Raw genomic sequence first — 57,012 nt, forward strand, 5'->3', positions numbered from 1 at the left:
CCTTTGAAGATCCTCAGCCTCTCGTAAATCGTAATTCGTAAATCGTACTTTTGTTTATAAAATTTCCAAACCCTATGAATTTCCCCATCGCTGATCTTCACTGCGACCTGCTTTCCTTTTTGGCGGCGGTTCCCCGTGCAGATGCATTTTCCAAAGACCAAATTGCTTGTGCTTTTCCATGGCTGCAAGAAGGCGGGGTCAAAATGCAGGTGATGGCGATCTACACCAATGTGGATGCATCCAGCATGAAAATGGCAGGAAAGCAAGCCAAGATTTTCTATGATTTGCTACGCAAAGAAGAAAAAACGGTCAGGAAATTTGATGCTGAATTTCTGAAAAGTGAAACTTCTGATGAGCGAATCGGCATCATTGCCTCGGTTGAAAATGCGGCTGGTCTCGGCACCGAAAAAGCCACTTGGCCGGAAATCTACAAGCAGTTTGACAGCATGCTCACGACAGTCGGTCAACTCGCCTACATCAGTTTGACTCACCATACCGAAAACCGCTTTGGTGGAGGGAATTACGTCGAGGGAGTTGGGCTGAAGGAGGATGGAAAGCGACTGCTCGACTACATGGCAGGGAAGAAGATTCCTATTGACCTTTCGCATACTTCCGATTTGTTGGCAGAAGGAATTCTGAACCACATTGACCGACACAATCTGCCAATTCCGGTAATCGCCAGCCACTCCAATTTTCGGGTACTTTGGAATCACAAACGAAACCTGACGGATGAATTTGCAAAGGAAATCATCAATCGGGGCGGGATCATTGGAGTGAATTTCTTGCGTGCTTTTCTGGATCCAGAAGTTCCTGAGCGTCTTTTTGAACATATTCTCCATGGAAGTAAGCTGAGTGAGGATGCGATCTGCTTTGGAGCTGATTTTTTCTATACCAAGAATTTCCCTGACAAAAGTCGACATCCCTTCTATTTCCCTTTGGCAGAAAATGCCGGAAAATATCCTTCGATTTTAGAATCGATAAGCCAAAGTCTGAGTGGGTCGCAACTTCGCAAACTGGCCTCCGAAAACGTATTCAACTTCTATCAAAAACTCTGGAGCTAATGTCAAGTCATCATTTTGTCAAGGAACAACAAGAACCAGCGGTGTTTATTCTGAATACCGAGGGACTTGTTTTCGATACCATTTCGCCGCTGTTAGAGTGGGTTCCGACGGTTTTGGTTTGGCAGGAATGCTTGGACACAGTGCTGAGTTGGGGGATAAAAATTGACGTGATTCTGGCCACAGAAGCCTATCAGAAAGACAATCTTCAGCTACTTGAAGAGCAATATCCAGTCAAGTTTCTAACCGCATCTACTGAAAACACCCTGGAGGAGGGATTGCAATACCTATTGGCAACCAAGCATCCGGCAGCGCATTTGGTTGGGGTTTCGCATTTGAAGTGTATGGATTTGGAGGAAAAGTTGAATTTGTTTGACCTGACGATTATGGATGCAGGATGGAAATACTACCCGGTCAAAACCGGCAAATTCAAAAAGTGGTTTGCTGAATGCACCATCCAGATCCTAGGTCGAGAAGGAATGCCCGTCGAGATCTCCAATGAAAACGGTAAGCTCATGCTTCCTTTGGTTTATCTTACTCAATTGGAAGTGCCGGAAGGGATTACGGAGATTGTGGGGTCTGGGACTTTTTGGGTTGGAGAGGAAGTGAATTCTGAAAGCTGACCTGAGAAATCTGAAAATTAGAAAAATTAGTTGCTTCAAATTGAGCGCCTGCCTGTCCGATAGCCAGGAAGTCGAAGTTTTCTTTATTGGAGGTTCGAGATTTGAAATTGACGAGAAAAGTTCTGAGCACCTCGTAAATCGTATTTCGTAAATCAAAAATCAAGGAAGGCTTTCACCTTCCTTTTCCAATAACTTAATAACCAATAACTCTTCTACTCCCTAATCCACCCAACTTTGTCCGCAATCGGCTCGCGCTTTCCGGCAGGCCAAGTGTCAGTGGCTGGTTTGGCGACGTAGAAGAAGCCCATCAGCATATCTTCTCCTTCCAGTCCGAAATCTTCTCTGGCTTCACCCCAGAAAGTCGGTCCGCCGGTTCCCCAATAGCAGGCCAATCCATGTGCACAGGCAGTGAGGTACATATTCTGAACAGCCATAGCTGTGGCGGCGATTTCTTCCATTACGGGAATTCCCGAACCCTCCGTGCGCTTCATCAAGATGGCGATCACGTGAGAGGCTTTCAAGGGCTGTTCCTTGAATTTCTGATAAGTCGCTTCGATGAAGTTTGTGCCGTTTTTCTCAGCCCGCATTTTATACATCTCAGCCTGATAATCCGCGAATTTCTTCAAGCCTGCACCCGTATAGACGATAAATCTCCAGGGCTGAGTCAATTTATGGGTTGGTGCCCAGTTAGCGTTTTCCAGCATTTCTTCAATGATGGAATCGTCCACAGGATCATTTTCCTTGAATTGAGCAGGAAACATGGAACGGCGTCCACGGATGATTTTGGTTACTTCTTCAGGGTTGAAATTTGGCATCGGGGTGGAGATTGGTTGAAATTAAAACAATTAGAAAAGTAATCGAGATTAGTCCAGAAAAGGTTCCTTTTATCTTGAATAAACAGGTTATCCGTAGCATTCGATTACATAGGCAAGTGGGACAACACATTCTTCGGTCCAACCTAATTCAGGATCGCGAAAATAAATATATACTGATTCGGATTTTGGCTTTCGGATTAAAACAAATGCGTAATTGGATTGAATTATAGGCTCCGCCATATATATAGTTGTGTCATCATCCCTCTTTTTTCGCAGTTTTGTTCTTGAGCCAAGTTGTTTTTTATCCCAAGATTTGATCGATAATTCAGAACTTAATTCTGGAAGCTTTTCTAAAAGCAAGGGTAATTCTGCGTTCGTGAATTTGTGCAGAAATAAGTAATCCTCAGATTTGAGATCCAACAATCGTTCGATCCAGGATGGATCACCAATTGACTGGTGATAAAGTTTAAGTTCATCATTCTTGTCTTGGTGATAGGTTAAGGTTATCAATTCGTATTGTTCCTTGGTTAGCTCATCAGTGGTTGATTGATCTTGTGCCAAGACAGGTAGTGTATTAAAGCCAAAGGAAAAATACAGGCAGTACCGAGTTAAAAGAGTAAATAAAATTTTTGCCATTACCTCTGTGGGTTTTCCTAATTATGGATTAAAACTAAGTCCAAATTTGATAATTCATCTCGAGTCAAAAAGTAAGAGCATAAATTTAACTATGCATATTTCAATTTTTGCTCTCTATCTGCAGCATAGGCTAAACAGGCCTTTATCTGATCCAAGTTAAGTTCCGGAAAATCAGCCAAAATATCTTCCATACTCATCCCTGAAGCCATCCATCCCAACACATCGGCTACACTGATCCGTGTTCCTTTGATGCAAGGTCTACCAAATCGGATATTTGGGTCAATGCTGATAAAATCCGTATAGTTCATAGCATTTAATTTACTTATGTATTTTGGATTGGTCTGAATTATCATCCCAAGTCCAATTGTTTTCCGGATCCGTGAGGAATTCCTCATCCTCAAAAACATCAGGAATCAAAAGCTTATCTTCACCGGCTTCATGCATTTTCTTAAACTGATCTGCCCAGCCTTTCCGTGGTTGATTTTCTTTCTTTTCGTTCATGATCTCTATTTCAACACTTCCTCTAAAAATTTCCTTACATCCCTAGCCAACGCATCAAAGTCCTCCTGACGATTGTACATCATGTGACCCGCTTCGTAGTAGGTCATTTGAATCCGATCCTGAGGGAAATCATGCCGTGCAAAAGTAAATTCAGCATCGAAAAACGGGGTGATCAAGTCGTAATACCCATTGGCCACCATCACCTTGAGTTGGGTGTTGCGGTGCATTACCTCGCTGAGTGATCTTGCCGTACTTACATAACTCGGTTCGTAATAAGCTCCATCCGGCACAGGCTTCCAGTTCCAATCTCCTCCCATTCCTGCAGCTGAGGAGAAGTAAGGTCGATCCATTTTCACTTTCAAATCCCGCATCAAATAATCGTTGAAAACGGCTGTGTAGGCGGATTCTGCCATGTAGTCGCTGGGGTCGCCCAGCACCGGACCTTCGGCGGATTTATCTGTTTCCAAAGCCAAAAATCGCCCATCCAAGGTCCCAATGGCTTTTCCTTCGGCACGAAGAAGCTCCTTTTTGAAGCGATGCATCAGGATCTGATTGTCTGAATGGAGGATGTAGTTTTTTTCCAAGCCGGTGAAATAAGCCAGCTTTTCTGCGATCGCTTCTTTTTCTGCCTGAGTTTGCTTTTCACCGAGGAAGAGGGATTTCAAATAGTCTCCATAAGCGAATTCTCGCGCTTCCTGTGCAAATGCTTCAATGGTTTTTCCCTGTCCGGCTTTGCCATGATACCAAGCGGTCACAGCCTGAGATGGCAGATAGGTGAAAAATGAAGTCATATTATCCGCCCAACTGGACGAACCTGCATAGTCCAAGGCCTGGGAAATCAGAATAATCCCGTTAATGGCCATATTTTGTCCTCCACCTTCCAGCACTTCGGCCACTTTTGCCGCCCGGGTAGTACCGAAGCTTTCTCCAGCCATGAATTTTGGCGCTTGCCATCTTCCGTTTTGGGTTACCCAAATCCGCATAAATTGTGCAATGGATTCTGCATCTTCATTCAAGCCCCAGAAATCGGAGGTTTTGCCCACGCCCTCGATTTGGCTGAAACCCGTTCCGATCGGATCGATGAAAACCAGATCCGTCAGGTCCAAAAGTGCTTGATTATTTTCCACAAATCGATAGGGTGCTGCACCATCATCTTCTTTGGCTTCAGAGTCGATCTTGACGACTTTGGGCCCAAAGAATCCCATGTGCAGCCAGACGCTCGCAGAACCCGGACCACCATTGAAAATGAACATGACTGGCCTTTTGGAGGAATCTACTCCATCACGGAGATAGGAAGTGGACCACATGGCGCCGGTCACTTCGCCTTTGCTGTTTTTCAGAAATGTCTCACCAACAATTGCTTTGAAGCTTATTTTTTGCCCATTGAATGTTCCTGAATGGAGCGATTCAAACTTTTGAGGTTCCCTAGGAACCCATTTGGTCTCGGTTTTTTCTTCTTGGGAAAAGACAGTAGCTGATACTAAAAAAGCGAGGAAAAAGAGTAAATAGTATTTCATGATTAATTGGTAATTGCTTGAGAAATATATAGAAATACGATGGAAATAGATCCTCCTGCGGAGGATGAAATAAATTGAAATACTGGACCATCCTTCTATTGCATCTACCGGCGAGGTGCATTTCCTGAAAACTCGCTAAGCCTATTTCAATGTATTTCACAAAGCGAAGCGGAGAATATTTCAACTGTATTTCGCGCAGCCTATTTCAACCGTATTTCTCTTCAATAATTCAATCCCACTTTCACGCCTCCATACCAATTCCTCGTCGGGGCTGGCTGATAAAATCGGCCTCCAAAAGCATTCAGATCATTGCCCAAGGAATAGCTTTCATCCAAAAGATTATCTACACCGGCAAATAGCTCCAAATCCCAACTTCCAATAGTCCTCAAAAATCCGAATCTAAGATTCACCAAATTGTAAGAATCCTGAAAAACGGTATTCGCGTCATTTAGCGGGATTTCATCTGTAAATTGATGGGTAAAATTGAGGTAAAACCCGATTGAAGTTCGCAAATCTATCCGACTTACCAGGTTATGTGGAGGGACACCCGTCAGATCATTTCCAGAGAAATCATTATCCTGCTTGGCGTAGTTATTAAACTTGAAAAACTGGCCGGTGTACGCTGTTCCAAGTAAAAAGTCTTTGATAAAACCATCGGAATTCCTCAGAATCGCATAATCCAGAGATGCTTCTATTCCCTTTTGATCGGTAGAACCTGCATTTCGGAATAGCACTACGCCGTTTTCATTCGTAAATGTCGTAATCGTCTCGTCCAGTTTCAGGAGATAACCGATCAGCTCAAAGTTGAATTTTTCTCTTCCCAATCGATAACCTACTTCATAATTTACGCCTCGCTCGGCTTCCAGATCCAAGTTCAGACTTCCTTCATTGGTTCGCACCTCGTCGATAGTAGGTGGTGAAAAACCACTGCTGACGGAGCCATACACCGAGCTGAACCCGTTCAGTCTATAGTTCAGCGCCACTCTTGGCACGACAATCGGATCAAAGGTTCGGGTCTGAAGTCCAGTTGGGCCACCTGTTGCGTCGATTTGTCGATCGATTTCATAGCCGGAAAAGTTCTCACTCAAGCCAAAAGTGAACAATAGCTTTTCTGTGAAGTTCAGCTCTGCCTGCTGGAACAAGAACCCTTGGTAAGCGCGAAGCTTATCCGCAAACCGAACAGTATCTGCTACACCTGCCCTATTCCCGAAGTTCTGCGCATCGGTTAGGCCGTTTTGGTATTCTCCTCCTGCGATCAATCGTAGTGTTTTTCCCGCTATCTCTCCGTCATGGGAAAATTTGGTCCGCATTCCGTATCCAAATCCCAGTTCCTTTTTGTAATCCAAAATGAATGGGTTTTCGAAGTCATTGGTATTGAGATAAATCGTCGTGTTGTTGCTGGTTTTCTCCGAAAAGCGGTACAAATGACCCAACGAAAGCAATACAGACTGCTGAGAAATTGAGCTGTTTTGATTGATAGATCCGGGTCGGGCTTGCGTAGGATCGGCCGCAACCTGATCGGCATTCAGCGCACCGGGAATCTGGTAATCGAGGTCTGAGATCAGGATTTGTGTGCGGATTTCCTGCTTTTCAGAGATTGGAAAAAAGCTTCCCAACTGAAATACCTGCCGATCTACCGCAGAATGCTCCCGATAACCCTCAGATTTTTGGCTGACGAAAGAAGCTTCCACACCACCTTCACCCACTTGCTGGGAAAGTCCTAATCTAAACCTGCTTAATCCGAAATCTCCTGCCAAATACTCTGTAGAAAGCCTGTTACCAGTCAAATCCGGACTGCTGAAAAAAGAAATTGCTCCGCCATTTCCAGCCCCGTAAATGCTTCCGGAAGGGCCTTTGACCACCTCAGCCGTTTTGATATTGGACAAATCCAGCAAGTTTAAAGCTGTAGTCCCATCAGGTGAAGTAAAAGGAACTTCATTCCAATACACTTTCACATTTCTTACTCCAAAAGGCGAGCGAAGCGAACTTCCACGGATCGAAACCCGGTAACTTGCTGGTGCTCGTTCTTCGATTCTCACTCCGGCTTTTTGATTGAAGGCATTGACTGGAGAAATCTCATTGAATCGATTGAAGTCCCGCTCAGAGACTAAGCTGATAGCTGCCGATTGCTCCAAAAGTGGCCTTTCTGATTCAAAGGCAGTGACTGTAACCGACGTAAGATTGAAAACGACAGGAATGAGTTGAACTTCAAATTCTCCTGCAGCGAATGTTTTTTCCAAAGATTCATACCCTTCCAAGGCTATGGAAATCCTCAAATTTTCACCCGGAAAAGCTACGATTCCCGAATCATTGGTTCTTTGGATGGTAGTTCCAGCTTTTACCCGAACATTTTCTAGGGCTCTCCCTGAAATTTGATCGGTGATTTTGAGCTGGATTTGGGCTTGAATACTTATGGAAATCGAGAAAAATATGAAGAGTAAGGAGTATTTCATCTATTTATAATTTGATTTTTTTGGTCAGATGGAATGCCCTTGGAACTCATCATCCTGGTTGAGGGCATTTTCTCATGGGCATTTCATCGAGGGAAATTACAAGGAAACTTGCATACACAAGCAACAATGCTGACCAATGGTTTTGATTGAGGATCGGGGACAGCTATTTTGCCTCAGAATTCAAATTTTTACCCTTTTTAGAAAAGTTAACCATAGTTTCATGAAGAGATTTATTTGGCCAGTATTTCTAATTGGTTTAAGTTATTGTCAGGAAAAAGCTGCTCCGCCTGAGCCCATTTTGCCCATTCCGGATGAACGGCAAATTGCTTGGCAAGAACTGGAATATTACGGCTTTGTGCACTTCAATATGAACACCTTCTCGGACAGAGAATGGGGATTTGGTGATGAAAAGCCTGAACAATTCAATCCGACTGAGCTGGACGCAAAACAATGGGCTCGAATTGCTAGAGAAGCCGGAATGAAAGGCCTAATCATCACGGCCAAACATCACGATGGTTTTGTACTTTGGCCTTCAGCCTACACGGAGCACTCTGTTAAAAACAGCCCTTGGCGCGATGGAAAGGGAGATTTAATCCGGGAATTTGTGGATGCCTGTCGGGCAGAAGGTCTGAAAGTTGGAATCTATTATTCCCCTTGGGATCGAAACCATCCCGATTACGGAAAGCCTGAATACGTCACCTACATGCGCAATCAGCTGACCGAATTACTGAGCAATTATGGAGAGATCTTCGAGGTTTGGTTTGATGGAGCAAATGGTGGCACAGGTTGGTACGGAGGAGCAAATGAAGAGCGAAAAGTGGACAAGTTCAGCTATTACGACTGGCCAACTACGATCGAACTGGTCAGAAAACTTCAACCTGGGGCCATGCTTTTTAGCGATGCCGGACCCGATGTCCGCTGGGTAGGCAATGAACATGGCTTTGCCTACGAAACCACCTGGTCCAATCTCATGCGGGACTCAGTGTACGCGGGTATGCCGGAATTCTCTGAAAAATGGGCAACTGGACAAGAAAATGGGACACATTGGGTTCCAGCAGAATCAGATGTGAGTATAAGACCGGGATGGTACTACCACGCCTATGAAGATCACAAAGTGAAAACCTTGCCCGAGCTGATGGAAATCTATTACAAAAGCATCGGTCAGAACAGTTCGCTGCTCATCAACTTCCCCGTCGATACCCGAGGATTGATTCATGAGAAAGATCAAGAAGCTATCTTGAAGATGGCTGGCAAAATCAAGGAAGATTTTGCTGTAAACCTTGCAATTGGAGCCGATCTCGAATCCTCATCAGACCGAGGAAAAGGTTACGAAGTCAGTAATCTGACTGATGGGGATTTTAATACCTATTGGACGACTCTCGATGGGCAGATTCAGGCTTCGTTAGAATTGGATTTTGGGAAAAGTGTTTCCTTCAATCGCCTTTTGATTCAGGAATTTGTCAATCTAGGGCAACGAGTGAAAGCTTTTACCCTAGAGAAAGAAGTAAATGGTAACTGGGAGAAAGTAGCAGAAGGAACGACCATTGGGTACAAGCGAATCCTAACTTTCCCAGACACTGAAGCACAGAAAATCCGAATCAACTTCATGGATGGAAAAGGCATTCCTGTAATTTCTGAAATTGGCGTCTACTCCGCACCTGCTTTGCTTTTTCCTCCTAAAATCTCACGAACTCCAGATGGAAAGGTCAGCATCACCGCTGCGGAAGAAAGTCAACAAATCTATTTCTCACTGGATGGAAATGCTCCAAAAGTAGGTGAAAACGCCTATTCCGGAGATTTTGATGTTTTGGAGGCGACTACGGTTCATGCGATTGCAGTGGATTCCAGATCCGGCAAGAGCTCGGAAGTTGCCCGCGTGGATTTCGACCTAGCCAAAGGCAGTTGGAAACTCATTTCCTCCGATTCCAATGCGATCAAGGCTATTGATGAGCTGTCCAATTCTTATTGGACTTCACCTGCTAATGAATTGACTTTGGATCTGGGTCAGCAGGTAGACTTGAAAGGATTTACCTATTTGCCCATGCAGGCTAGATATCCAAGTGGCTACATTGCCGACTATGCCTTTGAAGTCAGCGCAGATGGGAAAAGCTGGAAACGGGTTGCCCAAGGTGAGTTTTCGAATATCCAAAATAGCCCCATTGAGCAGATGGTGCGATTTGAACCGGTCAACAGCCGATTTGTTCGCTTAAAAGCCCTTCGCACAGCAGATGGCAATGCGGCGACCTTCGGGGAGTTTGGTGTACTTACCCGATAATCTCCAAATTGTAAAATTCAGGTAGGGATTTTTAGATAAAATCCCTACTTTCTGACCTTATTTGCTTTAAACCCAATCTATCGCCTAATACCTATGAACAGACGACATGCCTTGCGGCATATAGCGCTGATTTCCGGAGGACTTGCCCTGATCCCTTCCTGTGACTTCAGCAAAGACGACATCCTAGCCGCTTATCAAAATCTAAAAGTAACCATTTCCCAGAAAGCACTGTTGGGAGCGATCTCTGATACAATTATCCCTGCCGGGGAGATCAAAGGGGCCCTTAATCTGGAGGTACCGGACTTTATTTTGGTGATGGTTAATGATTGCTTTACCAAAGAAAACCAGGACAAATTCACCGCGGGACTCACAGCATTTCCTGACTATGCGCAAAAAACCGCAGGTAAGAAATTTGAATCCTTGACCACAAAAGAAAAAGAAGAGTTAATTCTGAATGGCACCAAGCTCGAAGGAGATGATACCCCAGAGGGCATAGAAAAAGGGAATATTGCCTACTTCCTGAATTCCACCAAACGGTTTACCATCCAAGGCTACATGGCCTCTGAATACATTCAGACCGAAATCATCCCGTATTCGCTTATCCCAGGTGAATATAACGGCGCAGTTTTGATCACTGACCTCCAAAAACCACGAATCAATGGCTAATCTGAATATCCGAAGTAAACAGGAACGAACCTATCAGGCCATAGTCATCGGTTCAGGCATCAGTGGCAGTTGGGCCGCAAAAGAACTCTGCGATCTAGGCGTCAAAACCCTCATGATCGAGCGGGGGAGAAATGTAGAACACATCAAAGATTACCCAACTACTAACTTATTGCCCTACGAATTTGAACACCGAGGGCAAATTCCTCAGCAAATTCAGGATGAGAACCCAGTCATCAGTCGTTGTTATGCTTTTCGGGAAGATGCGATGCACTTTTTTGTCAAAGATACAGAGCACCCCTATGTTCAAGAAAAGCCGTTTGACTGGATTAGAGGCTATCAGGTGGGCGGAAAATCCCTTCTTTGGGCCAGGCAAGTGCAGCGTTGGTCTGATTTTGATTTTGAAGGTCCAGCGCGGGATGGTTTTGCAGTAGACTGGCCAATACGATACAAAGACATCGAAAAATGGTACAGCCATGTGGAGAAATTTGCCGGTGTATCCGGGAACAAAGATGGGCTAGCCACACTCCCAGATGGTGAGTTCCTTCCAGGATACGAGCTGAATGTGGTCGAAAAATACTTTGCGGAGCAACTGAAAAAAAACTACGGAAATGACCGCCACATGATCTCGGCGCGTTGCGCACATATCCACGGCAATGCCGACTACTATGCGCAGCAGGGTCGGGCGATGTGTCAAAACAGAAATCTCTGTCAGCGAGGCTGTCCTTTTGGAGGGTATTTCAGTTCCAATTCATCGACGATTCCATGGGCTCTGAAAACCGGGAATCTCACCATGAGACCTGATGCCGTGGTTCATTCGATTATTTATGATGAAGAAAAGGGGAAAGCTACTGGTGTGCGAATCGTGGATCGACTGACCAAGGAAACCGAGGAGTTTTACGCCGATGTGATCTTCCTCAATGCGGCAGCACTCAACTCCAACCTTGTCTTGTTGAACTCCACTTCCAATCGCTTCCCAAATGGATTGGGCAACGACAATGGACTTCTGGGTAAATATGTGGCTTTTCATAATTACCGGGCAGGCGTATCTGCAGAGTATGAAGGACATGCTGAATACACCACTTCCGGTGGACGGCCAACAAGCGGATATTTCCCGAGATTCAGAAATGTGTACAAACAGGAAACGGACTTCTTGAGAGGCTATGCAGCTGGATTCTCCGCAGGTCGAGGCGTACGAACCAATACAGAGAGTGTGGGTATGGAGTTGAAAAACAATCTGCTCAACCCTAGCGAATACGGACCTTGGTATGTCGGATCCCATATGATGGGAGAGACCATACCAAAAGAAAGTAATTATGTAGCCTTGGATCCAAATCTGAAGGATGAATGGGGAATACCTCAACTCAAAATCAGCGTGGATTACGATGATAATGACGAGAAAATGATCAAAGACTATATCGAGCAAATGTCTGAGATGTTTACCAAGGCTGGATTTACCAACATTCGAACTCGGGATGATAAGCGTGCACCTGGACTGGATATCCACGAAATGGGTGGTGTTCGAATGGGTAAAGATCCAAAGACATCCTTGCTCAATGCCAATCATCAGCTACACGCCGTTCCCAATGTCTATGTGACTGACGGTGCATCCATGACTTCTACATCTACGCAGAATCCTTCACTCACCTATATGGCTTTTGCGGCTAGAGCAGCTCATCATGCGGTAGCGGAGAGTAAAAAATGAGGAATGTATAATGGAGAATTAAGCATGAGCCCAAGTCCTTAGATTTGGGCTTTTTTATACCATTTATATTAAATCTTCCGATCCAGCCAGGCTAGTACTCCTAACCAAATCAGAAATTTGACTGCCAATCCAATGGAAAAATAGAAAATCCAATCTTGTGGGTCTGGATTTGGAAAAAGCCAAACTAAATCTGAATCAATCTCTATATTCCAATCTGAAAAAAGCCCCTCTGATGCTAAATAGGCAAAATATCCACTTGCCACTGCCAAAATCGCGAGGAGTACCTGACCGATTTTTAAAACTGTCTTGCCAAGCATGGCTCCGGGATCGGTATAGGAGAGGGTAGTGTTCATAAAGGTCAGATTTACTTAAAGTTACTACAAACCAAAAAAGGAACCCATTTCTGAGTTCCTTTTTTAGAATTTTTGAGGAAAAAATACTTCTTCCCTAATGCATCACTTCGGCCATTTTCGCAAAAGCCTTTTTTATCTCTCTAAACTGAATATCCCGGGATAGCTCCAAATCTCTTTTAGTGAGATTTTTGGCAACTTGAAATTGCTTGAATGTATCAGAAAATTCCACCGCAAAATCATTTCCGACAACCCCCCAAGATCCAAGGTAGGCATTGAGTTTCTCTACTTTCAATCCCACATGAGGAACAGCGTAACTCATGGCCGTGATGGCGCCGTGAAGACTGGTGCCGACATAGCATTTTGATTTGCCAATCAAATACATAATATCCCAGATCGTATCGGCATCAAAATACCGATATGGGCAAGTCAGCCGACTTCCAAGATCCCTTAGCGCGACATCATCGTCATGATCCAAGGCTTTCCCAATCGGACAAAGACAAATGCTCGTTTTGCCTTCAGAATAAATTCGATCTACTTGGTCAGCGATAATGTCCAGTTTTCCCGTGGTGGTCTTTTTATTAATTTGGACAAAAGCATACTCGCCGCGGTTTTCGGAAACATAGGCCTTCACTTCCGGGCTAACTTTCGCTTCAAGCCAAGTCAACGGATAAAATTCTGACATCAGGATAGCCGAATCCGGAAATAAATCAGCCTTGATCCCTTCCTGCGCTAAATTCGATAAAGTTATCCTGTCCCTTACAGCAAAGTAATCCGCCTTGAGTAGTTTGTTCTTAAAGAAATAATATTTGGAGAAAATCTTGGCAGTCAATCCCGATCCACCCAAAGAATTTAAGATAACAGAATTGACTCCTTGGAAGTCTTTTTTGTCAAAAACGAATGGAAGCTCGGTTCGACCTTTTAAGATTTTTTGAGCAAACCGGTTCAGATTAAAGAACTTGGAGATTCGAACATGTCGTTTGTTGATTTTCTGAAAAAGTGGATTCAGCGCTGCGTACAATGAATTCCAAGTCACGCCCAAAGCTTCTCCACCTGCGATGATTACATTGACTTTTTCATCTGGATTATCACATTTTTCATAAAACTCCTGTAATCCTTCCGTTGGCAAGCCTCCAACTGCAGACAAATCTGACTTGACCAAACCAAAAAACTCAAACTCAGCTTCAATACCCTGCGAATTCAGCTGCTTTTCAATTACTAGCGGAAACAATAGGTCACCATAGTTATAGCGATCAAAAGCTCCAATTATTACTATTTTCATGGGGTTATAATTTTTTTTAGGGCTACATAGCTTATCCCCTCCACCGTGGCAGATCGGGCGAATCTCCTAGGATTGTCCTTACGCTATTTCAAGTATCGATTGTAGCAGGCTTGATTTCATTCTAGATTTTCTTTTGGAATTCCTTCCTTCGTGTTCAGGTACATCTTTATTCAAAATAAATGCTTGATTTAATTTTGGGCTTTTGCCTCGATAAAGGAACTGTTTTTGAAGAAGCATAGGAGTGTAAACCAATTTAGTTTGTCTCTTTGATCCTGTCTTTACAAATTCTATTCTAGATTTCTTGAATAGACAACTCCAACAAATAGCAAAGTCTTGCGAAAAACCAAAAACCAATGAGTAATCAACAGGCTGCAAAGCGTATTTTTTCCGGATCGGTCTGGGGCATTTTAGCCAAAATCCTTGATGCTGGGGCCAAGTTTGTGACCATTCCATTGCTGGTAGGATATTATGGAAAAGCGGATTACGGATTGATTGCGCTTGCTTTCTCGCTCAATGCCTATTTGCGGCTGATGGATTTGGGAATGAATGTAGGCTCGGTCCGCTTTCTAGCTATTTGGGAAAATGCAAAAGACTGGAACAGCATTTCTCGGGCTTCCCGATCCAGCGTGATGTTCTATGGGGCAATCGGCCTCGTCAATTCGCTGATCTTCATCTGGATGGGGAATTATGGGCAGCAGCTCTTCAACCTATCCGCGGAACAGCTCCCGATCTATCGGGTGATGATGTACATCCTCTCTGCCAGTACGATTCTCAACTGGCTTTCCAATGTCATCATCCAACTGCTCAGTGCCAAAGATGAATTGGGTTATGTGAACCGGGTGAATGTCATCAGCAGCATCCTGAACTTTGTCGTGGCTTTGGTAGCAATCAACCTCCAGTGGTCTTTACCGGTGTACTTTGTGTTTTATACACTTTCCACCCTCATCCCAATCCCATTTAATGTCTATAAACTTCGGGTTTTTCCTATTTCCCGCAGAAAGCTCTTGGCTCCAAAATGGGACGGAAAAATCTTCAAAGAAATCCTTGGATACAGTTCAGCGATATTCCTGATGGGGCTTTTTCAGTTGACTGCCAATGAACTCCGACCTATCCTTTTGGCTAGATATGCCAGTGGAATTGATGTTTTGACAGATTATCGAGTGATCCAGACCATCGCAATGTTGGTTATTTCCTTTGGAACCGTTTTTCTTCAAGTTCTGCTTCCGGCTGCCTCCAAAGTATACGCGGAAAAGAATCAGGAGAAAATGGAGAAATTGGTTTTTGAAGCCACCCGATTTATTTCCATGTTTTTGTCGGCTGTGGTATTTGTGCTGGTGTTGAATTCGGACACCATTCTGCTACTGTATATGGGTGAAGAATACCTCCATTTGACACCTTGGCTAATCATTTGGCTGTTTACAGTTTTGCTCAATATGCACAATACGCCTGTGGCAAGTCTGGTTCTTTCCTCGGGAAAAACCCGATTTCTTATCTACTCCTCAGCTGCTGCCTGTCTGTTGTCATTGCCGATTACAGTCATTTTAGCACCCTCCTACGATGTGGGAGCGGCTGTGATTGGCTATTTCGCGTACATGCTTATCCAAATCGGATTCTTCTATGTCCACTACATTCCCAAAGTGCTAAAGCTCAACAGCAAGCGGATCTTTTTTGGTGCATTTGGCCCGGCGATACTTTGCGCTGCCGTTTCATTTGGCATAGCCTACTTGGCCAAAAACTTGCTTACTGATACACAGGGGCTTATTCTTATCCTTCTTGTTTCGGCCACGTTTATCCTTGTTTTCGGCTTGCTTCTACGGCTTTTTGTAGTGAATAGCGAGGACATTAGGCGAATCAAAGAACTCTTCAAGAAGCCTACTACGCCAACTTTTCCATGAGTCTATGATTAAATTTTCCATTTGTATCCCAGCTTACAAGAGTGAATACCTAAAAGAATGCATTCAAAGCATACTCAACCAGACAGTTTCGGATTTTGAGTTAATCATCCTCAACGACCACTCTCCTGAACCCGTGAAGGAGGTTGTAGCCTCGATCGAAGATCCTCGAATCCGGTATTTTGAAAATGAAAAAAATGTCGGTTCGGTCGACTTGGTGGATAACTGGAACCAATGTCTCTCGTACGCAATTGGGGAATTTGTCATCATAATGGGGGATGATGACCTACTTCGTTCGGATTATTTGGAAGAGTTTATTCGATTGATTGAGACTTTTCCTGATTTGGAAGTATACCACTGCAGAAGTTTAGTAATCGATGATATGGGCAGCGAAATTATGCTAACCCCAGCTTTGCCCCAGTTTGAATATGTCTATGATTCAATATGGCATCGCCTTCATCAGCTTCGCTCCAATTATATTTCAGACTATGTCTACCGGACTGAGACCTTGAAGCATCGGGGTGGTTTTTTTAAACTTCCATTAGCGTGGGGTTCCGATGATATCAGCGCATTCATCGCAAGTGCAGAAAAGGGAATCGCGCATACCAACACGCCCGTTTTTCGTTACCGAAGCAATAGACTCTCGATCACCTCCACCGGAAGCGATATACACAAAATGGAGGCGGACCTCGGATATGCCGATTGGTTGGAAGCTTTTATGAAAAATAATCCACCAAAAAAACAAGATGAAGTGGTCTATGCTCATCTCTCCAGAAATCTGCAACACTACATCAAACTCCGAAAAGTCTACACGATGATGGTCTCCATGAGATCAAGCCGCTTCAAAAAAATGCTGATGTGGATCAAAGGCCGAAAAAAATACAACTTAACGATTGGGTCAATTCTAGTCGCATTTTTGAAGAGTTTTAATTAAAACCGCCTCTATGAAAGTCATTTTCAACCCGTCGGAAAATAAGGAGAATAAGTACATCGATATTCTGGTCAATTCACTTAAAAATGGAGGGTACGAAGTTTTCCCACTTGATGGTTTATTGTCCAGTTGGAAGCATTTTGACAGTATAAAACTTGTTCATCTCAACTGGTTTGAGAATCTGGACGAAAGTAGCAGGGGAGCAACTTTGAAAAGTTTTTTTCGAAAACTGGTTGCGCTGCTAGTCATTCGGCTCGGCAATAAAAAGTTGGTTTGGACTATGCATAATAGAGTTTCGCATGAAAAAGGATCTGGAAAATGGAGCCAGATTCTCAGCGCTTTACTGATTCGCTGGGCAGATAGGATTGTGATTCATAGTGAAGAATCTCGCGCTCTTTTGGGTGGAAGATCCCATGTGTTATTGAGAAAAGTAGTCCATATTCCGCACCCGGATTTTATTGGTGTTTATGGACCGATCCTGTCGAGTGCCGCTCCGCAAGTAGAAAATCCAATAAAACTGGTTTTTATCGGTGCGGTAAAACCTTATAAAAATATTGAACTGCTGATCCAGCTGGCAAGAAAATTCCCCACAACAATTCAAATTTCAATCCTTGGGAATCCCAATTCTCAGGGATACAAGGAAGAATTGCTGAAACTCGGAAGCGGCCTTGCAAATCTTATTCTCCGGCTGGAATTCATCCCCGATGAGGAGATTCCTGAAATCCTGTCAAAATCAGACCTTGTCATTCTTCCCTATAACATGGATAGCAGCCTGAATTCAGGAACTGTCCTTTTGGCTTTTTCTTATCAAAAAACAGTTATATGCCCGCAAATTGGCACAGTCAATGATTTTGGAAAAGAGAATGCTGCTATTTTTTCCTATGTATATTCCTCTGAAAAAGAACATATGGAAAAGCTCTCTGACAGGATCAATTTGGCCATTGCATTAAAAAAAGCAAACCCATTGGTCTTTGAAGAAATGGGCAGGAAGATGTTCTCCCTGGTCAAGGAACAGAACGATAAGGCCATCGCAGGTCAAAAGCTAATCGACCTGTATGCGCAGCTGCTTGGGGAGAAGCCCAACTCTAAATGATAAAACTTCAATGAAAATTCTCTACATCAATTCACTATACAGTCCGCTAATCGAAGGAGGAGCTGAAATCTCCCTGAAGTTGATCGTGGAAGGATTGAAATCCAGAGGACATGATGTGGTGGTGTTGAGTTTAATGCCAGAATCTGGGTTAAAAGAAGAAATAATCGATACTGTAAAAGTCTATCGCGCAGGGTTGATTAACAGGTATTGGCCTTATTCAAAAAGTAAACCTGGCAAACTTTCCCGCTTAGGTTGGCATGTAAAAGACAGAGTGAATACGGAGATGGGGGAGTTGGTCAAGCAGATTTTGGCAAAAGAAAATCCCGACATCGTTTCTTGCCACAATCTTGCTGGCTGGTCAGTCAGTGTTTGGGATGTAATCCACGCTTCCAAAACCCCGATTGTCCAAGTTTTGCACGATTTGTACCTGCTTTGCCCAAACAGCAACATGTTTAAAGGTCAGACACCATGTACGCATCAGTGCACAACCTGTAAACTTTTGCGATTTTCTCATTCAAAAAAATCTGCAAAAGTAAATGCAGTGGTAGGAATCAGTCAGAATATTCTGTCAAGATTTACTTCCGCAGGATATTTTAAAAAAGCTGCAAACTACGTGGTCTACAATACCCGGGCGATAGACGAGCCTGCTCGTAAACCTTTCCGAAGGAAAAATCAAAAACTAATAATCGGCTACATCGGTACGCTTTCTCCGATCAAAGGAGTCGAATGGCTGATTGACCAATTTAAAACTCTTGGATTTTCATCACATCTATTTATCGCAGGCAAGGGGGAGACCGCCTATGAGAAAAGACTAAAAAAAGCTGGGGATGGTCATTCCATTGAGTTTCTTGGGTATCAGAATTCGCAGGAATTTTTCACCAAAATCGATGTATTGGTGGTTCCTTCGCTGTGGCAAGAGCCACTGGGAATGGTGGCGATTGAGGCCTTGGCTCATCACATTCCCGTCATTGCTAACAAAGCAGGAGGTCTGCAGGAAACTATCCAAGATCAAATAAATGGGCTTTTCTGCTATTCCGATCGACCGGAATCTTTGGGAGAAGCCTTGACCACCATCTATCTGGAACCTGAGACCTATAATTCGATGAGCCAGGTGGCAAGGAAGTCGGTTGAGGACATTCTCAGCGCAGAAAGGATGATTTCAGCGTACGAGACCGTTTTGAATCAAACCCTTCAAAAAACAACCTGAATCACCACTTCGCATGATCGACTCAAATCTTAAATCAGCCTTCAGTTTGCCTGCATTGTGGAAAGACACCCGAGCTGGAGAATGGCTGTTTTTGATTTCAATTGTTTCTGTTTTCTTTCCGGTGAAGATATATCCTGCCTTCTTTTTAATCTCCAGCATTCAATTCTACAGGGAATCGCCAAAACTCAAATTAGAGATTTGGAGCCTTGCTTTGCTTGTTTTCAGCGGCTATGCCTCGCTCAGTTTTGCTTTCACATTTGATGGTGAATTATTTTCCTTAGTCAATCTGGCCAAGCTTCTGATCAATTTTTGCTTTTTGTTCTTTTCTGTTCACTGGCTAAGAAGCCGAGACAATTCATTGCTTTTGATACGCCTCGAAAAGGTCCTGATTGCAGTTTTCGTCATCATTCTGATCCAAATCTTGGTGTATCATGAAGCGATGAACTTTCGATTGATAACGGGCAGTTCCTCCTCAGGTCAAGCCAGTTCACTTTACAATAAGTCTCTGTATTTCTGGGGATTGGATGATAAAAACATGTTTGGAGCACGCATCGCTTTGCTTGGTTTTATTCTTATTTGTATCCCAATCGTTGCCCGCAATACTGTCCCTGTGTGGAGAGTTTTGGGGATTTTTTGCCTTGCGTTTCTCAGTCTTTCCCGCACCCCACTTGTCGCTTTATTGATCGGAGTTTTCCTGCTTTTCTGGATGATTGCTTCCAAAAAGTGGCGAATGGTATTGGTAGGCGGGCTTCTCATATGTCTTCCTTTCCTGTTGGAAAAGATAGTCAGAGTGGATAATCTGACTTCCTCAAATGATGGAATGGGAATCAGGCTGGTCTATTGGAAGGCTTTTTTTCAGAATTTCCGTGAGATTTCTCCGCTTGGCAATGGCTTTTTGAGTGCCCCTGAGTTCTTGGAGAAGTATGCAGACTTCTACAGAGGAGAGCCTCACATTCACAATACTTTCCTGACTGCCTATCTGGAATTAGGAATCATAGGATTCCTGTCTTTCATCAGTTTTTTGTGGTTTTTCTTCAAAGAAAGTGTTTCACGATTTTCCAATGTCAGGTTTCAGGTCCTGCTTTTTGTGCCGCTGCTCTCGATCATGATGATCTTATATTCTGGCTATGACAATGATGTGGTCTTGTATTTGATTCTAATGTTCCTCTTGGCAAATGTCCATGCCCTTGATTTTGATAAACTGAAATTTAAATTATGAGCAATCAAACCCATGTAATTGTTGACCCGAGGTGGGAAGGAAACACCGGAATCGGTAGACTGTACAAGGAGGTTTTGAATAAAATGCCACTCAACACCAGTTGCTCTTTTATCAAAAGTGATTTGAAAGTGGGTAATCCACTCTCTCCACTTATGCTTGGAATTCAGGCAAATGAATCCGGTGCGGATGTGTTTTACAGCCCATCCTTTATGCCTCCGGCGCGTTGCAAAGTGCCCTTTATTTTTACTGTTCACGACTTGATGCACCTGTATTACTATTCAGGCTTTCACAGGTTTTATTACAAAAAGATCATCGCTAATCTTGCCCTGAATGCCAAGAAAATAATCACCGTTTCTCAGTATAGCAAAACACAACTGGTTGACCTGCTTGGAATCCCAGCATCTTTGATCAAAGTAATCTATAATGGAGTAGATCGAAGTTTTTTCGAAAGTGGGGAATCTCAATACTCCGAAAGACCTTATCTTCTTTATGTAGGAAACAGGCGAAAAAACAAAAATATCCCAGCAATGCTGACTGCATTTGCCCAGGCTAATATCCCCAAAGACTTCATTTTTGCACTGTCAGGAGAGGAAGATGTGGAGCTGGGACTATTGATAGATAAACTTCAAATCAACGACAGAGTGAAGTTTCTAGGTTTTATTCCTGAGAAAGATCTTCCTAAACTCTACAGAGAGGCACACGCTACTATGTTTGTGTCTTTGATGGAAGGTTTTGGCCTTCCGGTCATCGAGTCTATGGCTTCGGGAACACCGGTTTTGACTTCATCAATCAGTTCTCTGCCCGAGATCGCAGGTGATGCTGCGCTTTGTGTGGATCCTACTGCTGTTTCAGCTATTAGTTCCGGAATTGAGAAATTGGTCCACGACGGGGATTTTTACCTCCAATGTGTCAGCAATGGGATAGTAAGGGCCCAGCAATTTTCTTGGGAAAAAACAGCGCATCAAACCTGGGATACTATTCTTTCCTAAGAAGCTTACTCAAAGTTAATTGACATGAAATTTTCAATCTTAACTTCTTGTTTTTTACTCCTTTGCGCTTGCTGCTTTGCGCAGTCTAGATCAGTGGCAAAGGAAGGGTTTTTGGCTATTTCCGATTTTGGAATCAAAGAGGATGGTCAGACAGATCATACCTCTGCGATTCAACAAGTGATTGAAAGCGCCAAAGCAGGGGAGACGGTATACATTCCAGAGGGGACTTTTCTGGTCCGGACACTTTTCTTAAAAACTGGCGTAAATCTTCAAGTCGATGGAGTACTGAAGCAGCATCCGTCGACCAAGAGAGGGGATTTTTCGCTCGAAAAGCAAAATTCTCCCAATCCACTCCTCAAGGGAACAGGTGTCAACTCGATTCATATCTCCCTGAATTCCCAATCAATAAATGAAGCTATCGTCCTCACCAAATCCCAAAAAATCACGATAGAAAACAGCCAGCTGAAAGGTGATTCTACGAAGCTTCTGGCCTATCCGGGGATCTCAATTTTTCAATGCAGTGAAATAGCGATCATTTCCAGCAAAATCTCAGGCTTTGGGATGCCTCGAAAAAACCCTGACAGCTATCAACCGGGCACAGGCATTCGAATCATGACCAGCAACACCATTTCGGTCCGAGATTCAGAAATCTTTAATAATGGTGAAAATGGAATTTTCATCCATGGCAGTAGGAAAATTGAAGCGATCAACAATGTGATTCACCACAATGGTATGTCCGCCATTCAGGTGGCTTTTGGGAATACCGGCAAGGAGACTGACTATCGCTTTGTGGGAAATGTGATGGATCAAAACGCCGCTGATGCTGTTGACATAAACAATCGCTCTCTGCAAAAATTGAAGGACATCGATTGTCTCATCTATGATAATGTCAGCTGTAATAACGGCTTCGTAAACAATGAATCTACACCAGATGGATCCGGCATTGGGACACTGATCAATGTTTCCAATGTCATCATTTACAAAAACACAGCAGTAAAAAACAACCGTCCAGCGATCTATGTGGAGAGTTGTGATCTAATTTTGATAAAAGATAACCATGCAGACAACCAAGTGGAAGTAGTGCTTGACCTTGGTGAAATGCTGGTCGACTCCAATGAATTTAGCAGCATCAATCTCATGGCAAATGTTGAAGCTGAAAAACTGACGCTTCGAAACAATCAATTTCATTCACTATCGCTACCCAACGGAATTACTGTCAATGACTTTGTGATCGAAAACAATACATTTCAAAACGCTTCATTCAATTTCAACTTTAAACAAGGAAATATCCTCTTGCGAGGAAATTCCATTCGGAGTTCGAGATCCTCCGGAGCGATCCTTTTGGTCAATTTTTCAAAGGCTACATTAGAAGAAAATAAAATTGAAAGTACTGGTGGGCCTGCCATAACTATCCGAAAAACCGCCTTTCCTGTCGAAATTATCAAGAACGAGATCCGTTCTGTCCAGGCCTGTATTCTGGAGGAGGGCTCTTACAACCTGCTTTTGAAGGAGAATAAATTCACGGCATTGTCAGGGTCTGATGACAATTTCACTGTTAAAAGCAATTATCCAAGTAAGCTTCGGCTGGAGAATAATGAGCATCACGGCATCGCAGATCAGGATGCAATTGTATTGATCGGTACTGGAACTGCCACGATCAGGGGAGAACGCTTGATATCAGGAAAATCCAATTATGGAAAAGTAAAAATTACTGAATAATGGCCATGAACTTGAATCCTCACATGAAAGTCCACTTATTTATCCCCACTCTTAATGCGGGAAAACTTTGGCCAAAGGTCATCGCCTCCATAAAGTCGCAGACTTATCCCATTGATAAAATCATCATCATCGACTCTGGATCTACGGATGGGTCTTTGGAGCTGACTTTGGCTGAAAATTTTGAGCTCATCGCCATAGATAAGAAGGATTTTGATCACGGCGGCACTCGGCAACTTGCCGTCACGCGCTTTCCGGAGGCTACTATTTATGTCTTTATGACGCAGGATGCCATTTTAGCCTCCTCGGATGCGATAGAAATATTGGTCGATTCCTTCGTCTCCAGTCCTAAAATCGGAATGGCCTATGGAAGACAGCTTCCCCACATTGAGGCCAAAGTCCTCGAATCGCATGCTCGCCTGTTCAACTACCCTCCTAAGTCTCAAGTCCGGAGCTTGGAAGATGCTCCGAAATATAAAATCAAAACGATCTCCTGCTCCAATTCATTTGCGGCTTATCGCAAGGAAGCATTTGAAGAATCGGGAGGATTCCCCTCCGGAACAATCCTCGGTGAAGATGTGCTACTTGCAGGAGCCATGCTGATGAAGGGCTGGGAAATGAAGTATGTAGCAGAATCGGCGGTATATCATTCCCATGACTACAGTGCGATGGAGGAATTTAAGCGCTATTTTGATATTGGAGTATTTCATGCCGATAATCAATGGATATTCGAAAACTTTGGCAGAGCAGAGTCTGAGGGCTTCAACTATCTGAAATCTGAGTTTCGGTACGTTATTTCTAAAAACTTTCTTATCCTTCCAAAATCAGTTTTGTCTCTATTTGCCAAATGGCTGGGTTACAAATTAGGTATGATCCATCGACAGATTCCCAGTCCACTCAAAAGATCCCTTTCAATGACCAAGGGATATTGGAATAGTGAGGAATAGCGCAACAGTTTGAACAACATTTGTGACCAGATTACTCAATTTTGCCAAACTGTTCAGGTCCTGTTTTTCTCGTTTTTAGGCCATATGAGCCTTTTTTGGGCAGGTTTAGCCGATTTTTTAATGGATCCCTGGCCTGATGCCATCCATGGCACCCGTATTGGATAATTAGTATTCACTAGCCAACTACTATTAAACCAATACGATTATGATAACTGGAAATCAACATCAAGAGGTAATCTTCAACGGCTTTCAGAATAGTGCGTTTTTACCGGATATATTTTCATTTGAACGAATAAATACCGGGTCCATTTCTAAAAATATTGCTGACAAGATTAATCTTAGCACCCGTTTTGCCAAAAGGGCCTTTGATATTCTATTTTCATCAATGGTCATTTTGTTTGGATTGCCCATCTTTCTGATGGTTGCTGCACTTACCAAAATAACTTCTAAAGGTCCTGTATTTTATAAGCAAGAGCGAATCGGAAGAAATGGCAAGCCATTCTTCATCTATAAATACCGGAGCATGATTGTCGATGCTGAAGCCAATGGTCCCCAATTGACAACTGATGATGATCCTAGAATTACCAAATGGGGTAAATTCATGAGAAAAACACATTTGGATGAGCTGCCGCAGTTTTGGAATGTACTTGTAGGAGATATGTCGGTAGTGGGACCAAGGCCGGAGCGGGAACATTTTATCAAGCAAATCGTCAAGAAGGCTCCTTCTTATAAAAACCTTCTTTCATTGAAGCCAGGCATTACTTCCATTGGACAAGTGGATTATGGCTATGCGGAAAGTGTAGAAGAAATGTGTGAAAGAATGACCCTTGATTTGGATTACTTAAAGGAAGTAAATCTTGCTAAAGACCTGTCCATTATTGTCAAGACCGTAGGAACAATGATCTATGGTAAAGGAAAATAACTTATCATTTTTTGATAATTTTTAAGCTCAAGGAATAATTTCTTGAGCTTTTTTTATTCGCTTCTTGAAAAGAATCGGTTCAATGACAGCCAATTTTATGTACTAGGATTAAACCAAAAAAAGGAACCCATTTCTGAGTTCCTTTTTTTGGTATCTAATCTGACAAGTCTTAGTGTCTTGCTCTGATTTTTTCCTTGATACGTGCAGCTTTACCCTGACGTCCTCTAAGGTAGAATAGACGAGCTCTTCTAACTTTACCTTCTCTAAGCAGGTCGATTTGCTCGATAGCTGGGGAGATGATAGGGAAGATCCGCTCTACTCCGATTCCATTGGAAATCTTACGTACAGTGAAAGTTTCGCCGTTTGTATTCGGGTTTTTTCTTTGGATCACAGTTCCCTGAAACTGCTGGATACGCTCCTTGTTACCTTCTTTGATACGTACGTGTACGTTGATGGTATCACCGGCTTTGAAAGAAGGGAATTTGGCTCTCGCCTCGCTGTATTCCGCTTCTACAATTTTCATTAGATCGCTCATAGCTCTATATTTTATGCTTTCGCAGTTTGCCACCGCAGTGGCTTAAATGAATTACTTTTTAAACTTTTGTCTCGCCTATTCCCATCCATTGCCTTTCAGCAGATCAGGACGTTTTTCCCTGGTTCGGCGAACCGATGCTTCAAATCTCCATTCGCTTATCTTGGCTTCGTGTCCAGAGAGTAAAACCTCTGGCACTCCAACACCTTGAAACTCTGCCGGCCGGGTGTACACCGGAGGTGCCAATAGGCCGTCTTGGAAGGAATCCGTTAAGGCTGAGGTCTCATCATTCAATACTCCCGGGATCAATCGGATAATGGCATCTGCTACTACAGCAGCGGCCAATTCTCCACCCGAAAGCACGAAATCACCAATGCTGATCTCTTTGGTGATAAACAGATCCCTCACACGTTGATCAACTCCCTTATAGTGTCCACAAAGGATCAGGAGATTATCTACTTGCGAAAGTCCGTTTGCCATGGATTGGTCAAAGGTATCTCCGTCAGGGGTCATGTAGATGATCTCATCGTACGTTCTTTCCTTTTGGAGTGTCTCGATGCATCGTGCGATTGGCTCGATCATCATGACCATCCCGGCTCCACCACCAAAGGCATAGTCGTCAACTTGCTTTTGGTTGCCAGTAGCATAATCTCTTAAGTTGTGTACTCGAACGCTCGCAATCCCCTTTTCCTCTGCTCTTTTCAGAATAGAGTGAGAAAAGGGTCCTTCGAGCAATCCCGGTACCACAGAGATGATGTCAATGTGCATGGATTTAATCTTCCAGATAAATTTCAAGTAAGCCTTCGGGAAGCTGGCAGAAAACTTTTTTTGCTGCCTTGTCCACTCGGAGAATAATGCCGTCCTGAATAGGTATCAAGACTTCTTTTCCCTGATGGGTCACCCCGAGGAGATCCTGTGTTTCCAGATCATATACGATCTGCACAGGTCCGATCAGCCCTTTGGTCTCATCATAGACCTCAAAACCGATCAAATCGTGGAAGTAATATTGATCCTCTTCCAATTCTTGAAGCTCAGTAAGCGGGAGATAAACTTCCGATCCTACGAGACCTTCGACTTGGTCGATGGTATTCAATTCCTCAAACTTGGCCAATGCCTTATTTCCGGGTTGAAGCACAAAGTGCTCCAGGAAAAAAGGGATTAATCTGCCTTTTTGTTCGATGAAAAGATGCTTGAGATCTTCATAATCCTCAGGATAATCGACATCCAGCATCACATTTACTTCACCACGAAGTCCATGAACTTTGGCCACATAGCCTAATTGAAAGCACTGCTCCTTGTTCATGGGGAGAATTAATTATGCTTTAGGAGCTTCTCCTTCAGCAGATGCCTCAGGTGCGGCTTCTGATTCAGTTTCTTCAGCTACAGGAGCAGGGTTGTTTGCAGCTTCAGCAGCGGCAAGCAATGCTTTCTGCTCGTCCTCTTTTGCTTGCTTGGCATCCAAACGAGCTTGATTTTTAGCCGTTTCAGCAGCAAGTGCTTTCGCACGTACTTCTGCTTTTGCAGCAGCCAGTTTGTCGGATTTGTCAGCAATTTTGGAGTCTTTCTCGCTCAACCACGCAGAGAACTTAGCGTCTGCTTGTTCTTGGGTGATCGCACCTTTCAATACACCAATTTGAAGGTGTTTTTTCAGCATGATACCTCTGTATGAAAGCATTGCCTTCACAGTATCGGTAGGCTGAGCTCCATTCAACAACCAGTTAAGAGCGCGCTCATTGTTGATGTTGATGGAAGCGGGATTTGTGTTCGGGTTGTAAGTTCCGATTTTTTCGATGAAGCGTCCATCTCGTGGAGCTCTAGCATCAGCTACAACGACGTCATAGATGGCTTGTTTCTTTCTGCCTCGACGTGCTAATCTGATTTTTACAGACATAATTGTTTAGATTAAGTGATTGGATGGAACCCGTCCATCCTAAATTTGGAGTGCAAAGATAGGGTAAATGATTGGAAAGCCACAAGTTGAGCTGAGAATATTTGCCAGAAAGTTCAGATTTGCTTTATCTTGCGACTCTTTCCTTGGTCCCGTAGTTCAATGGATAGAATAGAAGTTTCCTAAACTTTAGATATGGGTTCGATTCCCGTCGGGACTACTACACTATGGGAGGTATAAAATTCTCCCATTATTTTTTCTGAATCCTATTAAAGATAGGATACAATTCCCTTTCTATTATCTTATACCCTTTATCCGAAGGATGCAGGCCGTCATAGGTAACTCCTATTGAGCTCGCAGGATAGGGATAAGTATCTCGATCCGGATCATAGGGAATATCAATAAAATCAGGGTATCTGTATTTTTTATATTCCTTAGTCACGGGATTTATGAGTTCCTTAAACTTGATGAGCTTTGGATAGTCCATCTTTTTTTGGTGAAATAGATCGACAATGGGGAATCTTTCAAACTCGCCAATAGCTTTTATTGCTTCAGCAAAACTTTCCAAACTTTGCCCATTTTTATCCCGATAAGAGCCAAAAGCATTGTTTTTGTAATTGTTGATATAGACAAAATCCACTCGCTTCATGGGAGTGATCAGGATAATTTGGGCTTCAGAGTTTATCTTTTTCAGATTTTCTACAATCACCCGAAAAGCCCCATTCACTGTACCTACTCCAGTGTTATCTTGATAATCTTTAATTGTCCCGAGCGGACGACCGCCCCACCAGTCATTGGTGCCTAGGAATATACTGTAAATATCCGCTTTGGGTATCTCGAGCTTTTCAAATTCCGTAGCGATTCTCACAGCTGTCCAGCCGTTGTAGCCTTTGTTGATGACTTGGAGGTTATCGAATTTCTCCTGAACCAAGGTGAGATACCCTTTGCTGATCCTGTTGCCAGTTTCATCCCGATGGTCGTTGAGATAAGTAATGGAGTCTCCGATCGCTACCCAAGTTTTCTTTTCAGGAAAAGAAGTGGGAAAACTAACCAAGAGCGCAAAAACAATAAGTAGGGTTTTCATTGATAGCGAATATACTTGGAGTGTGATTATGTGGAAAACAGCAGGTGCAATTTGCCCATTGGTCACTAGAAATTCACCTTTTTCTAAAAATTATTGCGTCTGGAATTTGAGCTGAAAAGTGGGCTTTTTGAAATAATTGCTCAAAAATGAGAGGAGATAAAATTCCAAACTTTACATTTATTGAAACTTTTAAACTTTAGCAAAATGAAAAAAATCGTATTACTCATTTTCCTTTTGGGCTGGGGAGCTAGCCTGCACGCTCAAGAAACAACCACAAATAATTGGTACACGGTCGCTGCTTCTGAAACTATCCTTTCATTTGGTAATGTGAAGGCGACTGGTTTGGAAACTGCCAACATCGGTAGATTTACGCCATTCTTTAACTTCGGCACTCAGGTTCACAAGGATTTTGGCGAGAAAACTGGCTTTTATACAGGCTTGATGCTCAGAAACGTCGGTATAATTACCGATTTGAATGATTCTGTTCGCGTCAAGCAGCGTGTGTACACCTTGGGAATACCTGTTGCTATTAAGTTTGGGGACATGAAGGGTTACCAAGGGGCTATTGGTATTGACAATGAATTTGCTTTGAACTTCAAACAAAAAGTCTTTGTGAATGATGAAAAATCGAAAACCAATATTTGGTTTAGTGATCGGACCAAGATCTACTTGCCTTCTGTATTTGCGGAGTTTAAATCGAAAAGTGGAAACTACATTCGATTCAAATATTATCTGACTGATTTCCTAGAGCCGGCTAATCAAAAAGTAAATGTAGCTGGAGTTACCTATACGCCCACCCAAAGTACGATGATGTATGTGTCTCTTGGATATGCAATTAAATCAAGGGAATTCATCAAAAAGTAATTTTTGACATTTAAAAATGGCGGCCCAGAAATTTCTGGGCCGCCATTTTTTGTTTGAAGGCTTACTTAAGCCCTCCAATCATATCTTCAGGTTTCACCCATTCGTCAAATTGCTCCGAAGTCAAAAGCCCCAGGGCAATCGCAGCTTCACGAAGGCTGGTTCCTTCTTTGTGTGCCTTCTTGGCAATGGCTGCAGCATTTTCATATCCGATGTAAGGATTTAAGGCAGTGACGAGCATCAGCGAATTCTCCAAGTGCCGTTGAATCATTGGTGTATTTGGTTCGATACCGATCGCACAGTTGTCATTGAACGAAACGCATGCATCTCCAATCAATCGGGCAGATTGAAGGAAATTGGCAGCGATCAATGGCTTGAACACATTCAATTCAAAATGTCCCAGCGATCCACCTATCGACACGGCCACGTCATTACCCATGACCTGCGCAGCTACCATGGTCAATGCTTCTACCTGAGTTGGATTGACTTTTCCAGGCATGATGGATGATCCTGGTTCGTTTTCAGGAATGAGGATTTCTCCGATTCCGGATCTAGGACCTGAGGAAAGCATTCGGATGTCGTTGGCGATTTTCATCAGCGAAACGGCCAGCTGCTTCAGCGCTCCATGTGCTTCGACCATTCCATCGTGAGCCGCCAAGGCTTCAAATTTGTTTGGTGCAGTGACAAATGGCAATCCGGAGAGTGTGGCGATCTTTTGGGCTACCAGCTCAGAATAACCCTGAGGGGTATTGAGCCCTGTGCCTACTGCTGTTCCTCCCAAAGCGAGTTCGGAAAGGTGTGAAAGTGTATTTTTCAAAGCTCTCAATCCATGATCCAATTGTGCCACATAACCACTGAACTCCTGTCCCAAAGTTAGCGGAGTGGCGTCCATGAAGTGGGTTCTGCCGATTTTCACGACTGATTTAAATGCCTCTGCTTTCTCAGCAAGGGTATCTCTCAATTTTTGTACTCCAGGAATAGTATTCTCGACTACCATCTGATAAGCCGCAATGTGCATCGCAGTCGGGTAGGTGTCATTGGATGATTGAGACTTATTTACGTCATCATTGGGGTGAATTTTCTTTTTTGCATCCTCCAAAGAACCACCTAGCAGTACATGTGCCCGGTAAGCAATCACCTCATTGGAGTTCATGTTGGATTGAGTGCCTGAGCCAGTTTGCCAGATGACGAGCGGAAATTGGTCGTCGTGCTTTCCTTCCAAGATCTCGTCACACACGGTAGCGATGATATCTGCTTTTGCCTGATCCAATACACCCAGTTCTGCATTTGTCAGTGCTGCGGCTTTTTTCAAAATCGCAAAAGCGCGGATAATCTCTATCGGCATGCGGTTTTTTTCGCCTCCGATTTTAAAATTATTGATCGAACGCTGGGTCTGGGCTCCCCAATATTTGTCTGCAGGAACCTCCACCGGTCCCATCGTGTCTTTTTCGATTCGGATTGACATAGTATTTGGTATATGGGTTTGATTTCGAAGGGCGAAGTTAATCTCTAAAGGCCTTTTAGCCTAAAATCGAATACTTATTCCTTGCCCTTCATCTGAAAATTGATCAATTCATGGAAAACTTCCCGGGAGACTTTCACCTGTCTGTGAAAAAACATAATGCCAATGGCATAATTGAGTAAAGTCAGCCCTAAACAGACGAGTCCATTGGTGATGTTGTCTACAGCTAAGAAATAGTAAGCTGAGAAACTGAGTAAAATGATACTCCAAAAAGCCAAAAAAAAGATGGCACCCGGAAAAAGCCTGTATCTCAGAAAAATTATACTTCCCCGTGGGGTAGACTCGACTTCTCCAGAGATCAGCGGTAGGAAGGTATTCCCTCTGGTGATGGCTTTGGATATCCTGAACCCCTCCTGACCGATCATTCCATTGAACTTCACCTTGGAGTCAAGTTGGGTTCTGGAATCCAAAAAGTTCACCTCGCGGGTCACACGGATCAGATGACCCAGAATTTCTTTTTTGGAAAGGGCACTCACCAGTGTCTCGCTATGGTAGGGAAGTAGATTCAAAACAGGCTAATTCATCAGGTTAAGTTTTTCAAGGTTCTGATATGACTCAGCGGATTATTGAAAGAGATGTTTTTCTATCTTATCATTTCACTGCAATACAGGAAATTTCAACATTCACATTTTTAGGAAGCTTACTTACCTCAACTGTTTCCCGGGCCGGAGGGTTTAATTTAAAGTATTGCCCATAAGCTTCATTGATTGTGCCAAACTGTCCCATGTCGCGAATGAAGATGGTGCATTTGACCACGTCAGCATAGGAAAAATTTGCTACCCGAAGTACTGCTTCCATATTTTTCATCACCGCATGGGTTTCCTCAGTGATGTTTTCATTGATCAATTCGCCAGTTTCGGGATCCAGTGCTATCTGTCCCGAAACATACAAGGTGTTTCCTGCAAGGACAGCCTGTGAATAGGGGCCGATTGGGGCTGGAGCCTCTGGGGTGAAAATGATTTGGTTTGCCATGTGTTAGGTCTGTAGGTGGTGAGTGATTATTTGTTAATTAGTATAAATCACGATTGTTCTAACTATTGAGACTGAAAACTGGGATTGCTTATTTTAATTTGGCTTCGTTCCAATAGACGTCCATTTCGGCGAGAGTCATTTCGCTTAAATTTTTGCCGGCAGCTTTTGCTGCATTCTCGAGGTATTGGAAACGCTTGATGAATTTGAGATTGGTCCGCTCAAGTGCTTCTTCTGGGTCGATTTCGATAAATCGTGCATAGTTGATCAGGGAGAAAAGCAAATCTCCAAATTCAGCAGTAGCCTTTTCTTTGTCGATTTCTTCCTCGGTCGCTGCATTGAATTCGGCTTTGAATTCTTGCATCTCTTCTTCTACTTTTTCCCAAACCTGGTGTTTTTCTTCCCAGTCAAACCCTACGCCACGGGCTTTTTCTTGAATCCGCATGGCTTTGATCAAAGCAGGAAGTGATTTGGGTACCCCCCCTAAGACAGAGACATTTCCCTTTTCTTTTAATTTGATTTTCTCCCAGTTTTGACTCACTGTCTCTGCATCATTAGCCTCCACATCTCCATAAATATGTGGGTGCCTGCGGATTAGTTTTTCGCAGAGTGAATTAGTCAAGGTAGCCATATCAAAGTTTCCCTCTTCGGAACCAATCTTGGCATAAAAGACGATATGCAACAAAATATCCCCCAGTTCTTTTTTGATTTCTTCTGGATTTCCTTCCAAAATGGCATCCGAAAGTTCAAAAGTTTCCTCGATTGTCAGGTGCCTTAGGCTTTCTGTAGTTTGCTTTTTATCCCAAGGACACTGAGCCCGTAGCTCATCCATGATAGTCAATAATCGATCAAAGGCGGCGAGTTGATCGGCTCGGGTACTCAAATTAGACATGGCTTGGGAAACTATGCAGGAATTGTAAACGTTTTCGAAGTAAAGCTTTAAATTTGCGCAAATTTATCCGTTATGACAACAGTATTCATTACCGTAGGCTTCGTGGCATTATTCTTCATCCTGATGTCTGTTAGGCTAATTTTCCTTAAAAACGGTGAATTTAAAGGCACTTGTGCATCCCAAAGTCCCTTTCTCAATAAAGAGGGAGCGACCTGTGGATATTGTGGCAAAACCATGGATGGGAATACCGCTTGTGGGAACCCAGACAATGAGGTAGACAAGGTCATGGCCAAATTCAAATAATAGTTAATCCTGTCGATGACGGGATTTTTTAACATTCCACTTTTAAATAAATCAAATTACGTGTCGCTCATCAAATCTATTTCAGGAATTAGAGGAACTATTGGCGGAAAAGCCGGAGAAGGACTTACCCCTGTCGATGTTGTTAAGTTTACAGCAGCTTATGGAGCTTGGGTCCTTGAGAAAACCAATAATCCTAAAGTCGTCATAGGAAGAGACGCAAGAATCTCCGGAGATATGATTTCCCGCTTGGTCTCGGCTACCCTTCAGGGTATGGGAATCCATGTCATCGATCTTGGCCTCAGTACCACTCCGACTGTCGAATACGCTGTTCCTTTAGAAAAGGCGGGCGGAGGAATCATTCTTACAGCCAGCCATAATCCAATCCAGTGGAATGCTCTGAAACTGTTAAATGCCGTCGGTGAATTTATCTCAGATGAGGAAGGGAAGTCCATTTTGGAAAAAGCTGATAAAGAGTCCTTCTCTTTTGCCGAGGTAAAAAAACTCGGAGGCTATACTCAAATCAACGATTACATCGAACGCCATATCCAACATGTCTTGGAACTCGAGCTGGTAGATGTGGAAGCGATCAAAGCAAGGAATTTCAAAGTCGTGGTTGATGGAGTCAACTCAACCGGGGGTATTGCTATTCCAATGTTGCTTCGTGCCCTTGGGGTGACCGAAATCGAAGAAATGTTTTGCAATCCGGATGGGCATTTCCCACACAATCCTGAGCCTTTGCCAGAGAATCTGCGAGATATTTCCAAAAAACTTGAAAAAGGCAGCTTTGACTTGGGAATCGTAGTGGATCCGGATGTGGATCGATTGGCTTTTGTCAACGAAGACGGATCCATGTTTGGTGAAGAATACACCTTAGTCGCGGTGGCAGATTATGTGCTGAGCAAAACGCCTGGGAATACTGTTTCCAATCTGTCTTCTACACGTGCACTCCGTGATGTGACCGAAAAAAGAGGCGGAAAATATACCGCTGCTGCAGTCGGTGAAGTGAATGTAGTCAACCAGATGAAAGCCGTGAATGCAGTCATCGGTGGGGAGGGCAATGGTGGAATCATTTATCCGGCTTCCCACAATGGTAGAGATGCTTTGGTTGGAATTGCCTTGTTTTTGACACACTTGGCAAAATTCGGAAAGTCCATCTCTATGCTGAGAGCGACTTATCCCAATTATCACATTTCCAAAAATAAAATCGAGCTCACGCCTGAAATCAATGTGGATAAGATCCTGCTTGAGATCAAAAACAAATACAAAAAACAACCCATTAATGATATCGATGGGGTAAAAATCGAATTTGAAAAAGAGTGGGTTCACCTGAGAAAATCCAATACCGAACCCATAATTAGAATCTATTCCGAATCAGAATCAGAAGCCACTGCAGAGCATTTGGCCAAGAAAATCATGCAGGATATCAAAGAAGTTGTTAGCGCTTCATTGATCTGATTTAAAAAAACCAGCACCAGCCCAAATATGAATAAAGTTTATTTTGATAATGCCGCGACAACAGCAATGGACGATCGAGTGATCGACGCAATGCTGCCTTATATGAAATCTTACTTTGGAAATCCCTCCTCAGTCCATAGTCATGGGCGAGAGGTGAGAAGTGCAATAGAAAAATCCAGAAAGAAAGTTGCGGAATTACTCAATGCCAGTCCATCGGAAATTTTCTTCACTTCAGGAGGTACTGAAGCGGATAACACGGCCTTGGTCTGCGGAATAGACAGTCATAATATTACCCATGCAATCACCTCACCGATTGAGCATCACGCGGTACTTCACACGCTTGAGGTTTTAGCCAAAAAGGGAAGCGTCAAACTCAGCATTCTGGATGTCAATGAAAAAGGCGAAATTGATCTGAACCAATTGGAGGAACTGCTCAAAGCAAATCCAAAAAGTCTTGTTTCACTCATGCAGGCGAACAATGAGATCGGAAATTTGAATGATTTGACTCGAATCGGCGGTTTGGCTAAAGAATACCAGGCCTTTTTTCATTCAGATACTGTGCAAACAGTAGGGCATTTTGTGCATGACCTGAAAACCCTTCCCGTCGATGCGATTGTTGCTGGAGGACACAAGTTTCATGGACCGAAAGGTTCTGGTTTTCTCTTTGTGAGAAAAGATAAAAAAATTCATCCCTTCATCCACGGGGGAGCTCAGGAGCGTAACATGCGTGGTGGAACGGAAAACGTAATCGGGATCATTGGCATTGCGAAAGCATTGGAACTCGCCTATGAGGACATGGCTGGTCATCGCAGCCATATTGAGCAAATCAAATCCCGGTTCATAGAGAAACTTACCGCTGAAATCCCTGGGGTGGAGTTCAATGGACTTTCAGGTGACTTGAGTCAAAGCCTCTACACTGTGCTGAACGTCAGTCTTCCTCCCTCTGATCCCAATCGTGGGATGCTACTTTTCAACCTGGATTTAGAGGGAATTTCTGCATCTGGAGGCTCCGCGTGTAGTTCTGGAGCCACAGTAGGATCTCATGTGTTGAGAGCGCTGAATCACAATCCGGAGCGGGACTCTGTCAGATTATCTTTCAGCAGGTTCAATACCTTGGAAGAAGTCGATTATACTGTAGCTAAGCTGAAAGAACTGTACGCGGTAGAAGTATAAACTAAAAAAGGAGCCTCTTAAGGCTCCTTTTTTAGTCGAATTGGAATCTACTTGTTAATTTCCTGGCTTATATCCAATGGCGTAAGGAGTCCAAATTTCGTAAATCGGTGCTCCTGTAGAGCTTAGTCCGCTGTGATGCCATTCTCCTTCGATGACTTCAAAGTCAAACCCAAGACTTGCTCCCACTCTTGAATTGTCACGGGAAAAGAAAGTGATGTTTTCGGTGTATTTTCCGTTTTTCGCGGTGTAAGTTCCTCCTCCTGTTCCTGAAAATTCTTTGGTTTCAGAGTTGAATGCGATCCATTGGAATCGTCCTCCACTGAGGATTTTTACAGTTCTTCTGGCTCCAGGAGTGGATCTTGTGATCTGCTCATCGCGCTTTCTTCCGGTAATGACCCAGTTTCCGGTCAATTCGTCTCTTGAATCTGAGATCTGTTCCCAAATCTCGACAAGCATCCCATTGTTAGTATTGGCTGATAAGATTAGTTTCTTTCCATCGATTTCGATTTTAAACGGCGTGGTGGTTCCTATTTGTAGGGGATTCAAGGTGAAAAAGTCTAGTGTTTCGGAATATTTCCCATCCTCAAACTTGTATGGACCACCTCCCGCACCGATAAAAGCATTATCGGCAACATTTTTTACTCCAAATGCAAAATAGTTATCTTGATAGATTTTGATGTACTCTTGATCGGTCACCGCATTGCCGTTTTGGCTGATCAGTTTCCAGGAACCTTCCAAGCTTTGCGCAGCTACAATTCCTGTTAAAAAAAAGAAAAAGACAAGCAGGTAATTTTTCATAGGAGTATAGTTTGAATTGAGATTGACATCTGTTTACTAGTAGGCTGATTGATAGACTTGACCATCTTTAGAAGAATTCCGGAAAATCAACTGAAAGTTCCGCCATGAATTTTGTTCGGTTTCTTTGTTGGTAGCTTTAAATTCCAAAACAAAGTACAGAATTCCAATCTTTTGTCCGTCATTGGTGTGGAGAAAGGACTAAAGAAAAATTAGAGCCATGAAGGAATTTCAATTGGGTAATTCAGTCTCAGAAGTACTAGAAATGCTGCCTGAGGCTCGGATTAAAAAAGTAAAACTTGGTAATCGTGAAATCGGAATCGTTCGAGTTGGAGATCGAATATTTGGATTCAATTCGTTTTGCCCGCATCGGGGTGCCTCCTTGATCCAAGGATCAATTCATGCAGGAGAGGTGATCTGTCCTTTGCATCATTACCGGTTTGAACTCCAAGGAGGACGATCCAAAGCAGGGGATTGTCCAGATTTGGAGACTTTTCCATGTACCCTGTCAGAGGATGGATTAAAAATAATCCTCCCGTAATTTTCAGTGAAGTTTGGCTCCGTTAGGAACTGTGCGCTCTGAGGAGGCCAGAACTATCCCTCCTTCCAAACTGCTGAAGCCCGTAACAAGCACTTCAGACATGAAATCAGCAATCTGTCTAGGTCTGAAGTTACATACACAAATCACCTGTCTACCTAGCAAATCGCTTGGCGTATACAAATCTGTCACTTGTGCCGAGGATTTCTTCACGCCAAGTTCTGGGCCCAGATCAATCCAAATTTTATATGCTGGTTTTCGTGCTTTTTCGAATACTTCTGCCTGAATAACCGTTCCGACCCTCAGTTCTATTTTGTTGAAATCTTCGATGTCAATCGTTTGCATAGTGGTTTTTTTTCTTAATTTTAGGAACATTTTTGCAATCCCCCAGTTTAACAGTTTAGATCAAAAAAGAAATCATGTTGAAATTTTCAGGATTTCATTTAGGTAAACCACTCATTTTAGGCATAGGAGCCCTGTTTTTAATGTTTTTGACATTAGAAGCTTCTGCTCAGTCTGAAAATGAGAAAGTTGAGGAGATTTATCCAAAGACCAACGACCGTGTGGTTCTAGAAGATCATACATTAATTCAGGATAATTCACAATCCAGAACTACACTAGCCAAACCAAGTGCTAGCCCAAAACCAGCGGGTACGACTGTTGTAAAAAAAGAAGCTGCAATCGTAGAAAATGCTTCTGATCGAGAGGCAAAGAAAACCGACTCACCTTCTACCTTGTCGTTTAATATCTTCCTTTATATCGTAGACAAATTTAAGGCTGATTGAGCTGATCACTGCACGCCGCTAAAGTCAAAACCCTTATTGAATTGCTATTCAATAAGGGTTTTTTGTTAACGAAAGATCATGTAAAAAATAGCTTTGACAGATGGATAGGAGAGTTAGTCCAGGAAACGCTTCATTTCCACAACCACAGCATGTGGCTGCTCCGCGTGCAGCCAATGACCGGCATCTGCCACAAATTCCAATTCATAATTTGGAAAGTGTGCTTCCAAGTCTGCCAAATCCTTTTGCTGAATATAATTTGAATTTGCTCCGGCAAGGAACAGAGTAGGACCTTCGAATCTAGTGCCTTCAGCTAGTGCCTCACCTACATTTTCAATGTTTTTGGTGATTACCGGCAAGTTGATTTTCCATGCGAATCCTTCATTATTTCTAGTCAGGCTTTTCAGTAGAAACTGACGGATTCCAAGTTCTGAAATGTACTTGGCCAACTGATCGTCAGCTTCTTTTCTGGATTTGATTTCGCTGAGATTCAAGGAATTCAAGCCTTCTAAGATCGTCTGGTGATGAATGGGGTAGTACCTCGGAGCAATGTCAGCGACAATCAGCTTTTCCACTCGATCAGGATACTTGACGGCAAAATTCATAACCGTTTTACCACCCATCGAATGTCCCATTAGAAAGACTTTATCCAACCCCTCGGTATCAAACAGCTCTTTCAAATCTTCCACCATCACCGCATAATTCCATTCATCAGCTTGCGGAGAATCACCATGATTTCGCTGGTCTACAAGGTAAAGTGTATACTGGTCTACCAATTCCTTTGCAATGGAAAACCAATTGTCCAAGGAGCCAAAAAGACCGTGGAGAATTACTAATGGAGGGCCTGAGCCGGATTTTTTGAAGTTTAATTTCATTCGAATTACGATTTACGAAGTATGAAATACGAGGCTTTTGGTAGAGTCTAGGCCATCGACTTTAGGAATCCTTGCGACTTTTCAACTTTGCCACTTTCCAACCTTTAATTTTTCCATCTTCTAGTTTTTCAATCTTCCAATACTCACAATTCCAACTGCCTCCTGTACATCTGAATCGTATTTTCCAGTCCAAAATAGAGCGCATCGCAGATCAAAGCATGACCGATGGAAACTTCTTCCAGGAAAGGGATTTGCTGCTTCAGGTAAGCCAAATTGTGCAAGTCCAAATCATGTCCGGCATTCAGTCCAAGATCCAATTCTTTGGCAATGTGTGCAACTTCCACATAAGGTCTCACGGCTTTTTCGCGATCCTGATGGTAATTTGAAGCATAAGGTTCAGTGTATAACTCCACGCGATCTGTACCGGTAAGTTTGGCGGGTTCAAAAAACTTTGCTTCCGGATTGATGAAGATAGAAACCCGAGTTCCGATTTCATGCAATTCGGCTACGATTTCACGAAGCATAATTTGGTGAGTGATCGTATCCCAACCCGAATTGGACGTAATCGCATTGGGAGGATCGGGTACCAGTGTGGCTTGGGCAGGTTTTACTTCTCGGATCAGTTGCATAAAACGCTGATCTGGGTAGCCTTCGATGTTGAATTCCGTCGTCACCACTTTTGCCAAATCCACCGCATCCTGATAGCGAATGTGCCGTTCGTCTGGTCTTGGATGGACGGTAATTCCCTGAGCACCAAATCGCTCACAGTCTAAAGCCACCTTGACGACATTGGGATTGTCCGCTCCTCTTGCGTTGCGAAGGGTGGCAATCTTGTTAATATTTACACTGAGTTGGGTCATATCTGTTTTGAAAAAGGTATTTTTACCTGCTAATATTGATATAACACAAACTTAGGACTAATGGCTTTAAAGCAGAAAATAGAAGGCGAAATTAAATCCGCCATGATTGCCAAAGACAAAGTAAGATTGACTGCATTGCGTGCAATCAAGTCGATGATTCTTTTAGAAGAAACCAAAGGCGGATTCTCCGGGGAGCTTTCTGAGGATGAAGAAATGAAGCTTTTGACCAAAGCAGCAAAACAGCGAAAAGATTCAGCAGACATCTATCAGCAGCAAAATAGACCAGATCTTTTGGAGGTGGAATTGGCAGAACTTGCCGTTATCCAGGAGTTTTTACCAAAGGCATTGACTGATGAAGAGCTTACTTTGGCCATCCAAGAAATCATCAATGTGACCGGTGCCACCAGTGCCAAGGAAATGGGTAAGGTAATCGGCGCTGCAAACAAGCAATTGGCAGGGAAAGCAGAAGGTAAGGCGATTGCAGACAAAGTAAAATCCTTATTGAACGGCTGATTTGGCACCGATTGATATTGTCATCCTGATTGTTTTGGCGCTTGGGGCCTATGAGGGCTACAAAAAAGGCCTTTTGATGAGTATTGTAGGACTCATAGGCTTCGTCATCGCCATAATTCTGGGTGTATATTTCATGGATCCAGTCAGCAAAATGCTTGCAGAACGGCTGGATGAACTCAGCTTTGCTTTTCCGGTTTTTGCGTTTCTGATCGTATTTTTCATCACCCTTCTCATCGTCAATATCGCCGGCTGGATACTCAAAAAAATGATGGATATGATCTTGCTCGGGAGTGTAGACAGCCTTGCAGGAGCAATTTTGGGTATCGTGAAATCCGCATTTTTTGTGAGCCTTTTCATGTGGCTTGCATTGGGATTTGATCTGAAAATGCCAAAAGAATGGAGTGCAAAAAGTGAATTCCTTCAATACATCGAACCTTTGGCGCCTGGGGTGATTTGGGTATTGGAGCCTTTGGTGCCAAAAGTAAAAGAGTTGCAGGAGACGATCGCCGAGATTGTTGAGGGATTCAGAGATGCTGCTGCTGATTGATAATTTTGATTCATTCAGTCATATTTTGGCGGATTTAATCCGGCAGACTGGAGAGGAATTAAGAGTCATCAGGAATGATGTTAGTTTGGAAGAGATTGAAAAAATCGATTTCAAAGGTTTGATTCTTTCCCCTGGCCCCGGAATTCCCTCCGAAGCGGGCAACCTTTTCTCAGTTTTTGAAAAATACCATCGGGATATTCCTGTGTTAGGGGTTTGTCTCGGTCATCAGGCGATTGGTGAATTTTTTGGAGCAGAATTGGTGAAAAATCAGGTTCCAACCCATGGTAAAGTCCATTTGGTGCGAAAGGCAAAACCACATTTTTTCACAGAAAATCTTCCCGATCAATTCGAAGTCACTCGATACCATTCACTTCAGCTTCGAAACTTACCGGATTGCCTTGAGGTCATATTAGAAACTGAATCAAGAGAAGTTATGGGAATGGCGCATAAGAGGCTCCCGATCCTAGGAATCCAATATCACCCTGAAGCGCATTTGACCGAATTTGGATTGGAATTAGTTAGAAGTTGGGTGGGAAGGGTCAGAAAAGAGGTGAACTAGTTTTTCCAAAAATGAATTGGCAATTTCAAAGAGACTAAAAAGCTCACTCGTTATCAAATCTTTGAAATAGCTTGATACGTCTTAAAACGAAACTCTTAATTCAAAAATCTCTTTTACCTTAAATCAATCACCTCAATCCCGGGATATTTTTTGGGATCAAATGTAAAATAGTCTGCAGCCAAATTTGGAGCAGCCTTTAGGTTTTTGAAAGAATAGGTAAATACTCCGCCTTGGCCATCAGACATCTCCCATCCGAGTAGATCTTTGGTGTTTTTGTCCACCATCAATTTCACCTCCTGAAAGGGTGCATTGGACTTCAATGCGATCAATTCTACCACATTTACCGCTTTGCCCTGATAAGTCTTATCTGCCAAAAGCCTATAATTGAAACCAGTCTGATACATTTTGTAAATGTTGGATGGAGTCAGTTCTCCTTCCATTTGTGTGGCGTCGTTGATGGTGACCTCCTTGTAGCTGGGTGTTTGGATAAAGGTCCATACGGTCTTGCCATCATTGTAGATCTCTTGATCAGGAAGTTTGAGTCGGTACTTTTCTCCACTCACAGCGATTTCACCAGTCTGTCGATCTCCGGGCACACCCGCATCTGAATAGGTGTAGTCAAAGCCGGCAGTGAATCCTTTCATGCTTTGATACTTTTGGCTCATGGCATCAAGTACCGCTTTTGCCTTGGGGTCTTTTTGCCCGAAAGCTTCAAAACAACCTAGAAAAAGAAAGAAAAGAAGAAAGTAGGACCTATGGAATTTCATGTAATTGGGCTGCTGGAACTGGGTAAGACAGCGATTACAAACTATTCAATAACCGTTCCAAACTGGCATCATCCTGAATCAAGACTTCCCGGGCTTTGGACCCTTCGAAAGCTCCTACGATGCCGGCTGCTTCCAGCTGATCTACGATTCTACCAGCACGGTTGTAGCCCAGCTTTAGCTTTCTCTGAATCAATGAAGTACTGCCCTGCTGATGCAATACGATCAAGCGTGCAGCCTCGTCAAAAAGCGGATCACGGTCAGAAAGATCTACGCTAGAGAGCGATCCTTCTCCATCTTCTCCGACAAACTCCGGAAGTAAATAGGCATCAGAATACCCCTTTTGCTCGCCGATCCAATCACAAATCGCATCGACCTCTGGTGTGTCAAGAAATGCACACTGGATTCGGGTCATTTCCGAACCATGAGAAAGGAGCATGTCACCCATTCCAATGAGCTGATCAGCACCTCCAGCATCCAAGATAGTTCTGGAGTCGATTTTGGAAGTTACCCGGAATGAAAGACGGGCCGGGAAATTGGCTTTGATGATACCCGTGATGACGTTTACAGATGGTCGCTGTGTCGCCACGACCAAGTGAATACCGATAGCTCGTGCCAGCTGTGCAAGACGTGCAATTGGTCCTTCGATCTCCTTGCCGGCAGTCATCATTAAGTCCGCCAGCTCGTCTATGACCAGCACAATGTAAGGCATGAAATAGTGGCCCTTTTCAGGATTGAGCTTTCGCGCGATGAACTTGGCGTTGTATTCTTTTAGATTTCTACAGCCTGCATCTTTTAGCAGATTGTATCGATTGTCCATTTCGATACAAAGGGAATTCAGCGTGTAAATTACCTTTTTGGTATCGGTGATAATGGCCTCTTCGGATCCCGGAAGTTTTGCGAGAAAATGTCGCTCGATCTTGTTAAAGAGCGTTAACTCCACTTTTTTCGGATCTACCAAGACAAACTTCAGTTGCGATGGATGCTTTTTGTAGATCAAAGAAGCCAAAATCATATTCAAGCCAACTGACTTTCCTTGACCTGTAGCTCCTGCCATGAGGAGGTGAGGCATCTTGGCAAGATCAGCGACAAATACTTCGTTGGAAATCGTTTTGCCTAGCGCAATCGGAAGATCCTTATCAGACCGCATGAATTTCTCTGTGCCTAGTACCGCACGGGCAGGCACTAGTTCACGGTTTTTATTTGGCACCTCAATACCGATTGTTCCCTTGCCGGGAATAGGAGCGATGATTCGAATACCCAAAGCAGCCAAACTTAACGCGATGTCATCTTCGAGGTTTTTGATTTTGGAGATCTTCACTCCTGGGTCAGGGACGATCTCGTACAAAGTCACTGTCGGACCGATGGTCGCCTGGATTCCCTGAATTCCGATCTGGAAGTTTTTAAGCGTTGTGACGATTTTATCCTTGTTTTCCTGCAGTTCCTGCATGGATACGGTCACCTTTTTGATGTCGTATTCATTCAGCAAGTCAAGTGTAGGGTATTTGTATCGAGGAAGGTCCAAAGTAGGATCATAAGGATCCAGGTTTTCGACCGCTTCGGCGGTCTTTTCTTCTTCTACTTTGTTGACTGAAAAATTCCCCTCTTTCACAGTACTTTTTCCTCTTCCTTCTTCCAAAAGGTTGACTTGAGGCACTTCAAAGAGATCCTCTTCAGCTTCTTCTTCGACTAGGTCTTCGGTGATGGAAAAGGGTAATTCTGGCGATGACTCAGATTGAGGATTGCTTTTGACCTCCCAAGCACTGCCATCATCCTCAAATTCCTCTTCGGCATCATCAATGCTTTCAGGACTTTCGGCTAATGGAAATGGACTTGCTTTAGGCGTTTTTTTACTTTGCGGAGCTATCTCGTCGGCTAATTCATCCTCTACCTCTTTGGGTGCAAACCAATTCAATTGCTCCAATCCAAAAAAGAGAACTACGAAAATCAGAAAAGCGCCGACAATTAAAATAAAGGTGCCCATTCCTAGAAAATCGCTGGAAAGTCTCGCTAATTCATACCCAAATCCTCCCGAAAGAAAGCTCCAATACGAGTAGCCTTCTACCAAAATCACGATATAGCCCATCAATAACCCTAGCCAAGCCGTGAAGAACAGCGAGAAAATCACGTATCGGGTAAGCGGTACTAGAGAAAACTTAAAGGTCCATTTGAACCCCAACAAAAACAGGAAAGGAGGGAGCAGAAATGCGGCAATTCCAAACCAGCGGTAGATCAGCCAATGCGAGGCCTGTGCGCCAAGGTAGCCAAGCCAATTTTGGGATTCTCTTGCGGCGTCTCTAACTGCTTGATCCGGATTGTTCATTACCAGACTTTGGTCCGCTGGCCCATTGATCAGGTAGCTTACAAAAGCGATAAACAAAAAGATAGCTGCCGAAATCAGAAATATCCCAGCGATGAGGGGGAATTGCTTAAACTGGATTTTGCCAAAAGAAAAACTTGGGCCCTTGGGTTGCTGAGGGGCCTTTTTGGTATTCTCCGCTTTCTTTCGAAACGTATTTTTTGCGGTGGTTTCTGATGCCATTTAAGCTTGAAAGTACAATTTTAATTTTAGCCAAGTGGCCTTTGAAAATGAACTTACCGGGAAAAATATGCCAGAAGTCCCTTTTTGATATTCTTAATCAAAGCAGGTCCCTCATAAATCATGCCTGAGTACACTTGGACAAGACTTGCGCCAGCTTCGAGTTTTTCAATGGCATCTGCTGCAGAATAGATTCCTCCTACTCCAACAATCGGAAATGCTCCATTTGATTTCTGATGCAAATAACGGATTACTTCGGTACTTCTTTTTGCCAATACTTTGCCGCTTACTCCTCCAGCTCCAATGGCTTCTACTTCGGATTGAGGAGTGCTCAGATTCGAACGATCGATTGTCGTATTGGTCGCAATGACTCCATCGATTCGTGTTTCTTGGACGATTTCGACAATGTCATCTAGCTGTCCATCGGTGAGATCTGGGGCAATTTTCAGGAGAATCGGCTTTGGTTTTGATTTTTTATCGTTTGCGGATTTGACTGCTTGGAGAAGTTGCTTCAGTGGTTCTTTTTCCTGAAGATCACGCAGGTTTGGCGTATTGGGAGAGCTGACATTAACTACAAAATAGTCTACATAGGGATGCAAAGCTTCCAGACAAAACAGGTAATCATCCACTGCATTTTCATTGGGAGTGACTTTGTTTTTGCCGATGTTTCCTCCCACGATGACATCGGAATTCCGTTTTTTCAATCGCTCCACAGCGGCTGAAACACCTCCGTTATTAAAGCCCATTCTGTTAATTAAGGCTTCATCTTGTGGCAATCTGAATAAGCGTGGAAGAGGATTGCCTTCTTGAGGTTTCGGCGTCAAAGTTCCGATTTCGATGAATCCGAAACCGAGCATCGCCATCTCGTCTATGAGTTTTGCGTCTTTGTCAAAGCCTGCAGCCAAACCCACTGGATTTTTGAATTTCAAACCAAAAACTTCTCGCTCCAACCTCGAGTCATCCAAGCCAAAAGTGGATTTGACAATGGAGCTAGCGATAGGAAGATTGAAGATTGTTTTGATCAGTGAAAAGGTAAAATGATGCGCATCCTCCGGGTTTTTGAGGAAAAGCAGGGGTTTGAGCAGGGATTTATACACGTCAGCCTTAGTGGATTTGAGCGCCAAAGTTAGGGATTGCTATCAGAAAATCAGGGAGAAATATGTCTCGATCTTCCACTCTTTACGAGTTTGCTTCAGTGATTAATCTGAGACCTTCCAAAGTCAGATTTCGATCAACATCGTCAAATGTTTTTTCCAAAGTTGTCAAAATCGCAGCTAGACCTCCAGTAGCAATAATTCTGAATTTTGAGCCAGTTTCTGCTTGGATTGCCTCGATCATTCCCTTGACCAAACCCGTATAACCGTACAAAACTCCAGCCTGAATCGCATGAATCGTATTTTTCCCAAGTGCTGATTCGGGCAGCTTCAGCTCGACTTCCGGCAGTTTGGACGTGTTGGCGAAAAGAGACTTGATGGCAGTCCTGAGCCCAGGAACGATGTTTACACCTAGAATCTTTCCACTTTCATCTACTGCGGTAAATGTCAAAGCGGTACCAAAATCAACGATGATGACTGGTTTCTGATGCTTTGAGTATGCGGCCATGACATTGCACATGAGATCACTGCCGATTTCATTTGGCCGAAGAGATTTGACAGGCAATCTGCTGTAGCTAGTTGGGGAGATTAGGTATGGGTCAAGCCCTAGGAAGTTTTGACAGAATTGGACAATGATGGAATTGACCTCTGGGACGACCGAACTGAACCCGATCTTTTGAATTTGGGAAAGCTGAATTCCATGCTCCAGAAAGTAGAGCGGGACTTTTTTGCTGAGTTGGGAAATCAATCTTGGAGTTTTCGTTTCCAGCCGGAATTGGTTGGTCCATTTTCCGTTTTTCTGGTCAAAAAGTGCGAATACAACATTTGAGTTGCCGGCATCAATGGCTAAAAACATGCTTTTCTCAGGTTTTGACTAATTTAGTCCAACAGAAAAGTAATTACCAAATCCAAACCCCTTTTTCCCTTATGTATTCTCTCCGCGAAGGCAAATTAGAAGATTTACCCAGAGTCCTCGAACTGATCAAAGAACTTGCACTCTATGAAAAAGCTCCCGAGCAAGTCACCAACACTCTGGAATTGATGAAGGCCGACGGCTTTGGACCCAATCCAGTGTATGGCATGTATGTCTGCCAAAAGAATTCCACTGGAGAAATCATCGGCATTGCCATTTATTATTACCGGTATTCGACTTGGAAGGGGAAAAGATTGTATCTGGAAGATATCGTAGTTACTGAATCAGAGCGTGGAAATGGAGCTGGAAAGCTGCTTTTTGACCGGGTGATGGCCAAATGCCTGGAGGCTAATTGCACTGGAATGATGTGGCAGGTGCTGGACTGGAATGAGCCTGCGATCAATTTTTACAAAAAATACGGAGCGGCATTGGAAGCGGGTTGGCTCAATGCCCATTTGCAGGATTATGAAATTAGAGAATTGTTGAAGGACTAATTAGGCTTGAAGTCAGGAGACCGAAGACTTAAATCTCTTCGGTCTTTTTTTTGGCTTTTAACTCTCCCCAATAGAGTGTGAAGTCCTCTGTTTCTGTGTTTGGATCGGGTTTTTTCATCCAATAGATGGTGTTTCCATCGACTTTGAAGCTGTTGTAATGCATTCCGGGGATTTCGACCGGGATGATTTCTCCATTAGTTCGGAGTAAAACTGTCCTCATTTTGGCTTCTTCTCTGAGTCTTTTCTTAGTTTCATCTGTGGCTTGTCCCGCAATCACACTGGCAATGGCCGATTTATCCTGAGGTGTGGATATATAGCTGATCAATAAATCCTCTCTGTATTTTGAAATATCGATAATGTCTGAAGGATAGGGACGAGTTTGAAAATTGCCGATCTGGCCCATGTCCACAGCACCCACTTCAAAACCTTCATATACTTCAAAGCCTTTCAAGGGGAGCAATTGCTGATCTATCAATTTGGGGGCATCGCCTGACCAATCATAAGTGTATAGAATAGGCTCACTTTTAAACATGAGGTATAGGCGCTCTGATTTTTCATCGTACTGAAAAATCGGTCTCAGATCTCTGAAATAGTAAACTTTTCCATTGAGAAAATGTGATCCTTCCGGAAAGGGTATGTGCTCAGTAGTTTCATTGGATTCCAGATCTGTCATCAATAGATTTTTGCGTTGAGCCAAAAATTCCGCATCATAGTTTTGACTGTATTCGTCAATGATATCCAGGGAATAGATCAAGTATTCCTTACCATCTTTTTCTATTAATTGCTCTGTATCAAAAAGTGAAAAAGCGGCTCCAAGACTAACCTGATTCTGATAAATACTAAAATCCTGAACCACCTCTGAATCTTTTCTCAAAACTTTGATTCCTGTCATTAAATCTAGCAAGACAAGGTTTCCTTTTTTGTCAAAGGAAAAATTAGAGGCAGTCATTGAGAATTTTCCCGGTACATCGCCTTCTTTATTCCATTGGTCCACAAGTTCACCAGCTTGATCGTACACATAGACCTCGGAAGATGCCATGTCTCTGAAAAAGAATTGATCTTCATGAAAGCCCTGAAAAACTAAAACTCGAGCAATGACATCCTTGACCACGATCGAGTCTAACTTTTCAAAATAAAAAGTTTGAGAATCGGAGAGTTTCTGTTGAGCCTGAGGTGAAGAATTGTCACAGCTAAGCATCAGAAAAGACGCCAGAAAAATCAATAGTGGTCTCATCGGCAAGAAGTTATTAAGTCGCTAATTAAACTAAACATTAGTTAGAAACAATTGACTTCGAGTTTTTTCTCCATCGCCTTCAAAGTAAATAGCTAAATTGCGGGCTGTTATGAGAAAGAAGCCATTTACCGTTGTCTATGAGGACAACCACCTCCTGATCGTCAATAAAGCTGCTGGCATCCTCGTGCAGGGTGATAAAACCGGTGACAAGACACTGATCGACTATTGTAAGGATTACATCGCAGAGAAATATAAAAAGCCCGGTGAGGTTTTTCTTCACCCGATCCATCGTTTGGATCGACCGGTAAGCGGGTTGGTTGCCTTCGCTCGCACCTCAAAAGGGCTGGAGCGGATGATGGAGCTATTTCGCAAGCGGGATATTCACAAGGTGTATTGGGCTATTGTCAAACGAAAGCCACGTGAAGAACAAGGCAAATTGACGCATTACCTGACCAAGGACGAATTCAAAAACGTCGTTACCGCCCATGATAAGGAAGTTCCGGGATCTCAGAAAGCGGAATTAAATTACAAGACCTTGGGCTATATGAATGACCACTGGCTTCTGGAAGTTCGTCCAATCTCTGGTCGTCCACATCAGATTCGCGTGCAGTTGGCTTCTATGGGTTGTCCGATCCGCGGAGATGTCAAGTATGGCTTTGCCAAAGCCAATCCGGATGCCAGCATTAACTTACATGCCTTTCATTTGATTTTTGTACACCCGGTAAGGAAAGAAAAACTCTACATGCGGGCAGCACTTCCTGAGTCAGAATTCTGGGAGCAGTTTCTGGAACTGGAAGAAGTAAAAGTGAAGGATCAGCATCTGGATAATACCTTTTCGGGGTAATAAGGAATTTAGAAATACAGTAGAAATACAGTAGAAATACAGTAGAAATACAGTAGAAATACAGTAGAAATACGTACGATTTAAAGGTTTAAATTAAGATTATACGCTAAACAGAGTATCTTATTTCGTCCGCTCTTGCGGACGGATTTCAACTGTATTTCGCAAAGCAGATTTCAATTAACTATGAAAAACCTTCTCCTACTTTTCAGTTTAATCTTCATCCTTGGTTCCTGCACGTCACCCAACCAGCCCAAGACCATCTACATCGTCCGACATGCCGAAAAGCAACTCGTGGGTAATGATCCAGAGCTGTCCTATGCAGGTGGAGTAAGGGCCATAAAATTGGCGCAAATTCTTGAAGGGAAAGAGATCAAACACATTTACTCTACCGACTTTGTCCGAACACGAAATACCGCTTTGCCCACTGCAGAAGGAGCTGGGGTGCCGATTCAAATTTATGATCCATCCAATCCTGATGCCCTAGTCGAGCAGCTCAAAACCCTGGAAGGAAATATTCTGGTAGTCGGTCACAGTAATACCGTAAGCCAATTGGCCAACTTTTTTGTAGGTGAATCCGAAAAATTTGCCGATTTGACAGATTTGGAATACAATTTCATCTATGTGGTGAATTTGGAGTCCAATTCTTCCACTGTGGAGCGAAAAGTTTACAAGGATTTTTAACCCGATTTTTCCTTTCGCAATTCAATTCCTTTATCTTGAACTGACAAGTTAAAGGAACCCATGAACCGCGACGAAAACCTAAAACAACTTCAAAACCCAGAAAAGATCTGGGACATTGCTGTAATTGGTGGTGGTTCATCAGGACTTGGCGTAGCGCTGGATGCTGTTTCCAGAGGACTTTCAGTGGCACTTTTTGAAAAGGCGGATTTTGCCAAAGGCACTTCTAGCCGTAGCACCAAACTATTGCATGGCGGGGTAAGATACCTCGCCCAAGGCGATGTTTTTTTGGTTTTGGAAGCGCTTCGGGAGCGTGGGAGATTGATAAAAAATGCTCCTCATTTAACCCAAAATCAAGCATTTATCATTCCGGTTTACACCCGTTGGGATCGAGTTCAATACAGTGCTGGGCTGAAAATGTACGATTACATGTCCGCCAATCTGAGTTTAGGCTCCTCCCGCTATATTTCTAAGGAAGAAACCCTGAAGCGAATGCCTGGAATAAACCCGGAAGGGCTATTTGGTGGGATTGTGTACCATGATGGGCAGTTTGATGACGCTCGACTGGCACTTTCTATCGCACAGACAGCCGATCACGCTGGAGCATCAATTTTGAATTATGCGAAGGTGGTTTCACTTGAAAAAGATTCTTCGGAGAAAATAAATGGACTGGTTGTTCAGGATTTGATTTCAAAGAAAAAATATCCTGTCAAGGCAAGAATGGTCGTAAATGCCACTGGAGTTTTTGCCGATAAAATCCTCAAAATGGACAATCCTGAGGCTCCCAAAACAATTCAGCCAAGTCAGGGGATTCACCTTGTTTTGGATCTGGATTTTTTGGGCGGGAAAGATGCCCTCATGATTCCAAAGACCCGGGATGGACGAGTCCTTTTCGCTGTACCATGGCATGGGAAACTTGTGGTCGGTACTACGGATACACTTCGGGAAAAGGCTAAGTTGGAACCAGAAGCCTTGCAAAAAGAAATTGATTTCGTACTGGAAACTGCGGCGGGATACCTTACCCGAAAACCTACCCGGGCTGATGTGAAGTCTGTATTTGCTGGACTGCGGCCTTTGGCACGGCCAAAGGAAGGCAGCACCAAGACCAAAGAAATCTCACGCTCGCACAAAGTCATCGTCTCAGAAAGTGGCCTCGTGACGCTAACCGGCGGGAAATGGACGACTTTCCGGAAAATGGGCGAAGATACCGTGGCGTATTTTCCAAAGATCACAGGCAGATCCATGGATGATTCGAGATCCAAGGATATCCTTCTTCATGGATTTACCAAGTCGATTCCCAATGGTCATTGGGCAGTCTATGGATCTGATGCCCCATTAATTCAAGAGTTGGCTTCTACTGATTCGAGTCTTGCTGAGCTTATTCATCCTGATTTTCCGTATATCCTCGCCGAGGTGCTTTGGGCTGTTCGCAATGAGATGGCGCTGAAGATTGAAGATGTACTCTCGCGCCGCATCCGGATGTTGATTTTGGATGCTCAAGCCGCCTTGGATTCAGCAGAAAAAGTAGGGAAGTTGATGGCCTCGGAACTCGGAATGGATGAAGCTTGGCTTACCAAGGAGCTGGATGATTTTAAAAATGTAGCAGAAAAATACGTGATAAAAACCTAGGTTTCTCAAGGTTGATCGCAGTTTGAAAAGTGACTCTAAATCCTAAACGAATAATCCCTCAAACCCAAAATGACCCAAAACAAACCCTTTATAATGGCTCTGGATCAAGGGACGACCAGTTCTAGAGCAATTGTTTTTGACAAGCAGGGCCAGATCGTCTCAGTGGCTCAAAAAGAATTCAAGCAGTTTTTCCCAAAGCAAGGCTGGGTTGAACATGACGCAAACGAAATCTGGACGAGTCAGTCAGCAGTAATGATCGAGGCACTTGTCAACAAAGACATCCGTGCTGATCAAATTGCCGCCATCGGAATTACCAATCAGCGGGAAACCACCATCGTGTGGGATCGAAAAACCGGTAAACCCATCCATAAGGCGATAGTCTGGCAGGACCGTCGTACTGCAGGATTTTGCAACGAACTCAAGGAAAAGGGACATGCAGATTTGATTGCATCGAAAACCGGCTTGATCATCGATGCCTACTTTTCAGCGACTAAAATCCGGTGGATCCTGGAAAACGTCAAAGGAGCCAGAGAACGTGCAGAAGCAGGAGAATTGGCTTTTGGAACAGTGGATTCTTGGTTGATTTGGAAGCTTACGAAAGGGCAGTCTCACTTGACTGACATCACCAATGCCAGCAGAACGATGATTTTCAACATTCATACACAGGAATGGGATCAGGAACTTTTGGACCTTTTTGAAATCCCCAAATCCATGCTCCCAGAGGTAAAGACCTGCAGTGAAGTCTTCTGCGAAACGGCAGGAGATGTGCTGAGTGTGAAAATCCCCATCGCTGGAGTGGCCGGAGATCAGCAGGCTGCTCTTTTCGGCCAACTTTGCATCGAGCCGGGCATGGCAAAAACGACTTACGGCACTGGCTGTTTTTTAGTCATGAATACCGGAAAAGAAGCTGTACGGTCAAAAAATCAATTGTTGACAACTGTCGCTTGGAAGATTGGCGACGAAATCAACTATGCATTGGAAGGATCGGTTTTCATCGGTGGAGCAGCAGTTCAGTGGCTTCGGGATGGGTTGGAGCTTTTCAAAAAAGCATCGGAAACCGAAAAACTGGCTACGAGTCTATCAGATAATGATGGAGTTTATTTTGTCCCGGCACTTTCTGGTCTGGGAGCACCGCATTGGGATCAGGATGCTAGAGGAGCATTTTTTGGAATCACACGGGGAACTACCATTGCGCACATGACTCGGGCAGCTCTAGAAGCGATCGCTTATCAAGTTTATGATGTGCTCAAAGCCATGGAAAAGGATAGCGGCAAACCCACTCAGGAACTCAGAGTCGATGGAGGTGCTACTGCCAATAACTTTCTGATGCAGTTTCAGGCAGATTTGTTGGGCTGCGAAATCAAAAGACCGCAAATCATCGAAACCACCGCTATTGGCGCAGCATTTTTAGCTGGCCTAGCAGTTGGGTTTTGGAAAGACCGGGATGAGCTTCAGGCACTTTGGGCGGCAGATCGAAGTTTCCAACCAGAAATGGAGAAAAGCAAGCAGGAGGAGTTGATTCATTTTTGGCACAAAGCAGTAGAGCGATCTAAAAATTGGGTAGAATAAGATGAAATTCCCTTCCAAAATGCATCTCCCAAAGGGAGATGATTTCTCAAAGTATCCCACCAGCCCTAAACGAATTATAAACAGATGAATCCTTATATCGCAGAATTAATCGGAACAGGATTATTACTCCTGCTTGGCTCCGGAGTAGTAGCCAATATGCTCCTTCCTAAAACCAAAGGTCATGGTGGAGGAATCATGGAAATCAGTACGGCTTGGGCTTTTGCCGTATTTGTAGGCGTTGTGGTAGCTGGACCCTATAGTGGGGCACACCTTAATCCTGCGGTGACAGTTGGTCTGGCTGTAGCGGGCAAATTTGATTGGGCTTCAGTCCCGGGCTATATTTTAGCTCAAATCATTGGAGCAATGATTGGAGTGGGGATAGCATGGCTGATGTACAAGGATCATTACGAATCGAGTGATGACCCGGGGATTATTGCAGCACCATTTGGCACCTCTCCGGCTATCCGCAACTTGCCTTTGAATTTTTTCTCCGAGTTGGTTGGAACCTTTGTCTTGATCTTTGTGATCCTGTACAATCAAGGTGCCATGCTAGGGGATGAGAATCAAACTCCAGTAGGGATGGGTTCCTTGGGAGCTGTTCCGGTTGCGTTTCTGATATGGGTTATAGGTCTTGGCCTCGGCGGTACTACAGGCTATGCTATCAATCCTGCCCGTGATTTTGGGCCACGCCTGATGCATCAATTACTCCCTATCAAAGGGAAAGGAAAAACAGATTGGGGATATGCTTGGGTGCCCATTCTTGGGCCCATTACTGGAGGAGCCTTGGCAGCATTGTTGTATTTGGTGGTGGGTTCTTGAAAATAGAATATTTGGCGATTGTAATCTCTGAAAATAGGTGTATTTGGGATTACGATCTCGAAAAATACATTACTCAAGAAGGTTACCCACAAAATTGAAAAGCCCTGGCATCATGCCAGGGCTTTCTTTTTCTAATTTCAAACCGATTTATCACCCAAACATCTCCTCGATCAAGTCAGTATAAAAATCCCTAACTTCCATGCCTATGGCTCTTACCTGTTGGGAAATCAAGCTGGTTTCAGTTTGCCCCGGCACCGTGTTGATTTCGATAAAATAGAATTTTCCCGTGTCGTGTTGGAGGAAGTAATCGATCCGCACAGCCCCCTTGCAGTTCAGCTTTTCATAGACTTTCGTCACGATTCTACCCACACGTTCCACTTCTTCCTCGCTCATTCTTCCCGGGGTGATTTCTTCACAAACTCCAGGGACATACTTTGCCTCGTAGTCAAAAAATTCCTTGCTGCTCACAATTTCTGTGGCTGGCAAAACGTTGATTTGTCCTTTTCCCTTAAATACGCCTATAGAAAACTCCCTTCCCGAGACAAACTCTTCGACCAAAACTTGCTTGTCTTCTGCAAAGGCTTTTTCCAAAGCTTCAGGTAATTCTTCCCAAGTTTTCACTTTGCTCATTCCGATAGAGCTTCCCCCATTATTGGGTTTGATGAATAGTGGTAGCGCAAGTTCTTTTGCTATTTTGGAGGCATTTTCAGCCAAATTTTCAAAAAGCTGAATCGATCTGGCTACGTTCAATTCAGGTATATCCTGCACAATCGCCTTGGTGTAGCCCTTGTTCATCGTAATCGCTGATGTCAGCTGATCGCAGGTTGTATAGGGGATGCCCAGCATGTCAAAGTAGCCGGCCAATTTTCCATCCTCTCCCGGCGAACCGTGGAGGATGTTAAATACGCCGTCGAAAGTGATTTTTTCGTCTCCAAGGCTGATGCTGAAATCATTCAGGTCCACAGGGATTTTTTCCCCGGCGGCATTCAAATAGTGCCAATCGCCTGGATAAATGAGGATTTTGTATACGTCATATTTCTGTCTATCGATAGTCTTTTCGACAACAGCAGCACTTTTCAATGAAATGACTGATTCTCCGGTAAATCCTCCGGTCACCAGGGCAATTGTTTTCTTCATAGCTGGGAAACTTTACAATACGAAGTAGCTTATTTTCTCTTAACCCTCCAAAGGTTTCTAAAAAACCCTCCTAGGGTTTCGAACCCTTGGCGGGTTAGTTCGAGGTTTTATATATTCGTCCAGATTTTACACAAGAATTTTACCCAAAATTTCAAGAATATGATTAAAATTAAGAAAGTGTTAAGCCTGGCCTGGATCGCAATGATCGGGCTTGTACTCAGCACACAGGCCCAAAGCCTAAAAAAAGTAACACTGGAAGATGTCTTCAAAAAAGGCACCTTCTCCCAAAAATCCGTCTATGGCATCAACTGGATGAAGGACGGGCAGTATTACAGTTCACTCGTACAAAAGTCAGGAGCACCCGCCGTAGTGAAGATCAACCTCGCTACAGGCGAAGAAGCTGGGGTATTGCTGGATGGAAGTGCATTGGGTGTCAATTTTTCTTCCTACAGCTTCAATGCAGATGAATCCAAAGCTTTGATTGCAACCGATGTGGAATCGATCTATCGACGCTCTTCCAAAGGTATTTTTTATGTAGTAGATATGGCCTCCGGCCAAAAGCAAGAGCTAATGAACGGGGAGAAAATTTCCTATGCTACGCTTTCTCCTGACAATGACAAAGTTGCTTTTGTCAAAGAAAACAACCTCTACATAGTCGAGTTGGCAACCAATAAGTTGACTCAAATCACCACAGACGGAGCGTGGAACAAAGTCATCAACGGATCTGCCGATTGGGTTTATGAGGAGGAGTTTTCCATGGCTCAGGCATTCAAATGGTCGCCTGACGGCAAAAAGATTGCTTTCATCCGATTCGATGAAACCCAAGTTCCTGAGTTCAATATGCAAATCTGGGGGCCGCTTTATCCGCAGGATTACAAATTCAAATATCCTAAAGCGGGTGAAAAAAATGCCCTGGTCAGCATTCATGTGTATGACTTGACTTCTGGGAAAACGCAAAAAGTCGATGCAGGTACGGAAACTGACATTTATTTGCCGCGGATCTATTGGACTAAAGACGCCAACCAATTGGCATTTATCAGGATGAATCGCCTTCAAAATCAACTGGATCTCTTTCATGCCGATGCAACCACTGGGGAAAGTAAACTGATCATTTCCGACACTTCCAAAACCTATGTGGATTTGGATTATAATGATGATTTGCAATACTTGAGCGACGGAAAATCATTCATCCGAACCTCTGAGCAAGATGGCTTCAAGCACATTTATCACCACAATATGGACGGAAGCCTGATCCGTCAGATCACTTCGGGAAATTGGGAAGTAAGCTCCATGGTAGGAATCGATGAAAAGGCCAAAAAACTCTATTTTATCTCCACTGAAGCCTCTCCTTTGGAGCGAAATTTCTATGTCATTAATTTGGATGGCAAAGGCAAAAAGTCCTTGACCCCAGCTAAAGGGACGCATACGATTAACATGAGTGGAGACCATAGGTTTTTCATTGACTATTACTCCACTACAGATAGTCCTGTGAATGTCACCCTGAATGAAGCGTCTGGGAAAGTCATCAAAGTCCTCGAAAACAATCAAGCGCTTAAGGATAAACTAGCTGGTTTTGCTTTGGGCAAAAAGGAATTCTTCTCCTTCGCTACAGTAGATGGGACCGAACTTAACGGCTACATCATCAAGCCTGCAGACTTTGATCCAACGAAGAAATATCCTGTCCTGATGTACGTCTATGGTGGTCCGGGTTCACAAAATGTACTGAATTCTTGGGGAGGAACCCGTGATTTTTGGCATCAGCAATTGGCTGCTGAGGGCATAATTGTGGCCTGTGTAGACAATCGGGGAACGGGCGGCAGAGGCAGGGATTTCAAACATTCCACTTATGCAAATCTCGGAAAATTAGAAACCATCGATCAGATCGAGGGAGCAAAGTTTTTTGCAAAAATGCCTTTTGTGGATGCCTCCAGAATCGGAATTTGGGGATGGTCGTATGGAGGCTATATGTCATCTCTTGCCCTGATGAAGGGCAATGATGTCTTCAAAACCGCCATTGCTGTAGCTCCTGTGACCACTTGGAGATATTACGACACGATCTATACCGAGCGTTACCTACAGACTCCCCAGCTCAATGCGGCTGGATACGATGACAACAGTCCGATCACTCATGTGAATATGCTGAAAGGAAACTTCCTTTTGATTCATGGCACAGGTGATGACAATGTCCACTTTCAGAATTCTGTAGACTTAGTCAATGCGCTGATTGCAGCTGACAAGCAGTTTGAGACGTTCTATTATCCCAATCGAAACCACGGAATATACGGAGGCAATACCACTTGGCATTTGTACACACAGATGACCGACTTCTTGAAGCGGAAGCTGTAATCAGAAATAT

57 protein-coding genes and 1 tRNA gene are annotated in these 57,012 nt (G+C 43.6%); 31 read left to right on the forward strand and 27 right to left on the reverse strand.

The annotated features are described in order from the left end of the window. Window positions 1-74: 74 nt before the first annotated feature. The gene (locus DK188_RS02640) at window positions 75-1,061 is read left to right on the forward strand and encodes a dipeptidase (protein ID WP_111669221.1); all 987 of its coding nucleotides are present in this window, start codon (window positions 75-77) and stop codon (window positions 1,059-1,061) included. Beyond that, window positions 1,061-1,681 carry a thiamine pyrophosphokinase gene (locus DK188_RS02645; RefSeq protein ID WP_111669222.1) on the forward strand — a complete coding sequence of 207 codons (621 nt, stop codon included), beginning with the start codon at window positions 1,061-1,063 and terminating at the stop codon, window positions 1,679-1,681. The genes DK188_RS02640 and DK188_RS02645 overlap by 1 nt, the downstream gene beginning before the upstream one ends. A gap of 212 nt (window positions 1,682-1,893) precedes the next feature. Here the strand turns inward: DK188_RS02645 and DK188_RS02650 are convergent, their stop codons facing one another. The 6 genes from DK188_RS02650 to DK188_RS02675 form a co-directional block, all read right to left on the reverse strand. Then, window positions 1,894-2,496 (reverse strand): nitroreductase family protein, encoded by a 603-nt coding sequence (locus tag DK188_RS02650; RefSeq protein WP_111669223.1) that lies wholly within the window; start codon window positions 2,494-2,496, stop codon window positions 1,894-1,896. Window positions 2,497-2,583: 87 nt separating this feature from the next. After that, window positions 2,584-3,132: a hypothetical protein gene (locus DK188_RS02655; RefSeq protein WP_111669224.1), complete on the reverse strand. Its 549-nt coding sequence runs from the start codon at window positions 3,130-3,132 to the stop codon at window positions 2,584-2,586. A gap of 89 nt (window positions 3,133-3,221) precedes the next feature. Further along, window positions 3,222-3,440 (reverse strand): DUF433 domain-containing protein, encoded by a 219-nt coding sequence (locus DK188_RS02660; RefSeq protein WP_111669225.1) that lies wholly within the window; start codon window positions 3,438-3,440, stop codon window positions 3,222-3,224. A gap of 10 nt (window positions 3,441-3,450) precedes the next feature. After that, a complete protein-coding gene (locus DK188_RS02665) occupies window positions 3,451-3,633 on the reverse strand; it encodes a hypothetical protein (RefSeq protein ID WP_111669226.1) in 183 nt (60 codons plus the stop codon). Between the two features lie 5 nt (window positions 3,634-3,638). Beyond that, window positions 3,639-5,150 carry a S10 family peptidase gene (locus tag DK188_RS02670; RefSeq protein ID WP_111669227.1) on the reverse strand — a complete coding sequence of 504 codons (1,512 nt, stop codon included), beginning with the start codon at window positions 5,148-5,150 and terminating at the stop codon, window positions 3,639-3,641. A 221-nt stretch (window positions 5,151-5,371) separates the two neighbouring features. Beyond that, complete coding sequence (locus DK188_RS02675) at window positions 5,372-7,603, reverse strand: TonB-dependent receptor family protein (protein ID WP_111669228.1); 2,232 nt, start codon at window positions 7,601-7,603, stop codon at window positions 5,372-5,374. Window positions 7,604-7,823: 220 nt separating this feature from the next. On the opposite strand from DK188_RS02675, the gene DK188_RS02680 reads away from it, so the two are divergent. The 3 genes from DK188_RS02680 (at window position 7,824) to DK188_RS02690 (ending at window position 12,246) form a co-directional block, all read left to right on the forward strand. Beyond that, window positions 7,824-9,878 (forward strand): alpha-L-fucosidase, encoded by a 2,055-nt coding sequence (locus DK188_RS02680; protein WP_111669387.1) that lies wholly within the window; start codon window positions 7,824-7,826, stop codon window positions 9,876-9,878. A gap of 93 nt (window positions 9,879-9,971) precedes the next feature. Beyond that, a complete protein-coding gene (locus tag DK188_RS02685; RefSeq protein ID WP_111669229.1) occupies window positions 9,972-10,544 on the forward strand; it encodes a gluconate 2-dehydrogenase subunit 3 family protein in 573 nt (190 codons plus the stop codon). Then, window positions 10,537-12,246, forward strand: a complete 1,710-nt coding sequence (locus tag DK188_RS02690) for a GMC family oxidoreductase (RefSeq protein ID WP_111669230.1) — start codon at window positions 10,537-10,539, stop codon at window positions 12,244-12,246. Before DK188_RS02685 ends, DK188_RS02690 begins: the two co-directional genes overlap by 8 nt. A 68-nt stretch (window positions 12,247-12,314) precedes the next feature. Here the strand turns inward: DK188_RS02690 and DK188_RS02695 are convergent, their stop codons facing one another. Together DK188_RS02695 and DK188_RS02700 are read right to left on the reverse strand one after the other, a co-directional pair. After that, complete coding sequence (locus tag DK188_RS02695; protein ID WP_111669231.1) at window positions 12,315-12,599, reverse strand: hypothetical protein; 285 nt, start codon at window positions 12,597-12,599, stop codon at window positions 12,315-12,317. A 94-nt stretch (window positions 12,600-12,693) separates the two neighbouring features. Then, window positions 12,694-13,878, reverse strand: a complete 1,185-nt coding sequence (locus tag DK188_RS02700; RefSeq protein ID WP_111669232.1) for a polysaccharide pyruvyl transferase family protein — start codon at window positions 13,876-13,878, stop codon at window positions 12,694-12,696. A gap of 353 nt (window positions 13,879-14,231) precedes the next feature. On the opposite strand from DK188_RS02700, the gene DK188_RS02710 reads away from it, so the two are divergent. The 9 genes from DK188_RS02710 (at window position 14,232) to DK188_RS02750 (ending at window position 24,794) form a co-directional block, all read left to right on the forward strand. Continuing rightward, window positions 14,232-15,773, forward strand: a complete 1,542-nt coding sequence (locus tag DK188_RS02710) for a lipopolysaccharide biosynthesis protein (RefSeq protein ID WP_111669234.1) — start codon at window positions 14,232-14,234, stop codon at window positions 15,771-15,773. A gap of 4 nt (window positions 15,774-15,777) precedes the next feature. Next, a complete protein-coding gene (locus DK188_RS02715; protein WP_111669235.1) occupies window positions 15,778-16,704 on the forward strand; it encodes a glycosyltransferase family 2 protein in 927 nt (308 codons plus the stop codon). 10 nt (window positions 16,705-16,714) lie between these two features. Further along, window positions 16,715-17,794, forward strand: a complete 1,080-nt coding sequence (locus DK188_RS02720) for a glycosyltransferase (RefSeq protein ID WP_111669236.1) — start codon at window positions 16,715-16,717, stop codon at window positions 17,792-17,794. Between the two features lie 10 nt (window positions 17,795-17,804). Continuing rightward, a complete protein-coding gene (locus tag DK188_RS02725) occupies window positions 17,805-19,001 on the forward strand; it encodes a glycosyltransferase family 4 protein (RefSeq protein ID WP_111669237.1) in 1,197 nt (398 codons plus the stop codon). A gap of 13 nt (window positions 19,002-19,014) precedes the next feature. Next, the gene (locus tag DK188_RS02730) at window positions 19,015-20,220 is read left to right on the forward strand and encodes an O-antigen ligase family protein (RefSeq protein ID WP_111669238.1); all 1,206 of its coding nucleotides are present in this window, start codon (window positions 19,015-19,017) and stop codon (window positions 20,218-20,220) included. Next, a complete protein-coding gene (locus DK188_RS02735) occupies window positions 20,217-21,209 on the forward strand; it encodes a glycosyltransferase family 4 protein (protein WP_111669239.1) in 993 nt (330 codons plus the stop codon). The genes DK188_RS02730 and DK188_RS02735 overlap by 4 nt, the downstream gene beginning before the upstream one ends. A 24-nt stretch (window positions 21,210-21,233) precedes the next feature. After that, entirely contained in the window at window positions 21,234-22,928 is a 1,695-nt protein-coding gene (locus DK188_RS02740) for a right-handed parallel beta-helix repeat-containing protein (protein ID WP_111669240.1), read from the forward strand. 5 nt (window positions 22,929-22,933) lie between these two features. Beyond that, on the forward strand, window positions 22,934-23,872 hold the full coding sequence (locus DK188_RS02745; protein WP_232825643.1) for a glycosyltransferase family 2 protein: 939 nt from the start codon (window positions 22,934-22,936) through the stop codon (window positions 23,870-23,872). A 205-nt stretch (window positions 23,873-24,077) separates the two neighbouring features. Continuing rightward, window positions 24,078-24,794, forward strand: coding sequence for a sugar transferase (locus DK188_RS02750; protein ID WP_111669241.1), 717 nt, complete (start codon window positions 24,078-24,080; stop codon window positions 24,792-24,794). Between the two features lie 169 nt (window positions 24,795-24,963). Here DK188_RS02750 and rplS read toward each other — a convergent pair whose 3' ends face one another. The 4 genes from rplS to DK188_RS02770 all read right to left on the reverse strand — a co-directional run bounded on the left by rplS (window position 24,964) and on the right by DK188_RS02770 (window position 27,217). Further along, window positions 24,964-25,329: a 50S ribosomal protein L19 gene (gene rplS, locus DK188_RS02755; protein ID WP_111669242.1), complete on the reverse strand. Its 366-nt coding sequence runs from the start codon at window positions 25,327-25,329 to the stop codon at window positions 24,964-24,966. A gap of 75 nt (window positions 25,330-25,404) precedes the next feature. Then, a complete protein-coding gene (trmD, locus tag DK188_RS02760) occupies window positions 25,405-26,094 on the reverse strand; it encodes a tRNA (guanosine(37)-N1)-methyltransferase TrmD (protein WP_111669389.1) in 690 nt (229 codons plus the stop codon). A 4-nt stretch (window positions 26,095-26,098) separates the two neighbouring features. After that, on the reverse strand, window positions 26,099-26,629 hold the full coding sequence (gene rimM / locus DK188_RS02765) for a ribosome maturation factor RimM (RefSeq protein ID WP_111669243.1): 531 nt from the start codon (window positions 26,627-26,629) through the stop codon (window positions 26,099-26,101). 12 nt (window positions 26,630-26,641) lie between these two features. After that, window positions 26,642-27,217 (reverse strand): 30S ribosomal protein S16, encoded by a 576-nt coding sequence (locus DK188_RS02770; RefSeq protein ID WP_111669244.1) that lies wholly within the window; start codon window positions 27,215-27,217, stop codon window positions 26,642-26,644. Between the two features lie 145 nt (window positions 27,218-27,362). On the opposite strand from DK188_RS02770, the gene DK188_RS02775 reads away from it, so the two are divergent. Beyond that, window positions 27,363-27,434 (forward strand) — tRNA-Arg (locus tag DK188_RS02775). 30 nt (window positions 27,435-27,464) lie between these two features. Here DK188_RS02775 and DK188_RS02780 read toward each other — a convergent pair. Next, entirely contained in the window at window positions 27,465-28,298 is an 834-nt protein-coding gene (locus DK188_RS02780) for an SGNH/GDSL hydrolase family protein (RefSeq protein WP_111669245.1), read from the reverse strand. Between the two features lie 204 nt (window positions 28,299-28,502). On the opposite strand from DK188_RS02780, the gene DK188_RS02785 reads away from it, so the two are divergent. Then, window positions 28,503-29,162, forward strand: coding sequence for a hypothetical protein (locus tag DK188_RS02785; protein WP_111669246.1), 660 nt, complete (start codon window positions 28,503-28,505; stop codon window positions 29,160-29,162). Window positions 29,163-29,223: 61 nt separating this feature from the next. On the opposite strand, the gene fumC is transcribed toward DK188_RS02785, so the two are convergent. From fumC to mazG, 4 genes are all read right to left on the reverse strand, one after another. Then, window positions 29,224-30,624 (reverse strand): class II fumarate hydratase, encoded by a 1,401-nt coding sequence (fumC, locus tag DK188_RS02790; protein ID WP_111669247.1) that lies wholly within the window; start codon window positions 30,622-30,624, stop codon window positions 29,224-29,226. Between the two features lie 74 nt (window positions 30,625-30,698). After that, a complete protein-coding gene (locus DK188_RS02795; protein WP_157963148.1) occupies window positions 30,699-31,190 on the reverse strand; it encodes a hypothetical protein in 492 nt (163 codons plus the stop codon). Window positions 31,191-31,272: 82 nt separating this feature from the next. Continuing rightward, window positions 31,273-31,653 (reverse strand): RidA family protein, encoded by a 381-nt coding sequence (locus DK188_RS02800; protein ID WP_111669249.1) that lies wholly within the window; start codon window positions 31,651-31,653, stop codon window positions 31,273-31,275. 88 nt (window positions 31,654-31,741) lie between these two features. Next, window positions 31,742-32,542 (reverse strand): nucleoside triphosphate pyrophosphohydrolase, encoded by an 801-nt coding sequence (mazG, locus tag DK188_RS02805; RefSeq protein ID WP_111669250.1) that lies wholly within the window; start codon window positions 32,540-32,542, stop codon window positions 31,742-31,744. Between the two features lie 72 nt (window positions 32,543-32,614). Between mazG and DK188_RS02810 the strand changes: the two genes are divergently transcribed. From DK188_RS02810 to DK188_RS02820, 3 genes are read left to right on the forward strand one after another with little or no spacing between them, the layout of a single operon-like run. Continuing rightward, window positions 32,615-32,845 (forward strand): hypothetical protein, encoded by a 231-nt coding sequence (locus tag DK188_RS02810; RefSeq protein ID WP_111669251.1) that lies wholly within the window; start codon window positions 32,615-32,617, stop codon window positions 32,843-32,845. A 60-nt stretch (window positions 32,846-32,905) separates the two neighbouring features. Next, window positions 32,906-34,300, forward strand: a complete 1,395-nt coding sequence (glmM, locus tag DK188_RS02815) for a phosphoglucosamine mutase (protein ID WP_111669390.1) — start codon at window positions 32,906-32,908, stop codon at window positions 34,298-34,300. A 27-nt stretch (window positions 34,301-34,327) separates the two neighbouring features. After that, a complete protein-coding gene (locus tag DK188_RS02820) occupies window positions 34,328-35,473 on the forward strand; it encodes a cysteine desulfurase family protein (RefSeq protein WP_111669252.1) in 1,146 nt (381 codons plus the stop codon). A gap of 54 nt (window positions 35,474-35,527) precedes the next feature. On the opposite strand, the gene DK188_RS02825 is transcribed toward DK188_RS02820, so the two are convergent. After that, a complete protein-coding gene (locus DK188_RS02825; RefSeq protein WP_111669253.1) occupies window positions 35,528-36,271 on the reverse strand; it encodes a hypothetical protein in 744 nt (247 codons plus the stop codon). 217 nt (window positions 36,272-36,488) lie between these two features. On the opposite strand from DK188_RS02825, the gene DK188_RS02830 reads away from it, so the two are divergent. Next, a complete protein-coding gene (locus DK188_RS02830; protein ID WP_111669254.1) occupies window positions 36,489-36,809 on the forward strand; it encodes a Rieske (2Fe-2S) protein in 321 nt (106 codons plus the stop codon). 3 nt (window positions 36,810-36,812) lie between these two features. Here DK188_RS02830 and DK188_RS02835 read toward each other — a convergent pair whose 3' ends face one another. Then, complete coding sequence (locus DK188_RS02835) at window positions 36,813-37,151, reverse strand: tRNA-binding protein (protein ID WP_111669391.1); 339 nt, start codon at window positions 37,149-37,151, stop codon at window positions 36,813-36,815. A 74-nt stretch (window positions 37,152-37,225) separates the two neighbouring features. On the opposite strand from DK188_RS02835, the gene DK188_RS02840 reads away from it, so the two are divergent. Continuing rightward, window positions 37,226-37,591, forward strand: coding sequence for a hypothetical protein (locus DK188_RS02840; RefSeq protein WP_157963149.1), 366 nt, complete (start codon window positions 37,226-37,228; stop codon window positions 37,589-37,591). A 113-nt stretch (window positions 37,592-37,704) separates the two neighbouring features. Here DK188_RS02840 and DK188_RS02845 read toward each other — a convergent pair whose 3' ends face one another. Continuing rightward, window positions 37,705-38,463 (reverse strand): alpha/beta fold hydrolase, encoded by a 759-nt coding sequence (locus DK188_RS02845; RefSeq protein ID WP_111669256.1) that lies wholly within the window; start codon window positions 38,461-38,463, stop codon window positions 37,705-37,707. Window positions 38,464-38,606: 143 nt separating this feature from the next. Further along, the gene (locus DK188_RS02850; RefSeq protein ID WP_111669257.1) at window positions 38,607-39,323 is read right to left on the reverse strand and encodes a pyridoxine 5'-phosphate synthase; all 717 of its coding nucleotides are present in this window, start codon (window positions 39,321-39,323) and stop codon (window positions 38,607-38,609) included. A gap of 60 nt (window positions 39,324-39,383) precedes the next feature. Here DK188_RS02850 and DK188_RS02855 point away from each other — a divergent pair, with 60 nt between their 5' ends. The 3 genes from DK188_RS02855 to DK188_RS02865 are packed head-to-tail and all read left to right on the forward strand — an operon-like array spanning window position 39,384 to window position 40,942. Further along, window positions 39,384-39,836 carry a GatB/YqeY domain-containing protein gene (locus DK188_RS02855; protein ID WP_111669258.1) on the forward strand — a complete coding sequence of 151 codons (453 nt, stop codon included), beginning with the start codon at window positions 39,384-39,386 and terminating at the stop codon, window positions 39,834-39,836. A gap of 1 nt (window position 39,837) precedes the next feature. After that, window positions 39,838-40,383, forward strand: a complete 546-nt coding sequence (locus tag DK188_RS02860) for a CvpA family protein (RefSeq protein WP_111669259.1) — start codon at window positions 39,838-39,840, stop codon at window positions 40,381-40,383. Further along, window positions 40,367-40,942, forward strand: a complete 576-nt coding sequence (locus DK188_RS02865; RefSeq protein WP_111669260.1) for an anthranilate synthase component II — start codon at window positions 40,367-40,369, stop codon at window positions 40,940-40,942. The genes DK188_RS02860 and DK188_RS02865 overlap by 17 nt, the downstream gene beginning before the upstream one ends. A gap of 113 nt (window positions 40,943-41,055) precedes the next feature. Here the strand turns inward: DK188_RS02865 and DK188_RS02870 are convergent, their stop codons facing one another. From DK188_RS02870 to DK188_RS02885, 4 genes are all read right to left on the reverse strand, one after another. Continuing rightward, the gene (locus DK188_RS02870; protein WP_111669261.1) at window positions 41,056-41,709 is read right to left on the reverse strand and encodes a LolA family protein; all 654 of its coding nucleotides are present in this window, start codon (window positions 41,707-41,709) and stop codon (window positions 41,056-41,058) included. A gap of 34 nt (window positions 41,710-41,743) precedes the next feature. Continuing rightward, window positions 41,744-44,248 (reverse strand): FtsK/SpoIIIE family DNA translocase, encoded by a 2,505-nt coding sequence (locus DK188_RS02875; RefSeq protein WP_111669262.1) that lies wholly within the window; start codon window positions 44,246-44,248, stop codon window positions 41,744-41,746. Between the two features lie 53 nt (window positions 44,249-44,301). Further along, entirely contained in the window at window positions 44,302-45,342 is a 1,041-nt protein-coding gene (locus DK188_RS02880) for a quinone-dependent dihydroorotate dehydrogenase (RefSeq protein WP_111669392.1), read from the reverse strand. 82 nt (window positions 45,343-45,424) lie between these two features. After that, window positions 45,425-46,195, reverse strand: a complete 771-nt coding sequence (locus DK188_RS02885) for a type III pantothenate kinase (RefSeq protein WP_111669263.1) — start codon at window positions 46,193-46,195, stop codon at window positions 45,425-45,427. A 71-nt stretch (window positions 46,196-46,266) separates the two neighbouring features. On the opposite strand from DK188_RS02885, the gene DK188_RS02890 reads away from it, so the two are divergent. Further along, window positions 46,267-46,746: a GNAT family N-acetyltransferase gene (locus DK188_RS02890; RefSeq protein WP_111669264.1), complete on the forward strand. Its 480-nt coding sequence runs from the start codon at window positions 46,267-46,269 to the stop codon at window positions 46,744-46,746. A gap of 28 nt (window positions 46,747-46,774) precedes the next feature. On the opposite strand, the gene DK188_RS02895 is transcribed toward DK188_RS02890, so the two are convergent. Next, the gene (locus DK188_RS02895) at window positions 46,775-47,980 is read right to left on the reverse strand and encodes a hypothetical protein (protein WP_157963150.1); all 1,206 of its coding nucleotides are present in this window, start codon (window positions 47,978-47,980) and stop codon (window positions 46,775-46,777) included. A gap of 109 nt (window positions 47,981-48,089) precedes the next feature. On the opposite strand from DK188_RS02895, the gene DK188_RS02900 reads away from it, so the two are divergent. From DK188_RS02900 to DK188_RS02920, 5 genes are all read left to right on the forward strand, one after another. After that, window positions 48,090-48,824 (forward strand): RluA family pseudouridine synthase, encoded by a 735-nt coding sequence (locus tag DK188_RS02900; protein WP_111669266.1) that lies wholly within the window; start codon window positions 48,090-48,092, stop codon window positions 48,822-48,824. Between the two features lie 183 nt (window positions 48,825-49,007). After that, a complete protein-coding gene (locus DK188_RS02905; RefSeq protein ID WP_111669267.1) occupies window positions 49,008-49,505 on the forward strand; it encodes a SixA phosphatase family protein in 498 nt (165 codons plus the stop codon). 60 nt (window positions 49,506-49,565) lie between these two features. Continuing rightward, window positions 49,566-51,131: a glycerol-3-phosphate dehydrogenase/oxidase gene (locus tag DK188_RS02910; RefSeq protein WP_111669268.1), complete on the forward strand. Its 1,566-nt coding sequence runs from the start codon at window positions 49,566-49,568 to the stop codon at window positions 51,129-51,131. 69 nt (window positions 51,132-51,200) lie between these two features. Next, window positions 51,201-52,700 (forward strand): glycerol kinase GlpK, encoded by a 1,500-nt coding sequence (glpK, locus tag DK188_RS02915; protein WP_111669269.1) that lies wholly within the window; start codon window positions 51,201-51,203, stop codon window positions 52,698-52,700. An 84-nt stretch (window positions 52,701-52,784) separates the two neighbouring features. Next, on the forward strand, window positions 52,785-53,519 hold the full coding sequence (locus DK188_RS02920) for an MIP/aquaporin family protein (protein ID WP_111669270.1): 735 nt from the start codon (window positions 52,785-52,787) through the stop codon (window positions 53,517-53,519). 150 nt (window positions 53,520-53,669) lie between these two features. Here DK188_RS02920 and DK188_RS02925 read toward each other — a convergent pair whose 3' ends face one another. Next, the gene (locus DK188_RS02925) at window positions 53,670-54,656 is read right to left on the reverse strand and encodes a D-alanine--D-alanine ligase (RefSeq protein ID WP_111669271.1); all 987 of its coding nucleotides are present in this window, start codon (window positions 54,654-54,656) and stop codon (window positions 53,670-53,672) included. Window positions 54,657-54,815: 159 nt separating this feature from the next. Between DK188_RS02925 and DK188_RS02930 the strand changes: the two genes are divergently transcribed. Beyond that, window positions 54,816-57,002, forward strand: a complete 2,187-nt coding sequence (locus DK188_RS02930; protein WP_111669272.1) for a S9 family peptidase — start codon at window positions 54,816-54,818, stop codon at window positions 57,000-57,002. The last annotated feature ends 10 nt before the right edge of the window (window positions 57,003-57,012 follow it).

Origin of the sequence: Algoriphagus litoralis (assembly GCF_003259255.1) — a bacterium.
Taxonomy (GTDB): domain Bacteria; phylum Bacteroidota; class Bacteroidia; order Cytophagales; family Cyclobacteriaceae; genus Algoriphagus; species Algoriphagus litoralis.

Coding starts and splice junctions, on each gene's coding strand:
- DK188_RS02835 (WP_111669391.1), bottom strand. CDS start 37,151: ATGCAAACGATTGACATCGAAGATTTCAACAAAATAGAACTGAGGGTC.
- DK188_RS02810 (WP_111669251.1), top strand. CDS start 32,615: ATGACAACAGTATTCATTACCGTAGGCTTCGTGGCATTATTCTTCATC.
- DK188_RS02740 (WP_111669240.1), top strand. CDS start 21,234: ATGAAATTTTCAATCTTAACTTCTTGTTTTTTACTCCTTTGCGCTTGC.
- DK188_RS02830 (WP_111669254.1), top strand. CDS start 36,489: ATGAAGGAATTTCAATTGGGTAATTCAGTCTCAGAAGTACTAGAAATG.
- DK188_RS02725 (WP_111669237.1), top strand. CDS start 17,805: ATGAAAATTCTCTACATCAATTCACTATACAGTCCGCTAATCGAAGGA.
- DK188_RS02710 (WP_111669234.1), top strand. CDS start 14,232: ATGAGTAATCAACAGGCTGCAAAGCGTATTTTTTCCGGATCGGTCTGG.
- DK188_RS02800 (WP_111669249.1), bottom strand. CDS start 31,653: ATGGCAAACCAAATCATTTTCACCCCAGAGGCTCCAGCCCCAATCGGC.
- DK188_RS02925 (WP_111669271.1), bottom strand. CDS start 54,656: ATGAAGAAAACAATTGCCCTGGTGACCGGAGGATTTACCGGAGAATCA.
- DK188_RS02785 (WP_111669246.1), top strand. CDS start 28,503: ATGAAAAAAATCGTATTACTCATTTTCCTTTTGGGCTGGGGAGCTAGC.
- DK188_RS02650 (WP_111669223.1), bottom strand. CDS start 2,496: ATGCCAAATTTCAACCCTGAAGAAGTAACCAAAATCATCCGTGGACGC.
- DK188_RS02840 (WP_157963149.1), top strand. CDS start 37,226: ATGTTGAAATTTTCAGGATTTCATTTAGGTAAACCACTCATTTTAGGC.
- DK188_RS02875 (WP_111669262.1), bottom strand. CDS start 44,248: ATGGCATCAGAAACCACCGCAAAAAATACGTTTCGAAAGAAAGCGGAG.
- DK188_RS02845 (WP_111669256.1), bottom strand. CDS start 38,463: ATGAAATTAAACTTCAAAAAATCCGGCTCAGGCCCTCCATTAGTAATT.
- DK188_RS02920 (WP_111669270.1), top strand. CDS start 52,785: ATGAATCCTTATATCGCAGAATTAATCGGAACAGGATTATTACTCCTG.
- DK188_RS02885 (WP_111669263.1), bottom strand. CDS start 46,195: ATGTTTTTAGCCATTGATGCCGGCAACTCAAATGTTGTATTCGCACTT.
- DK188_RS02685 (WP_111669229.1), top strand. CDS start 9,972: ATGAACAGACGACATGCCTTGCGGCATATAGCGCTGATTTCCGGAGGA.
- glpK (WP_111669269.1), top strand. CDS start 51,201: ATGACCCAAAACAAACCCTTTATAATGGCTCTGGATCAAGGGACGACC.
- DK188_RS02690 (WP_111669230.1), top strand. CDS start 10,537: ATGGCTAATCTGAATATCCGAAGTAAACAGGAACGAACCTATCAGGCC.
- mazG (WP_111669250.1), bottom strand. CDS start 32,542: ATGTCTAATTTGAGTACCCGAGCCGATCAACTCGCCGCCTTTGATCGA.
- DK188_RS02730 (WP_111669238.1), top strand. CDS start 19,015: ATGATCGACTCAAATCTTAAATCAGCCTTCAGTTTGCCTGCATTGTGG.
- DK188_RS02930 (WP_111669272.1), top strand. CDS start 54,816: ATGATTAAAATTAAGAAAGTGTTAAGCCTGGCCTGGATCGCAATGATC.
- DK188_RS02665 (WP_111669226.1), bottom strand. CDS start 3,633: ATGAACGAAAAGAAAGAAAATCAACCACGGAAAGGCTGGGCAGATCAG.
- DK188_RS02780 (WP_111669245.1), bottom strand. CDS start 28,298: ATGAAAACCCTACTTATTGTTTTTGCGCTCTTGGTTAGTTTTCCCACT.
- DK188_RS02720 (WP_111669236.1), top strand. CDS start 16,715: ATGAAAGTCATTTTCAACCCGTCGGAAAATAAGGAGAATAAGTACATC.
- DK188_RS02645 (WP_111669222.1), top strand. CDS start 1,061: ATGTCAAGTCATCATTTTGTCAAGGAACAACAAGAACCAGCGGTGTTT.
- DK188_RS02900 (WP_111669266.1), top strand. CDS start 48,090: ATGAGAAAGAAGCCATTTACCGTTGTCTATGAGGACAACCACCTCCTG.
- DK188_RS02850 (WP_111669257.1), bottom strand. CDS start 39,323: ATGACCCAACTCAGTGTAAATATTAACAAGATTGCCACCCTTCGCAAC.
- rplS (WP_111669242.1), bottom strand. CDS start 25,329: ATGAGCGATCTAATGAAAATTGTAGAAGCGGAATACAGCGAGGCGAGA.
- DK188_RS02675 (WP_111669228.1), bottom strand. CDS start 7,603: ATGAAATACTCCTTACTCTTCATATTTTTCTCGATTTCCATAAGTATT.
- DK188_RS02660 (WP_111669225.1), bottom strand. CDS start 3,440: ATGAACTATACGGATTTTATCAGCATTGACCCAAATATCCGATTTGGT.
- DK188_RS02855 (WP_111669258.1), top strand. CDS start 39,384: ATGGCTTTAAAGCAGAAAATAGAAGGCGAAATTAAATCCGCCATGATT.
- DK188_RS02770 (WP_111669244.1), bottom strand. CDS start 27,217: ATGTCTGTAAAAATCAGATTAGCACGTCGAGGCAGAAAGAAACAAGCC.
- DK188_RS02825 (WP_111669253.1), bottom strand. CDS start 36,271: ATGAAAAATTACCTGCTTGTCTTTTTCTTTTTTTTAACAGGAATTGTA.
- DK188_RS02905 (WP_111669267.1), top strand. CDS start 49,008: ATGAAAAACCTTCTCCTACTTTTCAGTTTAATCTTCATCCTTGGTTCC.
- DK188_RS02870 (WP_111669261.1), bottom strand. CDS start 41,709: ATGAAATTCCATAGGTCCTACTTTCTTCTTTTCTTTCTTTTTCTAGGT.
- DK188_RS02745 (WP_232825643.1), top strand. CDS start 22,934: ATGAACTTGAATCCTCACATGAAAGTCCACTTATTTATCCCCACTCTT.
- DK188_RS02715 (WP_111669235.1), top strand. CDS start 15,778: ATGATTAAATTTTCCATTTGTATCCCAGCTTACAAGAGTGAATACCTA.
- rimM (WP_111669243.1), bottom strand. CDS start 26,629: ATGAACAAGGAGCAGTGCTTTCAATTAGGCTATGTGGCCAAAGTTCAT.
- DK188_RS02695 (WP_111669231.1), bottom strand. CDS start 12,599: ATGAACACTACCCTCTCCTATACCGATCCCGGAGCCATGCTTGGCAAG.
- DK188_RS02655 (WP_111669224.1), bottom strand. CDS start 3,132: ATGGCAAAAATTTTATTTACTCTTTTAACTCGGTACTGCCTGTATTTT.
- DK188_RS02680 (WP_111669387.1), top strand. CDS start 7,824: ATGAAGAGATTTATTTGGCCAGTATTTCTAATTGGTTTAAGTTATTGT.
- DK188_RS02820 (WP_111669252.1), top strand. CDS start 34,328: ATGAATAAAGTTTATTTTGATAATGCCGCGACAACAGCAATGGACGAT.
- fumC (WP_111669247.1), bottom strand. CDS start 30,624: ATGTCAATCCGAATCGAAAAAGACACGATGGGACCGGTGGAGGTTCCT.
- DK188_RS02700 (WP_111669232.1), bottom strand. CDS start 13,878: ATGAAAATAGTAATAATTGGAGCTTTTGATCGCTATAACTATGGTGAC.
- DK188_RS02735 (WP_111669239.1), top strand. CDS start 20,217: ATGAGCAATCAAACCCATGTAATTGTTGACCCGAGGTGGGAAGGAAAC.
- trmD (WP_111669389.1), bottom strand. CDS start 26,094: ATGCACATTGACATCATCTCTGTGGTACCGGGATTGCTCGAAGGACCC.
- DK188_RS02890 (WP_111669264.1), top strand. CDS start 46,267: ATGTATTCTCTCCGCGAAGGCAAATTAGAAGATTTACCCAGAGTCCTC.
- DK188_RS02640 (WP_111669221.1), top strand. CDS start 75: ATGAATTTCCCCATCGCTGATCTTCACTGCGACCTGCTTTCCTTTTTG.
- DK188_RS02750 (WP_111669241.1), top strand. CDS start 24,078: ATGATAACTGGAAATCAACATCAAGAGGTAATCTTCAACGGCTTTCAG.
- DK188_RS02865 (WP_111669260.1), top strand. CDS start 40,367: ATGCTGCTGCTGATTGATAATTTTGATTCATTCAGTCATATTTTGGCG.
- DK188_RS02670 (WP_111669227.1), bottom strand. CDS start 5,150: ATGAAATACTATTTACTCTTTTTCCTCGCTTTTTTAGTATCAGCTACT.
- DK188_RS02910 (WP_111669268.1), top strand. CDS start 49,566: ATGAACCGCGACGAAAACCTAAAACAACTTCAAAACCCAGAAAAGATC.
- DK188_RS02895 (WP_157963150.1), bottom strand. CDS start 47,980: ATGAGACCACTATTGATTTTTCTGGCGTCTTTTCTGATGCTTAGCTGT.